At 61.4% G+C, this 57,671-nt stretch carries 31 protein-coding genes, 1 tRNA gene, 2 rRNA genes and 2 pseudogenes (1 of these 36 running past the window's edge); 27 read left to right on the forward strand and 9 right to left on the reverse strand.

Annotation, left to right across the window (positions count from 1 at the left end; translation table 11 throughout):
• Both VJR29_07690 and rrf read left to right on the forward strand, forming a co-directional pair.
• Window positions 1–191: ribosomal RNA gene (locus tag VJR29_07690) — 23S ribosomal RNA — on the forward strand; the annotation flags it as partial.
• A gap of 150 nt (window positions 192–341) precedes the next feature.
• A 5S ribosomal RNA gene (gene rrf / locus VJR29_07695) occupies window positions 342–458 on the forward strand.
• A gap of 62 nt (window positions 459–520) precedes the next feature.
• Here rrf and VJR29_07700 read toward each other — a convergent pair.
• Window positions 521–1,003, reverse strand: coding sequence for a hypothetical protein (locus VJR29_07700; GenBank protein HKY63287.1), 483 nt, complete (start codon window positions 1,001–1,003; stop codon window positions 521–523).
• Window positions 1,004–1,468: 465 nt separating this feature from the next.
• Here VJR29_07700 and VJR29_07705 point away from each other — a divergent pair, with 465 nt between their 5' ends.
• Together VJR29_07705 and VJR29_07710 are read left to right on the forward strand one after the other, a co-directional pair.
• Window positions 1,469–5,122, forward strand: coding sequence for a Calx-beta domain-containing protein (locus tag VJR29_07705; GenBank protein HKY63288.1), 3,654 nt, complete (start codon window positions 1,469–1,471; stop codon window positions 5,120–5,122).
• A gap of 38 nt (window positions 5,123–5,160) precedes the next feature.
• Window positions 5,161–5,820 carry a hypothetical protein gene (locus VJR29_07710; GenBank protein ID HKY63289.1) on the forward strand — a complete coding sequence of 220 codons (660 nt, stop codon included), beginning with the start codon at window positions 5,161–5,163 and terminating at the stop codon, window positions 5,818–5,820.
• Here VJR29_07710 and VJR29_07715 read toward each other — a convergent pair.
• From VJR29_07715 to VJR29_07730, 4 genes are all read right to left on the reverse strand, one after another.
• Window positions 5,817–7,196 (reverse strand): M20/M25/M40 family metallo-hydrolase, encoded by a 1,380-nt coding sequence (locus VJR29_07715; GenBank protein HKY63290.1) that lies wholly within the window; start codon window positions 7,194–7,196, stop codon window positions 5,817–5,819. The two genes, VJR29_07710 and VJR29_07715, sit on opposite strands and share 4 nt — an antisense overlap.
• A gap of 31 nt (window positions 7,197–7,227) precedes the next feature.
• On the reverse strand, window positions 7,228–7,476 hold the full coding sequence (locus VJR29_07720) for a hypothetical protein (GenBank protein ID HKY63291.1): 249 nt from the start codon (window positions 7,474–7,476) through the stop codon (window positions 7,228–7,230).
• Complete coding sequence (locus VJR29_07725; GenBank protein ID HKY63292.1) at window positions 7,469–8,068, reverse strand: glucosaminidase domain-containing protein; 600 nt, start codon at window positions 8,066–8,068, stop codon at window positions 7,469–7,471. The genes VJR29_07720 and VJR29_07725 overlap by 8 nt, the downstream gene beginning before the upstream one ends.
• Window positions 8,069–8,438: 370 nt before the next feature.
• A tRNA-Arg gene (locus tag VJR29_07730) sits at window positions 8,439–8,514 on the reverse strand.
• Window positions 8,515–8,781: 267 nt separating this feature from the next.
• Between VJR29_07730 and VJR29_07735 the strand changes: the two are divergent.
• From VJR29_07735 to topA, 3 genes and pseudogenes are all read left to right on the forward strand, one after another.
• Window positions 8,782–9,054 (forward strand): annotated as a pseudogene (locus tag VJR29_07735) (HU family DNA-binding protein).
• 192 nt (window positions 9,055–9,246) lie between these two features.
• Window positions 9,247–10,164, forward strand: coding sequence for a DNA-processing protein DprA (gene dprA, locus VJR29_07740; GenBank protein HKY63293.1), 918 nt, complete (start codon window positions 9,247–9,249; stop codon window positions 10,162–10,164).
• 20 nt (window positions 10,165–10,184) lie between these two features.
• On the forward strand, window positions 10,185–12,473 hold the full coding sequence (topA, locus tag VJR29_07745; GenBank protein HKY63294.1) for a type I DNA topoisomerase: 2,289 nt from the start codon (window positions 10,185–10,187) through the stop codon (window positions 12,471–12,473).
• A 96-nt stretch (window positions 12,474–12,569) separates the two neighbouring features.
• Here topA and VJR29_07750 read toward each other — a convergent pair whose 3' ends face one another.
• The 3 genes from VJR29_07750 to VJR29_07760 all read right to left on the reverse strand — a co-directional run bounded on the left by VJR29_07750 (window position 12,570) and on the right by VJR29_07760 (window position 17,435).
• Window positions 12,570–12,791 carry a hypothetical protein gene (locus VJR29_07750; GenBank protein ID HKY63295.1) on the reverse strand — a complete coding sequence of 74 codons (222 nt, stop codon included), beginning with the start codon at window positions 12,789–12,791 and terminating at the stop codon, window positions 12,570–12,572.
• 118 nt (window positions 12,792–12,909) lie between these two features.
• On the reverse strand, window positions 12,910–14,949 hold the full coding sequence (locus VJR29_07755; GenBank protein ID HKY63296.1) for an OmpA family protein: 2,040 nt from the start codon (window positions 14,947–14,949) through the stop codon (window positions 12,910–12,912).
• A gap of 272 nt (window positions 14,950–15,221) precedes the next feature.
• The gene (locus tag VJR29_07760; GenBank protein ID HKY63297.1) at window positions 15,222–17,435 is read right to left on the reverse strand and encodes an OmpA family protein; all 2,214 of its coding nucleotides are present in this window, start codon (window positions 17,433–17,435) and stop codon (window positions 15,222–15,224) included.
• A gap of 243 nt (window positions 17,436–17,678) precedes the next feature.
• Between VJR29_07760 and VJR29_07765 the strand changes: the two genes are divergently transcribed.
• The 15 genes and pseudogenes from VJR29_07765 to VJR29_07835 all read left to right on the forward strand — a co-directional run bounded on the left by VJR29_07765 (window position 17,679) and on the right by VJR29_07835 (window position 43,507).
• Complete coding sequence (locus VJR29_07765; GenBank protein ID HKY63298.1) at window positions 17,679–21,524, forward strand: fibronectin type III domain-containing protein; 3,846 nt, start codon at window positions 17,679–17,681, stop codon at window positions 21,522–21,524.
• A 451-nt stretch (window positions 21,525–21,975) separates the two neighbouring features.
• Window positions 21,976–23,277: pseudogene (gene trmFO / locus VJR29_07770) on the forward strand (methylenetetrahydrofolate--tRNA-(uracil(54)-C(5))-methyltransferase (FADH(2)-oxidizing) TrmFO).
• Between the two features lie 113 nt (window positions 23,278–23,390).
• Window positions 23,391–24,293 (forward strand): tyrosine recombinase XerC, encoded by a 903-nt coding sequence (xerC, locus tag VJR29_07775; GenBank protein HKY63299.1) that lies wholly within the window; start codon window positions 23,391–23,393, stop codon window positions 24,291–24,293.
• Window positions 24,294–24,362: 69 nt separating this feature from the next.
• On the forward strand, window positions 24,363–24,902 hold the full coding sequence (gene hslV, locus VJR29_07780) for an ATP-dependent protease subunit HslV (GenBank protein HKY63300.1): 540 nt from the start codon (window positions 24,363–24,365) through the stop codon (window positions 24,900–24,902).
• A 78-nt stretch (window positions 24,903–24,980) separates the two neighbouring features.
• Window positions 24,981–26,336 carry an ATP-dependent protease ATPase subunit HslU gene (gene hslU / locus VJR29_07785; protein ID HKY63301.1) on the forward strand — a complete coding sequence of 452 codons (1,356 nt, stop codon included), beginning with the start codon at window positions 24,981–24,983 and terminating at the stop codon, window positions 26,334–26,336.
• Window positions 26,337–26,518: 182 nt separating this feature from the next.
• Window positions 26,519–27,403 (forward strand): acetylglutamate kinase, encoded by an 885-nt coding sequence (gene argB, locus VJR29_07790; GenBank protein HKY63302.1) that lies wholly within the window; start codon window positions 26,519–26,521, stop codon window positions 27,401–27,403.
• 8 nt (window positions 27,404–27,411) lie between these two features.
• Window positions 27,412–28,617 carry an acetylornithine transaminase gene (locus VJR29_07795; GenBank protein HKY63303.1) on the forward strand — a complete coding sequence of 402 codons (1,206 nt, stop codon included), beginning with the start codon at window positions 27,412–27,414 and terminating at the stop codon, window positions 28,615–28,617.
• Window positions 28,614–29,522, forward strand: a complete 909-nt coding sequence (gene argF / locus VJR29_07800; GenBank protein HKY63304.1) for an ornithine carbamoyltransferase — start codon at window positions 28,614–28,616, stop codon at window positions 29,520–29,522. Before VJR29_07795 ends, argF begins: the two co-directional genes overlap by 4 nt.
• Window positions 29,523–29,544: 22 nt before the next feature.
• Entirely contained in the window at window positions 29,545–30,744 is a 1,200-nt protein-coding gene (locus VJR29_07805; protein ID HKY63305.1) for an argininosuccinate synthase, read from the forward strand.
• Between the two features lie 73 nt (window positions 30,745–30,817).
• Window positions 30,818–34,222 carry a helix-turn-helix transcriptional regulator gene (locus VJR29_07810; protein ID HKY63306.1) on the forward strand — a complete coding sequence of 1,135 codons (3,405 nt, stop codon included), beginning with the start codon at window positions 30,818–30,820 and terminating at the stop codon, window positions 34,220–34,222.
• A gap of 288 nt (window positions 34,223–34,510) precedes the next feature.
• On the forward strand, window positions 34,511–36,925 hold the full coding sequence (locus VJR29_07815) for a hypothetical protein (GenBank protein HKY63307.1): 2,415 nt from the start codon (window positions 34,511–34,513) through the stop codon (window positions 36,923–36,925).
• A gap of 53 nt (window positions 36,926–36,978) precedes the next feature.
• Window positions 36,979–39,396, forward strand: a complete 2,418-nt coding sequence (locus tag VJR29_07820) for a pyridoxal-phosphate dependent enzyme (GenBank protein ID HKY63308.1) — start codon at window positions 36,979–36,981, stop codon at window positions 39,394–39,396.
• 79 nt (window positions 39,397–39,475) lie between these two features.
• Window positions 39,476–40,615, forward strand: coding sequence for an alanine--glyoxylate aminotransferase family protein (locus tag VJR29_07825; protein ID HKY63309.1), 1,140 nt, complete (start codon window positions 39,476–39,478; stop codon window positions 40,613–40,615).
• Window positions 40,616–40,625: 10 nt separating this feature from the next.
• Complete coding sequence (serA, locus tag VJR29_07830) at window positions 40,626–42,215, forward strand: phosphoglycerate dehydrogenase (GenBank protein ID HKY63310.1); 1,590 nt, start codon at window positions 40,626–40,628, stop codon at window positions 42,213–42,215.
• On the forward strand, window positions 42,215–43,507 hold the full coding sequence (locus VJR29_07835; GenBank protein HKY63311.1) for an adenylosuccinate synthase: 1,293 nt from the start codon (window positions 42,215–42,217) through the stop codon (window positions 43,505–43,507). Before serA ends, VJR29_07835 begins: the two co-directional genes overlap by 1 nt.
• On the opposite strand, the gene VJR29_07840 is transcribed toward VJR29_07835, so the two are convergent.
• The gene (locus tag VJR29_07840) at window positions 43,500–44,606 is read right to left on the reverse strand and encodes a LuxR C-terminal-related transcriptional regulator (protein HKY63312.1); all 1,107 of its coding nucleotides are present in this window, start codon (window positions 44,604–44,606) and stop codon (window positions 43,500–43,502) included. The two genes, VJR29_07835 and VJR29_07840, sit on opposite strands and share 8 nt — an antisense overlap.
• A gap of 109 nt (window positions 44,607–44,715) precedes the next feature.
• Between VJR29_07840 and VJR29_07845 the strand changes: the two genes are divergently transcribed.
• From VJR29_07845 to VJR29_07865, 5 genes are all read left to right on the forward strand, one after another.
• Entirely contained in the window at window positions 44,716–46,431 is a 1,716-nt protein-coding gene (locus tag VJR29_07845; GenBank protein ID HKY63313.1) for a M3 family oligoendopeptidase, read from the forward strand.
• Entirely contained in the window at window positions 46,428–48,422 is a 1,995-nt protein-coding gene (acs, locus tag VJR29_07850; GenBank protein HKY63314.1) for an acetate--CoA ligase, read from the forward strand. The genes VJR29_07845 and acs overlap by 4 nt, the downstream gene beginning before the upstream one ends.
• 57 nt (window positions 48,423–48,479) lie before the next feature.
• Window positions 48,480–50,501 carry a thioredoxin domain-containing protein gene (locus tag VJR29_07855; protein ID HKY63315.1) on the forward strand — a complete coding sequence of 674 codons (2,022 nt, stop codon included), beginning with the start codon at window positions 48,480–48,482 and terminating at the stop codon, window positions 50,499–50,501.
• A gap of 176 nt (window positions 50,502–50,677) precedes the next feature.
• Entirely contained in the window at window positions 50,678–50,929 is a 252-nt protein-coding gene (locus VJR29_07860; GenBank protein ID HKY63316.1) for a hypothetical protein, read from the forward strand.
• 335 nt (window positions 50,930–51,264) lie between these two features.
• On the forward strand, window positions 51,265–57,671 hold the 5' end (the start) of the coding sequence (locus VJR29_07865) for an FHA domain-containing protein (GenBank protein ID HKY63317.1). It continues 8,134 nt past the right edge of the window; the window shows 6,407 of its 14,541 coding nt (coding positions 1–6,407); its start codon is at window positions 51,265–51,267; its stop codon lies beyond the right edge, outside the window.

Below are 57,671 nucleotides of genomic sequence, written 5' to 3' on the forward strand. Positions count from 1 at the left end.
CGCCGGGTAGCTAGGTCCGGATCGGATAAGCGCTGAAAGCATATAAGTGCGAAACCGACCTCAAGATAAGTTCTCCCAACTCCGTGAGGGGTAAGAAGACCACTCGTAGACTACGAGTTTGATAGGCTGGGTGTGTAAGAGTAGCAATATTCTTAGCTGACCAGTACTAATCGGTCGTTCGGCTTGACCATTTTTTTATCCTGCTAGGGAAAAGCCACAAGCTTTTATCAGAGCAAGATATTTGGTCAGATTCTGCGAACATTAAACGGATAGACTTCAAAAGATCGTATGCAATTATCAAATTCAACGACCCCCGCGCTGGGGGGCGTTGGATAAGGCTTTCCGGTGGCCTTAGCGAATGGGTACCACCCGATCCCATCCCGAACTCGGAAGTGAAAACATTCAGCGCCGATGGTACTGCTGGGGCAGCTCAGTGGGAGAGTAGGTCGCCGCCGGATTTAAATTAAAGACCCCCGTCTCGAAAGAGGCGGGGGTTTTGTTTTTGGACATTGCAGAAGAATTAATCGACAAATGCGCAGATCGCATAGGCGGTAAATTGCTCAGGAGAATCACCGGGGTTCGAAACCAAAACCTGCCAGCCTGACCTGAGGTCGCCGTTCTCATCTATTCTTTCCTGTGGAAATGACTGCTGAAGCTTAAGTTGGCCTATAATACCATGAAACCCCCCACCGAGAACTTTTTTCCCCAAAGGGCATTGTGCCCTAAGGACCACAGAGACCGACTCGGCAGGGGCAGTCCCCGATATAGACAACCGCTCGTAGCCGGGGATGCCGCCCTGATTCCAGGAAATCGCATTCTCGCTGCTAATGCAGTCTGTGATCGCCGGATCAATGATACGCAGTCGGCCGGTGGTGGTACTGTAGCAGCCGTGGATCTTGCCGTCGTCGTCGGGTATTTGGGCACTTGCGATTCCGGCCGCAAGAGCGATGCTCAATATCGTAGTCGCGGCGATCGACATAAGTCTTGTTTTCAAAAGTTTCATATTAGACTCCTCCAATGATTGATGATGGTTTTTGTCTTGAATCTTCCCACCAGGGCAAATTCATAGGGTGACCATGTTCATAGGGTGGCCATGATGGTGGCTGCAAATAGTTTGGTCGGAAAGAAGGAAGAAAGTAGAACAAGAAACAAAAAGGTAGGTCTGACCTTGCCCCGAAAAATAAACCCCATATCTGCCCCCCCCCCTATTTCTCCTTAAAATTCAGCTTATTCTTGGCGGTGAGAAAATTGTAGCGAGGCATCTTTGGTCCGACAACCTCATTTTTCAATCAGTGGGAGAGTAGGTCGCCACTGGATTTAAATTAGACCCCGGTCTCGAAAGAGATCGGGGTTTTTTCTGTTTTCTATTGAAAACACCTTTCTGACTCAAATCGTCAAAAGGGATTTGCAAAATGCCCCCATCTCATTAATCCTGTGCCGAAATTTTGGGTATCGGGGAGGAGTGAGCATGGGATTTCTTTCTCATCGTTTTCTTAGGGTCATCTCCATATTTTTTGGTTTTTTCCTGGCGATATCGACGGCTGCCGCGGTCGTGCCGGTCTTGGTCAGCGAAGGCACCGGCGGCAATAGCGGCACCGCACCGGGCGGCGGCACCCCCGATTCGAAGGATGCGGCGCTGAGCGACGACGGCAATTGGGTCGCCTTCACCAGCCGGGCGCAGGATTTGAGCTCCCTCTCGGAGGACAATGGCATCGCCGGCAATTTGGACGATGTCTACCTCTGGAACCGAGCCACCGGGATTATCCAGCTCGTGAGCGTCAACGACGCCGGCGATAACTCCGGCGCCGGCACCTCCCGCCAGCCGGCGATCGACTCCACCGGAAGCCTGGTCGCCTATCAAAGCGCGGCCACCGACATTCTCCCGACCGGAGACGTGACGACGATTGCCGCCCAAGTTTATTATTTCGACGTCGCCACCGGCGTTAACAAGTTAGCCACGCCTAATTTCGATCGCAGCGACGGCGGCAATGGGGAGTCGCGCAATCCATCGGTCAGCGCCGACGGCAATTATATCGTCTTCGAGTCCGACGCCCGGAATCTCCTGAACGACTCCAATTTGCCGGCCAACCAGAACGACGACGCCAACGGCGGCTCCGACATCTTCCTCTATGATGTCGCCAGCGACACGATCACGCTTGTCAGCATGAAAGCCGGCGGACCCACCGACAACACGGCGAACAGCACTTCGAGCAAGGCCAAAATCAGCGCCGATGGGAATTTCGTCGTTTTCGTCAGCTCGGCGAACAATCTGGTTTCGGGCATCGAGGATGCGACCGATTTCGACGAAGATATTTTTCTCTATGAACGTTCCTCCGGCGCCATCACCATGATTAGCCGCAATAGCTCCGGCGACGACGGCGGCAACGGCCAATCGGACAATCCGGTCATCAACGCCACCGGCACGGTGGTGGCTTACGAGAGCTTCGCGACCGACTTGGTCGCCGGGATCTCCGACGGCAACGGCAGCCGCGACGTCTTCGCTTGGACCGCCGGTACCAATACCTTGCTCAGCGTCGACACCACCGGAACCAGCGCCGGCAATGCGATCTCGATCAATCCGACGATCTCGGCCGACGGCACCAAGATCGCCTTTGATAGCCAAGCCAGCGATCTGACGATCACCGACAACAATTTTACCACCCAGGTCTACTTGAGGATTTTCCCCATCGGCGACCTCAGCCTGGTCAGCCTCCGGTCGGACGGCCTCGAGGGCGGTTCGGGCGGCTCCTTCTCGCCGGATCTGAGCTCCGACGGGAATTACATCGCCTTCACCACCAGCGCCGATGATCTGGTCGCCGGAACCACCTTCGCCGGCAGCACCGACGTCATTCTCCGCAACCTGGCGCTGAACCTGAACTACCTGATGAGCCCCAAGATCGACGGGACCGGCGAGGCCGACGGGGCTTCGGGACCGGCCCAGGTCGACGCGGCCGGGCGCTTCGTCGTCTACGAAAGCGAAGCCACCGACTTGCTGGCGCCGGGGGTTGACGCCAACGACGCCATCGATCTCTTCTTGGCCGAACAGCCCGGCCTCCTCCAGTTCAGCTCCGACACCTACGATGCCGAGGAGAGCGACGGAACCGTCACGATCACCGTCAACCGCGTCGGCGGCGCCGGCGGCGAAGTGAGCGTCGACTACACGACCCAGGACGATTCCGCCGCCCAACCCGGCGACTACGGCCTGGCGGCCGACACCCTGACTTGGGCCGACGGCGAAATGGGCAGCAAGACATTCGATATCTCCATCGTTGACGACGACGAGTTCGAATCCAACGAGACAGTGGATCTGTTGCTGCAGAACCCGGTCGGCGGTGCTGCCCTCGGCGATCCGGCGGCGGCCGAGCTGACCATCGACGACGATGATGAGAATTGCACCAACGACATCGACGACAACGCCAATAGCGACGTCGACTGCCAGGACTCCGACTGCAGCTCTTTGCCGAGCTGCCAGGAGATCTGCGACGACTCGACCGACAACGACGACGATAACGATGTCGATTGCGACGATGCCGACTGCGATGCCGACCCGGCCTGCATTCAGCCCGAGATCTGCAACAACCTCGATGACGACGACGGCGACTTGTTGGTCGATTGCGCCGACACCGACGATTGCAGCGCCGATCCTTCCTGCGTCGATCCGAGCGGTGATGGCGACAGCGATGGGGTGACCAATGGGACCGACAACTGCCCCGAAGTGTCCAACGCCGGCCAGGAAGACACCGACGGCGACGGCAATGGCAATGCCTGCGACATCCTGGAGAACGATTGCGACAACACCGTGACCGACGACACCGATGCCCTCGTCGATTGCGCCGATCCGGATTGCGCCCTGGCTTCGAACTGCGTCGACGGCGACAGTGACGGGACTCCCGACATCTCCGACAATTGCCCGGCGGTCTCCAACCCCGGCCAGCAGGACACCGACAATGACGGCGCGGGCAACGCCTGCGACACCGTGGAAGACGACTGCGACAACGGCACCAGCGACGACACCGATGCCGCCGCCGATTGCGCCGACAGCGACTGCTCGGCCGCGGCCAACTGCATCGACGACGACGGCGACGGCGTGCCCAATGTGGTGGACAACTGCGATGCCGTGGCCAATTCGGGCCAGGAGGAAACCGACGGCGACGGGGTCGGCAATGCTTGCGATACGACCGAAGGCGCTTGCAACAACGGCTTCAACGACGACACCGACGGCGACATCGATTGCCTGGACAGCGATTGCTCGGCCGACGCGGCTTGCACCAATCCTGCCGGCGACAATGACGGCGATGGCGTGGCCAACGGGACCGACAACTGCGCCTTGGTTTCCAATCCCGGCCAGCAAGAGACCGACGGCGACGGTATCGGCAATGCCTGCGATTCGGTGGAGGGCGATTGCGCCAATGGGGTGAGTGACGATACCGATGGCGACGTCGATTGCGCCGACTCCGACTGCTCGGCCAGCAACGATTGCCAGGACGGTGACGGCGACGGCGAGGTCAACGGGGTCGATAACTGCCCGGCGGTTTCCAATCCCGGCCAAGAAGACACCGATGGCGACGACATCGGCAATGCTTGCGACGCCGAGGAGAACGATTGCAGCAACGGTGTGAGCGATGACAGTGACGCGGACGTCGATTGCGCCGATGCTGATTGCAGCGCCGATCCGGCCTGCCAGCCGGTGCCGACGCCGACGCCCAGTCCGACGCCGCAGCCGGGCGATATCGATGGCGACGGAGTTCCCGACGGAGAGGATAATTGTCCCACGGTGATTAATCCCGAGCAGGTCGATTCTGACGGAAACGGAATCGGCGATGCTTGCGAGGCCATCATCGAACCGCCTTTCCATGATGATGACGGCGACGGGGTCGATGGGTCCATCGACAATTGTCCGAGCGCAGCCAACCCCGACCAAATTGACACCGACGACGATGGGCTCGGCGACGCCTGCGACGCTCTCCCGACGGTTCCGGGGGTTCCCCCGATTGCCGGCGGCGGTTGCCAGCTGCAGGCCGTGCAAAGCGGAAGCCCTTCGCCGGGCGGCTGGAGCCTGCTCGGCTTGGGGTTGGCGGGGGCGTTATTCTTTAGCAACCTCCGGCGGCGCCGGGCGATATAAGCGAAAATCCACCATTGGGGGCCTTATTAGGAGGCGATATGTCCGTCCTCGAGGCAGTGACCCGCGCGATGCGCAGCGGTCGCGTGATAAGCCCCAACGAGTTTCCCAACATTCAGCGCGAGGCCCTGGCGACCGTCGACCTGAGCCAGCTCCATCCGGGCGACTATCTCCTGCGCGGCGAGGCCGCCGAGGCACTGCGCGGCGCCCGGTTTCGCAACGCGGCCGAGCAGCGGACCTTCTACGTCTCTTTCTTGAGCCAGGCCCGCGATCGGATCTTGGGTCAATTGCAGAGCGCTTTCGCAGAGGTTCCGGTCGAAGAGCGGCCCCAAAGGCTCGGCTGCTTTGAGGTCACCGGCGAAGGCGCGGCGGCCCACTTCACCCCGGCTTCCTGCTTCATTTCAGGCGGCCTCGGCTACGGCTTGCGAGCCGGTCTTTCGCCGACTTCGGGCCATGCCGGCTTCGGCAACGGACTCCTGCATTATTTGGGAGAGACCTTGCCGCTTCCGGCCTTTCTCGGCCTGGCCGGCGACGATCGGGGCTTTTTCGAAATCCAGCTGCTCGACGGAGTCCAGTTCACGGCCGACAACTTCGCGGCGGCCGGACTGCCGGCCGAGACGCGGATCAATGCCTCGACCCTCCGTTTGATCTATCGGGCCAATGCCTGCACCGAAGCGTCCTCCTTGCCAGATTGCATCTAATGAAGCATTTCCTGCACCACGCGATGCAAAATTTTTTCTCCGCGCTCCAGCTCCGCGACCGGAATTCTTTCATCCTTCCCGTGCAGCCCCGCCAAATCGGAAGGTTTCAATAAGAGGGGAATCAAGCCATAAGCGACGATGCCTTTCTCCCGAAAGAAACGAGAGTCGGTTGCTCCGGGCGAGATGAAAGGAAGGACCAGGGCTTGATCGTCGGCTTCGCGGATCGCCTTCTCGAAAGCGCGGAAGAAAGGCGTGTCGAAGGGCGAGGCGTTGGGTGGATTTTGTTGCAAGAGCTCAGCTTCGACCGGCAGGCCCTCGAGCCGCTTTCGAATCTCGGCCAGGAAATCCTCGGGGCTGCGGCCGGGCAAGAGCCGGGCGTCGATCTCACCGACCGCCTCGCTGGGGATCACGTTGGTCTTGAACCCGGCTTGAAGCACCGTGGGAACCAAAGTGTCGCGCAGCATGGCGTTGAGCACCTTGTCGCTGGCGATTTTGTCGGCGAAGACGGTGTCGGCCAGCCAGCGGATCGGCGGTGAAAAGAGGTGCCGCATCAGGAAGGAGCGGGGAAAGCTCTGATGGCCGGCCACACGCCGGAGGAATTCAGCGCTGATCTCGGTCTTGCGGATCGGCGGAGCCTTGGCGGTCAAGCGCTCCATGGCGGTGAGCAGGAAGGCGACCGCATTGTCCTGGGCGGGCATCGAGCCGTGGCCGGAGCTGCCTTTGGCTTTGAGACGGGTCCAGGCCACGCCCTTCTCGGCCACTTGGATCGGATAGAGATGCATGCCGTCGCGGTCTTGTCCGACGCTGCCTTCGTTGAGCACGAAGTCGGCGCGGACCTTTTCCCAGTGACGATCGATCAGGAATTGGGCCCCGAATTTTCCTCCGGCCTCCTCGTCGGCGGTCAGGGCCAAGACCAAATCGCCCTTCAGCTTGCCCTCGCGGTGGGCCTGGATGAAGGCTTGAACCTCCAAGGCCACCAGCGATTTCATGTCGAGAGCGCCGCGGCCGTAAAGATAGCCCTCGCGGACCGCCGGCCGGAAAGGCGGGCTTTGCCAATCACCGGCTTCGGCCGGGACGACGTCGAGATGCCCGAGCAGCAAGAGGGCCGGCTTTTCGCCGCTGCCGCGGAGCCGGGCCACCAAGTTGCCTCGTCCCGGCGCCGATTCGAGGACCTCGGCGTCGATTCCGAAGCTTGCCAAGTAGTCGCGGAGGAAGTCGGCCGCCGCTTTTTCCTTGCCCGGCGGATTGCTGGTGTCGATCTCGATCAATTTTTTCACGAGCTCCAGAGTGGGTAGGGGCTCGGCCGCCGGGCTGGGGCTTGGCAGGAGAAGCAGCAACGCCAAACCATCAAGAAAAAGGTGTCTCAGCGCCTTCATGGATTTCCTGTAGCAAGGGCCTTCAGGCCCGTCACGGATATTCGGGGATCCTTTTCAGGACCCGTCCCTCCAAGGCGTCGATCCACAGCCATTGGTAGGTTTCCAGCCGGTCGCCCAAATCGAAGGCCAGCTGGATTTCGAAGACCGGGTCCTGCCGGCTGGGCCGGGAGCGGAAGATGATCAGCGGCGCGGGGTTGGAGCGGAAGAAGGCGAGCTCCGGCATTTCATCAATCCGGGCTTCGATCTCGCCTTCGGAAAGAAAAGGTGATGGATCAGGCATGAGGCTTTCCCATGTCGTAACGTTCCAAGCCGTAGCGCGAAATCAACCCCAGGATCTTATTTTCATAGTCGGGATCGGTGGCGTATTTGGCTTTTCCCGATTGGAGGGCTCGCACGAACTCCTTGGCCGAGCCGGTGTGCTGCATTGCGTGCTTCAGATAGCGGCCTTCGGAGATGACCAGGGCGTGATCGAGGAAGCTTTCCACCGGATCGTGGTAGCGGCGGAAGTCGGCAAGCGTTCGGCGCCACTGTCCGCCGCTGAATTCACGGGTCCAAAGCTTCTGGCTCCCCGCCGGTCCGCGGCCCTTGATGCCGAAGAAATTATTTCCCGGGGCATGTTTGCCCCAGCCCGATTCGAGAGCCGCTTGAGCCATCGTCACCGAGGCCGGGATCCCGGTCATGGCTTGCGTTTCCAGGGCGTAGGGCAGGATGCGTTCGAAGAAAGCGTGCTGCGCCGAGCTTGCCGGCGGTTTTGGGGGCGGGATCGGGACTGTGCTGGCCGCGAAGGGTCGAGGACCGGCGGCGAGCAGCTCCCAAAATTCAGGTTGGATTTGCGGTTCGAGCTCGGAGGAGGGGAGAAGGCGAAAATTCATGGAGCCTGGAGGAGCAAGTCCGACTCCAGGCTCTATTCGAAATAAATTGGCGGCGATGAAAGGCGAAGACCGATTTTAAAACTAGTGCTTCCGGCAGGATTCGAAATGCGGGCAACGGTTTGGCAAACCGTTGTCATCCGGGGGACTCGTCATCCTGAGCGAAGCGAAGGATCTGCGACTGCCCAAGGTTCTTGAAAGCTCTAAGCTCCTTCGTTTCTACGGAATCCCTCCGAAGACACGAAGGGGCCTTGTTTTATACAGTTCCTTGGTAGGTCGCAGATCCTTCCCCCCGGTCTCACTCGAACCTCGCGGCGTTCGACCGGGGCCCCGCTCAGGATGACAGTGCTCATGTGTTCAATCCATCGTGCACTGGCGCCTCCGGCATGATTCGAACATGCGACCAACGGTTTAGGAAACCGCTGCTCTATCCCCTGAGCTACGGAGGCGATTTTTCTCGGCTCTAAATCATGGCTCCGGCGCTGTCGATGGAAATTGCCGCGTGCTTTTCCGTTCGGCGCAAATGCCGGCCTGATATGACTTTGCGGGCCCCTCATTTTTGTAACCGATCAGTTACTATCTTGGCTAAGCCGGCGAATCCTTTAAAAATACCAAATGATTTAAGTGTTGACCGCTTCTGGAGTGGCCTGGTATTTTTAAAGTAATTCTCGGGGGTTAAGCGGTTTCATGGAATTTCTGGAAGGAAGGGGGATGCCATGAATAAATCCGAACTTATTGAAATTATTTCGGAAAAAGGCAATGTCCCGAAAAAACGGGCCGAGGAAGTCGTCAATTTGGTTTTCGATTCGATGACCGAGGCGTTGGTCCGCGGAGATCGTATTGAAATTCGCGGATTTGGCAGTTTCGTCAACCGGGATTACGGCTCCTATACCGGGCGCAATCCTCGCACCGGCGAGTCGATCGAGGTCCAGCCCAAGAAGCTCCCCTTTTTCAAAGTGGGGAAAGAGCTTAAGGAGCGGGTCGACGGTGGCGCGGTCAAGCCGAGCGGCGGCTCCGGCGGCTCCGGTTCCGAGGTCTCCCGCAGCGGTGAGACCATGCCCTCCCATCCTTCTCACTGATTTTAGGATTTAAGAAGAGGCGGGGCTAAAGCAACTGGCTACTTTCGTAGCGAGGGGCTTTAGCCCCGCTCTTTTTGGCCCGGTACTTGCTGATCTCCAGGCATGGATTTTTTTGCCGCCGGCGATCCGCGATTTCCCGCCAAGCTGAACCGTTTGGCCGATCCGCCGACGGGCCTCTATTTCCGTGGAGAGCTCGCCTTGCTCCAGCAGGCCGGGCCTTGGATCGCGGTGGTCGGGACCCGACACGCGACGGTCGAGGCTCTTCGCTACTGTGAGTCGCTGATCATCGGGCTTCGGCCTTGCTCCCCGGTCATCGTGAGCGGCCTGGCCATCGGCATCGACGGAATGGCCCACCGCTCGGCCTTGAACGCCGGCTTGGCGACGGTGGCGGTCCTTGGCTCGAGCCTGGATCAGATCTATCCGCCCCGGCATCGGCCGCTGGCTCGGGACATTCTGAGCCAGGGTTTGCTGGTGTCGGAGTTGGCGCCTCGAACGCCCTTGGCGCCCTGGCATTTCCCGCAGCGCAATCGACTGATCGCCGCCCTGGCCGATCTCTTGGTCGTGGTGGAGGCTCCCGAGAAAAGCGGGGCCCTGATCACGGCCGATTTTGCGCTCGACCTCGGCATCGACATCTATGTGGTGCCCGGCCGCGCCGCTTCGCCCAATAACCGCGGCGGTCATCGCCTGATCCAACAGGGAGCCAAGCTCTTGATGGACCCGGAGGAGATCTTGGTCGATTTGGGATTGCAGCCTCCTCCGTCCAGCCGGAAGACCTCCCCGGCGGCCGTCTCGAAGTCGGCGCCAAGCCTCGGCCGCCTCTCCCCCGAAGAGTATAACATATTGAAAATCATAGGCTTCCAGCCGGCACACATTGACAAAATCGCCGCCATGAGCCATTTAGCCACGGCTCAGGTCATTGGCCTGCTGCAAGGCCTGGTTTTAGAGGGGTGGCTGGAGGAGATGCCGGGCAAATGCTTCGGCCTTCATCCGGCCCATCGGGAGTTGTTGTCAAAAACCTAAAGATTACTTTAGATTAGTGTATGGCAAAATCTTTGGTCATCGTTGAGTCGCCGGCAAAAGCCAAGACGATCGAAAAATATCTCGGGAAGGACTACGTGGTTCGGGCCTCGGTCGGCCACGTCAAGGACCTCCCCACTTCCAAGTTGGGGGTCGAGGTCGAAAAGGACTTCAAGCCGACCTATGTCGTGATCAAGGGCAAGAAGAAGGTCCTCGACGAGATCACCAAGACCGCCGAAAAGTCCGAAAAGGTCTTTCTCGCCACCGACCCCGACCGCGAAGGCGAAGCCATCGCCTGGCATATCGCCGACGAAATCAAGGGCCTGGGCAAGAAGAAAGCCGGCGGGGTGACCGTCCACCGGGTGCTCTTCAATGAGATCACCAAGAAAGCGGTCCAGCAGGCCATCCAGCATCCAGTCGAGCTCGATTCCCATCTTTTCGATGCTCAGCAGGCCCGGCGCATCCTCGACCGCCTGGTCGGCTACAAGATCAGCCCCATCCTTTGGGAGAAGGTCAAGCGGGGACTTTCCGCCGGCCGGGTTCAATCGGTGGCGGTTCGCATCGTCTGCGAGCGCGAGAAGGAGATCGAAGCCTTCGTTCCCGTCGAGTACTGGTCGCTGACCGCCAACCTCGAAGGCTCCTTGCCGCCGGCTTTCTTGGCCAAGCTGGCCCAATGGAAGGGCGAGAAGGCCGAGCTCGGCAACCAAGGAATCGTCGACGACATCAAGGCCACAGTGGAAAAGGCTCCCTTCGTTTTAAAGGAAGTCGTCCGCCGTGAGCGCAAACGCAACCCGATCGCGCCCTTCGTCACCAGCAAGCTCCAGCAGGAAGCGGCTCGCAAGCTCGGCTTCAGCGCCAAGAAGACGATGACCTTGGCCCAGATACTTTATGAAGGCGTGGAGCTGGAGGACGGCGATCCGGTCGGCCTCATCACTTACATGCGCACCGACTCGACCCGCCTGTCGGAGGACGCGGTCGGCCAGGTCCGGGAATACATCGCCCAGAAGTACGGCCCCGCCTTCTTGCCGGCCTCGCCCTGGATCTACAAGACCAAGAAGGCCGCCCAAGACGCCCACGAAGCGATCCGGCCGACCTCGATCGAGTTCGAGCCCAGCCGGGTCAAGCCTTTCCTCGGCCGCGACGAGTTCCGGCTCTATGAATTGATCTGGAAACGTTTCGTCGCCTGCCAGATGAGCCAGGCAATCTACGACCAGACGACTTTCAACATCGAGGCCGGCCCGGCCCTGTTCCGGGCCACCGGGTCCATCCTCAAGTTCGCCGGTTTTACCCAAGTATATATGGAAGGCTACGACGAGCAGGAGAAGGTTGCCGAAGAGGACGAAGAGTCGGCGCAGCTGCCCGACCTCAAAGAGGGCGAAACTCTCAAGCTCCTGGGCCTCGACGGCAAGCAGCACTTCACCCAGCCGCCGCCGCGCTTCACCGAGGCCTCACTGGTCAAGGAGCTGGAAGAGAAGGGCATCGGCCGGCCCTCGACCTATGCTTCGATCCTCAGCGTCATCCAGGACAAGAAGTACGCCGAAAAGATCGAGGGCAAATTTCGTCCGACCCAGCTCGGCACGATCGTCAACGACCTGCTGACCGCCCATTTCCCCAAGATCCTGAATATCGAGTTCACCGCCAAGATGGAGGAGGAGCTCGACGAGGTCGAGGAGGGCAAGCGGAGCTGGACCGCCACCCTCGAGGACTTCTATCAGCCTTTCTCCGAGACGCTGGAGAAGGCCAAGGTCGACATGAAGGACCTGAAGCGCCAGGAGATCGCCACCGACCTGAGCTGCGAGAAGTGCGGCAAGCCGATGGTGGTGAAGTGGGGCCGACACGGCGAGTTCCTGGCCTGCAGCGGCTATCCCGAGTGCAAAAATACCAAGGAAGTCCAGCGCGAAGGCGGGGCCTACAAGGCCGCGGCCGAGAAGACCACCGACGAGGTTTGCGAAAAATGCGGCGCCCCGATGGCGGTGAAGCGCGGCCGCTTCGGCGAGTTTTTGGCCTGTACCCGCTACCCGGAGTGCAAGTCGACCAAGGCGATCCCGATCGGGGTCAATTGCCCGGATTGCGGCAAGCCCTTGAGCGAGCGCAAGACCAAGCGCGGCAAGTCTTTCTTCGGCTGCACCGGCTATCCCAACTGCAAGTTTGCCCTCTGGGACCGGCCCTTGCCCGAGGCCTGTCCGCAATGCGCTTCGCCCTACCTCCTGCAGAAATACACCAAGAAGGAAGGCAATCGGGTCGTCTGCCCCAACAAAGAGTGCGGCTATCAGAAATCATTGGAGTCCGCGGCTCAGGCCGCGGAAGGTTAAGGCAAGTTTAGCCGGCCTTTACTATCTTTCCCCCCTTTGAAAAAGGGGGGCAGGGGGGATTTCAAAGCCGTTGCCAAGCAATCGCCTTCGATTTTCTCAGCGAAGCTTCCGCTCGGCGATGCGGCGAACTTCCGGGTCGGGATCGCGAGTCGCGCGCTCCAAGGCCCGTCGATCCCATTCCTCGGAGTTTTTGAAGCGGGTGTAGTGAACGGCGTGGCCCATCTCATGGACTGGGCCAGGGAGGCGGCCCGGGAAGCGGTCCTCTTGGTTGAGGACCAGCGAGTGGGCTTCCTGGCAAAAAGCGCTGCGCCGGAGCATCCCGCCGCGAGAAGAGCCAAGCCGCCGAGACCTATCAAGAGGGAAGCATGATCCATCCCTAATAAAAAACCCCGCGTGGGTCGCGGGGTTTTTATTTGAATGATATTTCGGCCTGGGCTTACCAGTCGGCCTTGTCCTTGCCGGCCTTGGGAGCCGGGGTCGGAGCCGGAGCCTTGGGCGCCGGGGCCGGGGTCGGATTGCCCTTGGGAGCCGGAGCCTTCGGAGCCTTCTTGTCGCCTTCCTTCGGCTCGCCTTCCGGCGGCTCCTTGTTCGGATTGACGTTGGTGGTCGTCGTTTGCGAATGGAGCGGGGCCGAGGTGAGCTCGCCTTCGAAGCGGATGATAACCCGGCGATTCTTGGTCTGGGCGGTCTGGATTTGGGCATAGGAGCCCTTCTCCGGAACAGCCAGGCGGTCTTCGCCGTAGCCGATCGATTTCAGGCGGCCCTTGTCGACGCCGAAGCCGATGAGCAGGAGCTCGACCCACTTGGCGCGACGCTCGGAGAGCTTTTGGTTGTTCTCGGGGCTGCCTTGAGCGTCGGTGTGGCCTTCGATTCTCCAGGTGACCTTCTTCATCCACTCGTACTTGCTCTTGTCCTCGTTGGGATCGACCTTGTCGTGGCGGGTGGCCGACGGGCTCTTGAGGCCGTTCATCTTGTCGGCGACGTCCTTCATGTTCTCGAGCTCGAAGTCGGTGAGGGCGAAGACCGGCTTGGCGATCTTCATCAGCTCCGAATCCTTCGGGTCGAGGGTCTTGCCGCCGTTCTTGGCGACGTACTCTTCGAGACGCTTGACGTCGGCATCGGTCGGCTTGGCCAGGATGAAGTTGGGTTGGATGATGTCCAGGGTGAAGCCGTGGATCTTCTCCAAGACCTCGACGTTCTTGCCCAGGAGATCCTTGAGCGCGTCGACCAGGACCGCGGTGTCGAACTTCTGGATGAGAGCCTCGTTGCGGCGGTTGAGCTGGATCTCTTCCTTGCGCAGGCGTTCGATCCATTGGTCGAGCTCGTGGCATTCCAGGTCCTTGACGTTGGGCGGAAGCTCGGTCGGAACCGGGTCGCCCGGGATCTTGGCCCAGAAGTCGAAGCCTTCGGGATACTTTTCGTTGGCCGAAGCCTTGGCGGCATCGAGGGTCTCTTTCTTGAGATCCTTGACGGTGGCCAGGATGAGGGCATCGGCGTCGGCGTCGGACTTGCCTTCCTTCTTGGCGAAGAAAGCCTTCTTGATCGCCTCGCGAACTTGCTTCTCGTCGGAACCGCCCTTGACCAGGGCCAGCCGAACCTCGCGATAGAAGAGGGCATCGCGGATTTGCGGGGTGGTGAGCGGATCGGAGCCGGAACCGAGCTCGTTCTTGAGCTGGTCGAGGTCGGCCTTGATCTTGGTGTTGCTGGCGCGGAGCTCGGCGATGTTGGTCACGTAGGAGTCGATCGAGCGCTTGGCGCCGTCGCAAGTTTCCTTGGTCTCGACCAGCTTGCGGGTCGAGGGGCGGACGGCGAGGAAGCCGCCGATGTTCCAGCCGGCGTTGTTGAAGTCGTCGCCGTAAATCGAGGTGGTCTGGAAGCGGGGTCCCAGGTCGATCGCGACATTGCCGACGTTGAAGCGGAGCAGGTTGACGTCCGCGCCGACCGCGGTGGCCAGGCCGCTCTGCGAGTGGAGCTGGAAGCCGCCGTCGACGTTGGTGGTGCCCCAGCCGTAGCCGAGACCGGCGTAGAGGCCGACGACGCCCGGGCCTTCAACGACGTTCCAGAGGCCGCCCTTATAGACCCGGCTCCAGTCGACTTCGGTCCGGGGACCGATGGTCAGCTGATGGAGGTTGCTGCCGCCGGTGTTCTCGTTCCCGAAGGAGGAGTCCCAGTTCAGGAAACCGCCCGCGCGCCAGCGAACCGTGCTGCCGACGATGTCGTGCATCAGGGAGCCGCCCAGGTTGAAATGCTTGTAATCCCCCCATTGGGAGATGTTGTCGATTCCGAAGAGGCCGCCATTGCGTCCGCCTTGGATCTCCGGCCCGAAACCGAGCTCGAAGCGCCATTCAAATCGCTTGGGATCGGCTTGGGCAGCCGCGTCTTTCTTTTCGGGAGCAGCCGCCGGGGCGGCAGGGGGAGTAACATTTGCATCCGCGGAAACGCTGGCGGAGGCGGTAGGTTTGGTTGGCGCTGTCATAACCAAATCTCCTCTTCACGAGAAAATTGAAAAAAATTTTATCGACTGTGACTTACGTCGAAACGTTTATCGCGAGGGCGTTTTTTAAGTTGCGGAAAAAAAAGAAAAAGGGTGGCCGGGCCTTTTGGGGCTGCCAAAAAGAAGGGTGCGAAGGTGGATTGTGGTTGTGCCCCACGACTTCATTTAAAAAGGGCTAGGGACCTGGGCCGGTCGGACAGCGCCACACTACCTTTCCGACCCGGCCCCTAACCCGTGGAATTCAATGCCGAAATTTACTGATGCTCGGCTCCGCCGGTAAAGTCCATGTCCGGCCGGCCGGCGTCGGTTCCCCCCGCATCGGGCCGCTCAGTGGCCGGCCGCTCGGCGGGGCGCTCCCGCCGGGTGCTTCCGCTCCGGCGGCGGGAGGTTTCTTCCGGGATCACGACCGAGGTGACCACTCCACCGGCCGAACGGGTCTCGGCGCTGCCCTCGGTGCGAGGGGAGCTGGAGGCCCGAATCTCGGCGTCGAGCTGGGTGCAGGTCTCGTCCCGGGTATTCGGCATGCAAATGAACATCTCGATCCGGCGGTTGACGGCCTGGCGGCCCCGGATCTCGTCCTGGAGGGCGGTGCCACGGACGCCGTCGGTGTTCAGCATCCGGACCTCGGCTTGCTGGACCCGATGGACGTCGCCCCGTCCGCCGGCGGGCTGGTCATAGTAGTAGACCAGCTGGGATTCGCCGCGGCCGAGCGGGGTGATCATCTCCGGATCGACGCCATAGAAGATCAAGGCGTCGCGGATGGCCTGAGCCCGGCGCAGCGAGAGCCGTTGATTCATCGCGTCGTCGCCGCGGCTGTCGGTGTGGCCCACCACGTAGAAGTGGGCGCCGCGCATCTCGGGCGAGCGGAGGGTCTCGGAGATCTGGCGGATGACCTCGAGGGCCGGCGAGTATTCCTCGGCCCGGTTCGGCGTGGTGTCGGTCGGAGCCCGGCGGGTTCTCGGGAAGATCGCTCGGAAAGCCGCGTCGATCTCGGTCTGGGGCCGGACTTCGCCGCGGTGGTCGCGTCCCCAGGCATCGGCGGCCGCGTTGAGCGGAGCGATGTCCGAGGCCGAGACGCTGACCCGGTCGGGGGCGCCTTGGGGCCGGGCGGTGATGAAATGGATCTCCGAGAGCCGGGTGATCGCCCGGATGAGGTTGGGCGCCGAGCTGGTCGGCACGCCCAAACGGGTGAGTCCCATCCGGGTGAGGCCTTCGAGCAGGCCGCGCTGCTCGCGGAGGTCGGCCCGCTCGTCCTCGAGTCGGGTCCGAAGGTCCTCGAGGCCGTCGCAATCCTGCGGCAGGGGCTCGGGAACCGAGACTTCCTCCACCGTGCGGAAGGCATAGGGGTCGAAGTCGTCGGGAAAGATGGCTTGGGCCGCGGCCGTGCGGTTTTCCGCGGTCGACGGATCGAAGTCGTCCGGGAATTGCTCGCGGGCCAGGCGCTGGCGCTCGGCCGGGTCGGTGACCGGGTTTTCGCTGCGGTTGCGCAGGTAATTGCCGTAGAGCCGGCGGAGCTGGGCGATGATGTCGGCCCGCGGAAGCGGGTTTTCGCCGGATTGGAGGTTTTCGATGTGGGCGACGAGGCCGCTGCGGATGTTGCTGCGCAGGTCGTCGTCCGACACCCCTTGCTGGAGCAGCTGGGAGTGGATGCCTTCCAGGAAGGAGGCGGTCGTGGTGTTCTCCTCGCGGAGCTGGGCGCTTTCGCTCTGGAGGAGGTGGATGCGCCGGACCAGGTCGCCGCGGCGGTCGGCCGAGCAGGCCTCCTCGACCACGGTGCGGGTTTCGAAAGGCGTATAGAAGGTCATCTGGCCGCCGACCGAGAGGAAGGCGCTGTTATGTTCGTTGCCGAAAACGGCGGGGGAGGAGACGTAAGCTCCCAGGCCTACCGCCAAATTGCCCAGGCGGACGTCGAGGACGCCGAGGTCGATCCGGGGAATGACGGCAAAGCCGGACTGGTCGTGGATTTGAAAGCCGCCGTCGACGGTGCTGCTGCCGAAGCCGTAGCCCAGGCCGACTTCGAGGCCCAGGCGGGGGAGAAAGCTCACCGGGCCGACCTGAAGGAGCCGGCTGATGTCGAGCTCGGCTCGGGGATTCAAAGTCAAGGTATTGATGTGGCTGCCCGAGACGTTCTCGCCGCCGTTCATCCGGTTGTAACCGAGGCTGCCGCCGAGGCGGAAGCGGGCCGGACCGCTATTAAGGTCCCGGAGCAGGCCGACCGAGGCCTCCAGGTTGATCCAATCGCCGAATTGGCCGATCGATTGATAGGCGAAGGGAGCGCCGTTGCGTCCGCCGTGATCCGCGGCGCCGACCGAGGCGCGGCCAAAAACGATGGTTTGAGGGGGATCCTGAAGGACCGCCGCCGGACCGGCATCGGCCGAAGCTCCGGCGTCTTGGGCCGGGATGGAAGCGTCTTGTTGAGGAAGACCGGCATCAGCCGGAGCAGACGTGCGGGGGGTAACTGGGGTCATAGCCAAACTCCTTCGGCTGTGCCCCCGCAGAGATTAGATTAAAAATCGGAACAAATTTTTGTACTTCTTTTTAGCTTCCTGGATCCCCAGGAATTGCCCTATTTATCGAGGCCCAGGTCCATAGGTTGCGACAAAAAAACTTTTATTCTTTCCAAAGCAACTAATCACCGACCCCGTCGATACACAGGAACGCAGTGTAAAAGCACACAATGCAACCCCATTCGTCTATTGAAGAGGTTCATTATGACCCAGACCCCAAAACGCCTGTTTTTGCTCCTCAGTCTGTTTTTTGCCCCGCTGATCGCGGGTAAGGTCCAAGCGGCCACCTATAGTCCGCCCAACAATTATGACCTCTGCCAAAACTCGGGTTGCACCTATCAGGAGCAAACGCTCCGTAAGGCGATCGAAGTTTCCTGCTCCGCCGCCGGCGACGACACCATCGTCTTCGACAAATGGAGCACCAGCCACCCCGACAGCAAGGTGATCACGGTCGACGGTCCGCTGGTGATTCCTTCCAGCTGCCAAGGCAAGATCAAGATCGTGGGCCGTGACGGTACCGATGGGGTCGACGTCACGCTGAAAGCCAACGATTCTCGGATCAGCGCCGATGAATGTATCCTGGACATCCAATCCAACGGCAACGAGATCTACAACCTCAACATCATCTCTTCGAGCGGCAAGGGTATCTGCGTCAACGGTAACAACAACAAGCTCGGTCGCCTCCAGGTCGGCCGCAAGCTGGTTGCCGGCAGCAACGACGGCAATAACGTCGGTATCGAGATCAACGGCAACAACAACAGCCTTTTCGAAAGCACCGTCGTGGCCAGCGCTTCCGACGGCGTCGTCCTGACCGGCGACGGCAACAAGCTTTCCAAGAACTACATCGGCACCACCAAGTCCAACGAGGAGTCGGCCTCTCCGACCAGCTCCCACGGCAACGGCGGCGTCGGTATCCGCATCGACGGCGCCAACAACCAAGTCGGCGGCACCACCACCCTGAAGAACTACATCGCCAACAGCGGCGGCATCGGTATCGCCGTCGTGGGCGGCGCTGCCAACCGCTATAACAACTTGGGTTACAACAGCATTTACGGCAACGGCGGCCTCGGCATCGACATCTTGGCCGACGGCCCGACCGGCCCCGAGGCCGGCTCCTGCAACTCCGGCCCCAACGATTGCATCGATTTCCCGAGCATGGTTCGTTCCAATCCCTTCGGAACCAACCAATACCTCATCGAGGGCCGCGCTCCGGCCGGCTCCGAGGTCCAGATTTATTTCGTCAAGGCCAGCGATGGCGACTCGCACGGCGAGGGCAAGGTTTTCCTGAGCAAGGTCAGCCTCCCGGCCGGCGACATCAACACCACCAAGAGCTTCACCGCCCTCGTCTCCGGCACCGGCCTGGTCGACGGCGTCAAGATCTCGCTCCTGGCCTCCCGGGCCGAGGAAGTCGACGGCCAAGTCGTCGTCAACACCTCCGAATTCTCGGGCACCATCACGACTCACGGCGACCCTACGGGATCGCCGGATCCTCGCCCGACGCCTCCGCTCTGCGGCGACGGCAACCTCGATGACGGTGAAGAGTGCGACGACGGCAACACCGCCAACGGTGACAATTGCAGCAGCACTTGCACGCTGGAAGGCACGCCGCCTCCGACGGCGACGCCTACGGCCACTCCGACCGCGACTCCGACGGCCACCCCGACGGCGACGCCCACGGCCACTCCGACTTCGACTCCGACGGCTACCCCGACGGCGACGCCCACGGCCACGCCGGGCGGCACCGATTGCCCTCCGACCAGCTTGATCGCGACGGCCGTCTCGGCCCACCAGATCAACCTGAGCTGGGTGGACAACTGCCCGAACGAGATGGGCTATAAGATCGAGCGCGGCGATCCCGACCTCGATTGCGCCAACCCGGCGGTCGACGCGACCTTCGACGAGGTCGGCACGGTCGGCGTCAACGTGACCACTTACCAGGATCTGGGCGCGCCCACGCCTCCGCTGGCCTCGAACACGACCTATTGCTACCGGGTCCGGGCCTTCTTCGGCGGCTTCCTGTTCAGCGATTACTCGAACAAGGACGACGCCAAGACCTTCACGGCTCCGGTCGACGTCCCGAGCAGCCCGACTCACTTGATCGCGACGGCCATCTCCTCGAGCCAGATCGACGTGAACTGGATCGACAATTCGAACAACGAGACCGGCTTCGAGCTCTGGCGTTCGCAGGGAGACTGCTCCAGCTTCGTCTTCCTCACCGACTCGATCGCGGCCAACGTGACGACCTATGTCGACAACGGACTCAGCCCGAGCACCCTGTACTGCTATAAAGTCCGCGCGAAGAACCCCGTCGGCACCAGCAACTTCTCGAACGCCGACGATGCGACCACCTTCGGCGTCCCGGGCTCGGTGCCGAATCCCGCGACCAACTTGGTTGCGGTGGCGGTCAGCTCCTCGCAGATCGACATCACCTGGAACGACAACGCCACCAATGAAGAGGGCTACAAGCTCGAGCGGTCGCAACATCCGACCTGCGAGCTCGGCCTCGGCTTCGTCGAGCTGGCCGTTCCGCTGGGCCCGAACACGACCTCTTACAACGACACCGGCTTGACTCCGAGCACCCGGTACTGCTACCGCGTGCGGCCCTTCAACAGCCAAGGCAACGGCGCCTACTCGAACATCGACGACGCCACCACCTTGGCCGTCCCGGGCGTTCCGCCGATCGCTCCGATCACCCTCCAGGCTGACGGCGTGACCTCGAGCCGCATCGACGTCCAATTCGTCGACGCCTCGGATAACGAGACCGGCTTCGTCCTCGAACGGGCCCCCGGCGCCTGCGCCGATAGCAACCCCTTCGCCCCGATCGCCAACCTCCCGGCCAGCGCCGGCGTGGCGGGCGGCATCCAGTACCATGACCTGGGACTGCCGGCGAACAGCGTGTTCTGCTACCGCGTGAAGGCGACCAACCCGGCCGGCGACTCGCCCTACAGCAACATCGACGACGCCTCGACCTTGCCGATCCCCGGCACGATCCCGACGACGCCGATCGACCTGGATGCGACCGCCACCGGCCCGCACCAGATCAAGGTGACCTGGACCGATACCAGCAACAACGAAGACCACTTCGTCGTGCAGCGGGCCGACGGCCTCTGCAGCGCCGGTAACCCCTTCAGCGACATCGCGACCGTCCCGGCCGTCATCGGCAGCGGCAGCGTGGTGACCTTCTTCGACAACTCGGTCGATGACGCCTCCAGCTATTGCTACCGGGTCATCGCGACCAACATCGTGGGCGACTCGCTCCCGTCGAACACCGACGACGCGACCACGCCTCCGGATCCGATCTGCACCGCCGGCGACGTCGACAACGACAACATCTGCGACGACAACCTCGACGGCAACCCCGATCCGGATTCGGGCGAAGGCCCTCCAGGAACCGACACCGACGGCGATGGCACGCCCGACGCCGGTGACACCGACACCGATGACGACAACATCTATGACGACGACGAGGAAGGCGACGGCGACGTCAACACTCCCCCGATCGACACCGACGGTGACGGCACTCCGGACTTCCGCGACGAGGATTCGGACGACGACGGCATCGACGATGACGACGAGGCCGGCGACGACGATCCCAACACCGACCCGGTCGACACCGACGGTGACGGCACCCCGGACTTCCAGGATCCCGACTCGGATAACGACGGTATCCCGGACGGCTCGAACGGCACCCCGATCGACAACTGCCGGATCATCGTGAACCCGGATCAAAAAGACAGCGACGGCGACGGTCTGGGCGATGCCTGCGATCCGACTCCTGGGCCTCCTGTGGTCGGTGACCAAGACGGCGACGGTATCCCGGATGACCAGGATAATTGCCCGACGGTGCCGAACGCCGACCAAGCGGATGCCGACAACGATGGCATCGGCGATGTCTGCGACCCGACCCCCGGCCCCGGCTTCTTCCCCTCCCTCCAGGGTAGCGGTTGTAGCCTGAACCCGGCGGCCGCCAGCATTAACGGATTGCTCCCCTTGGGCGCGATCCTGGTGCCGGGACTCTTCTACGGCTTGCTCCGTCGGAAGAAAAAGTAATCCAAGGTCAGCGGCTTGCATGGGGCAAGCCGCTGATTTTTAAAGTGATTCCCTAACACCCCATACCCCCAGAAGGCCCTTCTTTCGGCCAAAAGCCGACGAAGGGCCTTCGTTTTTTCGGGATCTGCCTAAAATTCGATATTCGGCCTTTCCAAGCAGGGGAGGACCGGTTAAGCTATCTGTACAAAATGGGTGGAATTAAAAAGACTTGCCAGGATGTTTCGATGAGCGTACACCCTAAAGATCTTAATTAGACCCTATATCCCACACTCCTCTTAACCCCTAGGGCCCCCGACTCCCGTCGGGGGCTCTTTTTTTATTTACAGCGTGTCATCCCGAGCGAAGCGAGGGATCCCTGCGGGGTTTATTGACGCTAATAAACTCCGCAGGGATTCCTCGTCGCTTTGCTCCTCGGAATGACAATGCGCGCGCTTTCCGCTACATTGCCGCCATGTCTTCGCGTCCCGATGCGATCGTGGTTGGAGCCGGCTTGGCCGGCTCGGAGGCCGCTTGGCAGCTCGCTCAGCGTGGTCATCGAGTGCGCCTTTATGAGATGCGGCCGCAGCGCCGCAGCGAAGCCCATCAGACCGACCGTTGCGCCGAGCTGGTCTGCAGCAATTCGCTGCGCGGCGCCGATTTGAAGAATGCGGTCGGCCTGCTCAAGGAAGAGATGCGAGTCCTGGGCTCGCTGACGATGGAGGCGGCCGACCGCAACGCCGTTCCCGGCGGCGGAGCCTTGGTGGTGGATCGCGATGGCTTCTCGGCCTTCATCACCGAGCGTTTGGAATCGCATCCCGATATTGAAATCCGTCGCGAGGAGATCCCGACCTTGGAGGCGCTGCCGCCGGGCCCGCCGGCTCTGCTCGCCACCGGCCCCTTGACCAGCGCCGCCCTCGCCGAAGCCCTCCGCGGTATGACCGGAGCGGAGCAGCTTTATTTCTATGACAGCATCGCGCCGATCGTTGAAGCCGACAGCGTCGACCTCGATATCGTCTTCCGGGCCTCGCGCTACGACAAGGGCGAGGCCGATTATCTCAATTGCCCGATGAACCGCGAAGAGTACGAGGCCTTCGTCGCCGAGCTGGTGAAGGCGGAAAAGGTTCCGACCAAGGACTTCGAAAAAGCCAAATTCTTCGAGGGCTGCCTGCCGATCGAGGTGATGGCCGAGCGCGGCCGCGACACCCTGGCCTTCGGGCCGATGAAGCCGGTCGGGCTGACCGATCCGCGCAGCGGCCAGCGGCCTCACGCCGTGGTTCAGCTCCGGCAGGACGATCTTCACGGCAGCCTTTACAACATGGTCGGCTTTCAAACCCGGATGAAGTATCCCGAGCAAAAGCGGATCTTCCGCATGATCCCGGGCCTGGCCCGGGCCGAGTTCGTGCGCTTGGGTAGCATGCATCGCAACACCTTCCTCAACTCGCCGCTCCTGCTCAATGAGCGTTTGGAGATGAAGGCCCGGCCCGGTCTCTATCTCGCCGGCCAGATGATCGGCGTCGAGGGCTACGTCGAATCGGCCGCGATGGGGCTCTACGCCGGATTCAGCATCGATGCCGCGCTGGAAGGCCGGCCCTTGGCCGCGCCTTCGGCTGCGACCGCCTTGGGAGCCTTGATCCGGCACGTCACTCAGGCCTCGCCCGAGAATTTCCAGCCGATGAACGTCAATTTCGGCCTCTTCGAGGCGCCGCGAGCCTTGGCCCGGAAGGACAAACGCGAGGAGCTGGCGAAGCTTGCCTTGGAAGAGATACGGCATTGGGGAGGGGGAGCCACCGGTCATCCTGAGCGGAGCGAAGGATCTCATACCCACCAGGGTGGTCACAGATCCTTCGCTCCGCTCAGGATGACGGGAGGCGCTGGTGAGGGCGACACATGAGCCACGTCGAGGACTTCCTTACATATCTCAAAACCGAAAAGCGCTGCTCGGCCCACACCCTGCGGAACTACGCCGTCGATTTCCAGGAAATCACCGAGTACCTGAAGGCTCGCCATCCCGAATGCGTCGAGGCCGGCGAAGTCCGTTGGCTCGACCTGACGATCTTTCCGCTGCGCTCCTACCTGGCCCAGGCTTACGGCCGCTTGAAGCCCAGCTCGCTCGGCCGCCGGATCGCCAGCCTCCGCAGCTTCTATAAATATCTGGCCAAGCGGGGCCTGGTGCAGCGCAACGTTGCGCTGGAGCTCTCGGCACCCAAAGTGCCCAAGGCCTTGCCCAAATTCCTCGACGTCGACGAAGCCTTCCGGCTGATGGAGATCCCGGCGGGCGAGGATTTTTCGGCCCGGCGCGACCGGGCGATCCTGGAGCTGTTTTATTCGAGCGGGCTGCGGATCGGCGAGCTGACCGCCCTACGGCTGGCCGCCCTCGATTTGGCTCAGGCCCTGGTCCGGGTTCGAGGCAAGGGCAATAAGGAGCGAATCGTGCCCTTCGGCGCCAAGGCCGCGGCGGCGATCGAGCGCTACCTGGAGGTTCGGGTGAGCGTCGCCATCCAGGCCGGTTGCGAGGACGTCGTTTTTCTCGGGGTCCAGGGCAAGCCGGTGAATCCGAGCGTGGTCGCTCGAATGCTGCAAAAGCACGCCTCCAAGCTCGGTCTGCCCAAAAAGGTGACGCCCCATATGCTGCGCCACAGCTTCGCCACCCACTTGATGATGGGCGGCGCCGATCTGCGCGGCATCCAGGAGCTGCTGGGCCACTCCAGCCTATCGACCACCCAGAAGTACACCCACGTCAATTTCGACAAGCTTCAGGAAGTCTATGACAAGGCCCATCCCAAGGCCTGAGAAAAAATTCTTCAAGTCCCCCTTGACTTGGAGACGTTACAATTCCAGATAAAATAAACGGAGTATCCATTGTCGTCCACGATCCATGCCACCACCATTCTCGCCGTCCGCCGCGGCAATCAAGTCGCCATCGCCGGCGACGGCCAAGTTTCCTTCAACAACACGGTCATGAAATCCGGCGCCCGCAAAGTTCGGCGGATGCGGGAAGGGAAGGTCATCGCCGGTTTCGCCGGTTCGGCGGCCGACGCCTTCACGCTCTTCGAGAAGTTCGAGGCCAAGCTCGAGCAATACGGCAACAACCTCACTCGGGCGGCGGTCGAGCTGGCCAAGGATTGGCGGACCGACCGGGTCTTGCGCCGGCTCGAAGCCATGCTGATCGTGGCCGACAAGGAAAAGACCTTCACAGTTTCGGGCACCGGCGACGTCATCGAGCCCGACGACGGAATCACCGCGATCGGTTCCGGCGGGCCTTATGCCTTGGCCGCGGCCCGGGCCCTGCTGCGCCACACCGAGTTGAGCGCCAAGGAGATCGCGCTGGCCGGCATGAAGATCGCCGGCGAAATCTGCATTTACACTAATGACCAGGTCACGGTCGAAGAGATCTCGTAGGGGCGATCCTTGCGGTCGCCCGCGTCCACCGTGCATTGGGCGGGCGCAAGGTCCGCCCCTACAGGAAAATTTACGCTTATGAAAGCCGTCAACTTTACACCCCGGGAGATCGTTTCCGAGCTGGACCGCTACATCGTCGGCCAGCGGCCCGCCAAGCGGGCCGTGGCCATCGCGCTGCGCAACCGCTGGCGCCGCCAGAACGTCCCGGCCGAGCTGCGCGACGAGATCGCGCCCAAGAACATCATCATGATCGGGCCGACCGGCGTCGGCAAAACCGAGATCGCCCGCCGCCTGGCCAAGTTGGCCAACGCTCCCTTTCTCAAAGTCGAGGCCAGCAAGTTCACCGAGGTCGGCTACGTCGGCAAGGACGTCGAATCGATCATCCGGGAGCTCACCGAGACCGCGGTCAAGATGATCAAGGAAGAGGAAACTGCCCAAGTCCAGGCCAAGGCCGAGGAATTGGCCGAGGAGCGTTTGCTCGACTTGCTTCTTCCCGCCGCCTCCAAGGAGAGTCCCGATCCGGTCAACGGCGCGGCGCCGGCGAGCAACACTCGGGACAAGCTCCGGGTCATGCTCCAAGAGGGAAAATTCGACGACAAGCTGGTCGAGTTCGAGCCTTCGGCGAATCCCGGCGGCATGATGCCGATTTTCGAAGTCGTCTCGGGATCGAGCGTCGACGAGCTCGGCTCCAACCTCCGGGACATGATGTCGGGCCTCTTCTCGGGCAAGGGCCGGAAGCGGACCAAGCTCAAGGTGCCCGAAGCCCGCAAGCTCCTCACCCAGGAAGAGGCCGCCAAGCTCATCGACATGGAGCGGGTCACCAAGCTGGCGGTCGAGCGGGTCGAGCAGAGCGGCATCGTCTTCCTCGACGAGATCGACAAGATCGCCGGCCGCGAATCTCAGCACGGCCCCGATGTTTCGCGCGAGGGCGTGCAGCGCGATATCTTGCCCATCGTCGAGGGCAGCAACGTCAATACCAAGTACGGAATGGTCCGGACCGACCATATTCTTTTCATCGCCGCCGGCGCCTTCCACGTTTCCAAGCCCAGCGACCTGATCCCCGAGCTCCAGGGGCGCTTCCCGATCCGGGTCGAGCTCGACTCCCTGACTACCGAGGATTTCCTCCGCATCCTTCAAGAGCCGGCCAATTCCCTCACCAAGCAATACGAGGCTTTGCTGCAGACCGAAAAGGTGGTGCTGGACTTCACTCCCGACGGCTTGAAGGAGATCGCCGACTTTGCCGGGCTGGTCAACGAGCGCACCGAGAACATCGGGGCCCGCCGTCTTCACACCATCATGGAGAAGGTCTTGGACGAGATCTCTTTCGAAGCCCCCGACAAGCGGGGATTCCGCCTGACCGTCGACGCCGACTACGTTCGCGACAAACTTGCCAACTTGGTCGAAGATCAGGATCTAAGCCGTTATATCCTTTAGTGGCTTGCCACGGCTTTAAATCCCCCAGCCCCCCTTTTTCAAAGGGGGGTGCGGAATCTTCGCCATGCGGTTACCCCCCCCCTTTGAAAAAGGGGGGCTGGGGGGGATTTGTCCGCGATTGCCCTTGCTCCGGCCTCAATTTCCCGCTACAAAACCAATCCTTTGAGGATCTTATGAACGACATCGACCAACTGGTGCAACGAGCCTCGGTGCTGATGGAGGCCTTGCCCTACATTCGCCGCTTCTACGGCAAGGTCATCGTCATCAAGTACGGCGGCCACGCGATGGTGGACGAGAAGCTCAAGGAGAGCTTCGCCAAGGACATCATCATGATGCGCTACATCGGGCTCAATCCGATCGTGGTCCACGGCGGCGGCCCTCAGATTGGCAACGTGCTCAAGCAAATGGGGATCGAGTCCAAGTTCCACAACGGGATGCGGATCACCGACGAAGCCACGATGGACGTGGTCGAGATGGTCCTGGTCGGCAAGGTCAACAAGGAAATCGTGGGTCTGATCAATCGCCACGGAGGGCGGGCCATCGGCCTCTCCGGCAAGGATGGGGCTCTGATCAAGGCTCGGAAGCTGGCCGAGGAAAAGGTTTCCTTCGACCGTGAAGGGGTGAACGAGATCATCGACCTCGGCCGGGTCGGCAACGTCTCCGAGGTCAACGTCGGCATTCTCCAACTCTTGGGGAAGGACAACTTCATTCCGGTCATCGCCCCGGTCGGCTTCAGCGAGAACGGCGAGGCTCTCAACATCAACGCCGATTTGGTCGCCGGCGCCATCGCCAGCGCTCTTCAGGCCGAGAAGCTGGTGCTGCTGACCGACGTTGAAGGCGTGAAGGACGGACAAGGCAAGCTGATCAGCGAGCTGACGGTCACCAAGGCCGCCAAGCTCATCGGCGACAAGATCATCCAAGGCGGCATGATCCCCAAGGTCAGCTGCTGTATCAAGGCGCTGGCCAGCGGGGTCAAGACCGCCCACATCATCGATGGCCGGGTTCAACACGCCGTCCTGCTCGAGATCTTCACCGACAAGGGCGTCGGCACCATTTTGCATGAATGAACACGGCCATGAATAACTCCGAAACCATCGCCCTCAGCGAGAAATATGTCATGAAGACCTACGCTCGCCATCCGATCGCCTTCGTGAGAGGCAAAGGCTGTTATCTCTGGGACGCCGACGGGAAGAAATATCTCGACCTCTTGGCCGGCATCGCGGTCAACGGCTTGGGTCACAGCCATCCGGCCATCTCCGAGGCGATCGCCACCCAGGCCCAGCGGCTGATTCACACCTCCAATCTTTTCTACAACCAGTCCCAAGCCGAGCTGGCCGAGCTGCTGTGCAAGCACTCCTTCGCCGGCAAGGTTTTCTTCTGCAACAGCGGCGCCGAGGCCAATGAAGCCGCGGTCAAGCTGGCCCGGATTTATCAGAAGAAGAAAAAGGGCGAGCCGGCTTCCGAAATCATCACCATGGAGCGGAGCTTCCACGGCCGAACCCTCGGCATGATCGCGGCCACCGGCCAGGAGAAGGTCAAGAAAGGCTTCGATCCCATCCCCGAAGGCTTTCGTCATGTGCCTTACGACGATTTGAGTGCCTTGGCGGCGGCGATGACCGACAAAACCTGCGCAGTTCTGGTCGAACCGGTCCAAGGCGAGGGCGGGGTGCGCTTTCCGGCTGCCGGGTATTTGCAAGCGGTCCGCGAGCTTTGCCGCAAGCACGGCGCTCTCTTGATCTACGATGAGGTCCAGTCGGGCATGGGCCGGACCGGCAAGCTTTTCGCTTACGAGCATTCGGGTGTGGCGCCCGACATCATGAGCCTCGCCAAGTCGCTCGGCGCCGGCCTGCCCATTGGCGCCTGCTTGGCTTCGGAAGAGGTCGCCCAGGCTTTCGAGCCCGGCAGCCACGCCTCGACCTTCGGCGGGAATTTCCTGGTCTGCGAGGCGGCCAAGGCCTTCCTGCGCACCTTGCTCGAGGGCGGCGTCCTCAAAAACGCCCAGGAGGCCGGCATCTATTTCGTCGAGCGCTTGAAGGACCTTCAAAAAAAGCACGCTTTCATCCGCGAAGTCCGGGGCCAGGGCTTGATGATCGGTGTCGATCTCGAAATCCCGGGCCGTCCCTTGGTCGAGGCCGCCTTGACCGAAGGCCTGATCCTCAACTCGCCCCAGGAGAAGGTCCTGCGCTTCGTGCCGCCGCTCATTATTTCGAAGAAGGAGATCGACGAGGCCATCGACATCCTCGATGACGTCTTCGCCGGCGCCGGAGGGAGCACGGCTTGAAGAAGCTCCGTCACTTTCTGACCTTGCTCGATTACTCCAACCGCGAGCTCCGCGAGCTCCTGGCCCTGGGCTTGGAGCTGAAGGGCCGTTGGAAGAAGGGCAAGGAGGATCAATCCCTCAAAGGCAAGATCCTGGCCATGGTCTTCGAAAAATCCTCGACCCGAACCCGGGTCAGCTTCGAGGCCGCGATGCTTCAGCTCGGCGGCCACGCGATCAATATCACCTCCACCGACAGCCAGCTCGGCCGGGGTGAAACCTATGAGGACACCGCCCGGGTCCTTTCGCGCTATTGTCAGGCCATCATGCTTCGCACTTATTCGCAGGTCGGCCTCGAGAAAATGGCCGCCGCCTCGACGGTGCCGGTGATCAACGGCCTGACCGATCTCTTCCACCCGGTCCAAGTGATGGCCGACCTCATGACGATCTTGGAAGTGAAGCATAGCCTCGACGGCCTCAAGGTCACCTATGTCGGCGACGGCAACAATTTGGCGAACAGCTGGATCAACGCCGCCATCGTCCTGGGCTTCGATCTCAACGTCGCCACCCCCAAGGGCTACGAGCCCTCCGGCGGGATCCTCAACAAGATCGGCAATCACCCCAACGTCGGCTTGATGGAGGATCCGGTCGAGGCGGTCAAGAGCAGCGACGTCGTCTATACCGACACCTGGTTCTCGATGGGCCAGAAAGAGGACGAGGAGAAACGCCGGCTCTTCGCTCCCTTCCAGGTCAACCGGGAGCTTCTCTCCCACGCCGCCCGCGATGCCATGGTCCTGCACTGTCTGCCGGCCCACCGCGAGGAAGAGATCACCAGCGAAGTGCTCGACGGCCCCCAATCCTACGTTTGGGACGAGGCCGAAAACCGCCTCCACATCCAGAAGGCGATCCTGAAAACCTTAATGAGTTGAATCCCGAATTTGGAGAAATGAAATGAGCCCATCGATCAAGAAAGTCGTCCTTGCCTATTCCGGCGGCCTCGATACCTCGGTCATCATCAAGTGGCTGATCGAGCGCTACCAATGCGAAGTCGTGGCCTTCGCCGCCGACCTCGGTCAGGGCGAGGAGCTTTCGCCGCTGAAGGAAAAGGCCATCAAGACCGGCGCCAGCAAGATTTACATCGAGGACCTGAAGGAAGAGTTCGTTCGCGACTTCGTCTTTCCGATGCTGCGGGCCAACGCGGTTTACGAGGGATCTTATTTGCTCGGCACCTCGATTGCCCGGCCGCTGATCGCCAAAAAGCAGATCGAGATCGCCGAAAAGGAAAAGGCCGACGCCGTCAGCCACGGCGCCACCGGCAAGGGCAACGATCAGGTCCGCTTCGAGCTGACTTACTACGCGCTCAAGCCGGGGATCCAGGTCATCGCGCCCTGGCGCGACTGGAACTTCAAGTCGCGCAGCGACTTGATCGAGTATGCCGAGAAGAACGGCATTCCGGTGCCGGTGAGCAAGGCCAAGCCCTACAGCTCCGACCGCAACCTCCTGCACATCAGCTTCGAGGGCGGCATCCTCGAGGATCCCTGGAACGAACCGCCGGCCGACATGTTCCTGCTCTCCAAGAGCCCCGAGGCGGCACCTGACAAGCCGACCGTCATCGAGGTGGAATACGAGAAGGGCAATCCGGTTGCGGTCAATGGCCAGAAGCTCTCGCCGGCCAACCTCCTCGCCAAGCTCAATGAGCTTGGCGGCGAGAATGGGGTGGGGCGAGTCGACTTGGTGGAGAACCGTTTCGTCGGCATGAAAAGCCGCGGCGTCTACGAGACGCCGGGAGGGACCATTCTCCACACCGCCCACCGCGCGATTGAGTCCATCACCTTGGACCGCGAGGTTTTGAAGATCCGCGATTCGCTGATCCCGACCTACGCCGCTCAAATCTACAACGGCTTCTGGTACGCCCCGGAGCGGGAGATGTTGCAAAACCTCATTGACGATGTTCAGCAGCGGGTGAGCGGCGTGGCCCGGCTCAAGCTCTACAAGGGCAATGTCACCGTCCTGGGAAGGAAATCGCCAAATTCGCTGTTCAGCGAGGACTTCGCGACCTTCGAAAAGGACACCGTCTACAACCAGAAGGACGCCGAAGGTTTCATTAAAATCAATGCCTTACGGCTCAAAATCCGGTCTCTCATGAAGTAGCCAGGGCTTCAGCCCCGCTTTTCGCAACCTCTCCGCCAAAACGGCGATAAGCCGGCTTCATCAAAGCACGGCTATGACTTCATCGATTCAGATCCTATCGGGGCGGGAATCTGCGGAATGGGCCTCGCTCCAGCGGGAGCGGGATCCGGAGCTGCGCGCGGACGGCATGCTAAACCTGGCTGGCCGTCTCGAAGCCCGGGGCCGGGAGCCTCAAGCCGCGGCCATCTATCAAGTTTTGCTGGAAGAAGGATCGATAGCCGCCGAGCGGGCTGGTCAGCGGCTCCAGGTCTTGCAGGGCGGGGGGGCTTGGGGCGCCCAAGCCGAAAGACTCACTCGTCAATTTTTTTCCCACGCCACCGATCCGGCCTTGCTCGCGGGAATGGGGGTAGCCGGTTTAGTCGCCTCGGCGACAAGGTTCGGCATATTGGCTCGATTCGCCTCCGCCCGCGGTTCCTTGGCCACTCGCGGGCTTGGGGCCCGGCTATTGGCCGGAAGCGGAGCCTTGGCCCTGGAAGCTCCGGCTTTCACTTTCGCCGGTCGGGCGACCAACTCCCTGCTGAGCCGTCCACAGGATTCCTCGCTCCGGGCATGGGGCCATGAATTGGCTGGGGGCTACCTCATGCTGGGTTCCTTGAAAGTCAGCGGCGGTCTCGCCCGAGCCGGCGGCGGCGGACCGCTCCTTCACCAGGCAAGCATGTTCACCGGCTTGATGGCGGCCCATGGGCTCGAGATCCACGCCGGGCTCCGCGAGTCGCGCCCTTTCGCCGATCTGGCCTTGGAGTCGCTTTCGACCTTGTGGCAGCTGCAGGTGGCGGGAGGGCTCAGTCGTTCTTTGCTGGGAAGGCGTTACTCCGGTTTCGTTCGTGAGCTGGAGCTGCGGACGAGGAGGTTGGAGCCGCGATTCCCCCTGTATCGCCCCGCCTTCGCGGCGGGCGGGCCGACAAATCCGGCCCTGACCTCGGGAATATTCGCGATGTCGGCGGACATCGGCGACGGCCACGCGACGCCCCGGGAAATTTGGCGGCATTGGGTGGCGGAACGTCCACTGCCGGGACGGCGCTACTTCGAATTTCCGGTCTATGAATTCGAGGGCGCCGCCGAGTTCTACGATGCCTTGAATCGGGCGGCTGATGGGGCTCCCGAGGGAACGCGCTGCCTCTTTTTAGAAATGCATTCGCTGAACGGCTATGGCGAGCTGCCAGCCGCGGTCGAGAACATCCTCCGGCGTCATTCCTCGCTCACCGAAATACGAGTCCGCTTTCAGAACGGAAGAATCTTCTGGATGACCAAGGAAGGGGAGGCGATTTCCAGCGACACCGAAGAGTTCAATCCACGCGATCCCGTGCACTTGGGCCATGATATTCCAGTTGAGGAATTCTCGCGAGCCCGCCTTCGCACTCGATCGGCCCGTCTCAACAATGTGCCGCCTTTGCCGGCTTTGCTCCGAGAAGCCCGCACCGAGGCCGGCCTCAGCATGGAAGACGTTATGTCGCGCCTGAACAGCGAGCTGGGCATGGAGAGCGAGCTCCGCGAATACGTCTCGTCGCTGCCTTCCCGCAAGCGATTGGCGGCGGCGGAGGGCGTCTCGAAGGAGCCGCTTCGATTTCCGATTCTGCGGTTCTTGGCCGAGACCTACGGCCAAGACATCCAGCGTTTCATCGCGGCGTCCAACCTCACCTTCTATCCCGGTCTTCCGCCGCGGGCTTGGCAGGCCGAGCGCTATCCCATCTATCTCGAGAGCGCGGAGGACGCGCGTTGGGCCGCGGAGTTTCACGAGGGCAAGAACGGCAAAGCCCGCGGCACCCTGGGGTGGCTGCTCTTCAGCGGCCGCAAGAATCCGGAGCGGTATCTGACGATTCCCGCCCTCGCGAACCGAATCGGGCTTGCCCATCAGACCGTGGTGCGGCTGCAGAACAACAAGTCGGCCCCCACCGCGGCCACGATGGAGCGCATCGTGGATGCTCTCAACGTCCCTGAAAGCGAGGCCGTCGCCGCCCATACCCGGACCTTTCACTCCCAGCTCCCGCTGGCGCAACTCTTTCCAGGCCAGGATATTTTTCTTTCTCCCCACAGCCGTGACGCTGAAAAGGTCCGCACCTACGCCGCCAACCCTGGCGGTCTCGGACAATACCTCTTCGCGGCGAGGAAGCAGCGGCCCGGATTCGTCTCGGCGGAGGTGGTGGCCGGGGAGCTCGGCCGAAGCGTGGACTATTACCACAATCGAGAGGGCGGCGAGATCGGGCTGAATCGCGGGAACCTCCACGACTGGTACCATCTTTGGAATCGTTTGGGCCTTCCCGAGCCCCTGTTCCGGCGAATCGCCGCCGAGCGTTATGAAATTCCGGTCAACCATCCAGCCTACGACCTAGCCGAGGCGCTGGAAGGGCGGAGCTTCGAGGAAGTCGCCGCTAGCTCCACCATCAGTACCAAGATCCTGCAGGGTCTCGCCGAGGGCCGCTCCTATACGGCTCCGACGCTGCTGGAGATTCACAAGGCCTTGCCGAAGCTCAATTCGGCGCGGCTGTTTTTGCAGAGCCATCCAATGATGCCGGAATTCTTTCCTGAAACCGGCGTACCTTCTCCTCGGCTGGATTTGGCGCCCGAGGCGATCGTCGAAAATTTCCGTTCCTTTCATTTTGGAGAAGCCTTGTTTAATTTCCGCATGAGAGGCGAGCCTCCGCTCAGCGCGGTGAAGGTTGCCAAAGAGCTTGGTTGGGATGACGCGACGGTAGGCAATCACGAACGAGGCTTCGCGCGCATCGAGGATGACGCCACGCTCCTTCGCGTCGCCGACCTGCTGAGCTTGGACCGGCGGAAGTTGTTTCTCTATTTTCGTCCCGAGATACTTCGCTTCTTTCCTCTCCATCGCCCCGAAACGAGCGAGATTTGGGCGCTCGACGCGAAATTCTATGCCACCTTGACTGCGCCTTCGCGCGGGGCCTACGACCGAAACAACTTACGGCGGAAGCTGAGCACTTTGATCATGAATTTGCCGCTGCGCCGCCGATCTTCCGGCGAGATCGACGAAGCGGGGACCTTGGCCGACTACCTCGGGCTGCCGAAGGCCCAAGCGGCCGCCTTGCTCGATCCGGCCTCGCCGCTCAACGTCGAGCAGATCCGCCTGTTGACCGAGCGCTTTCCCAGCCTTTCCTATCGCGAGTGGTACGAGCACTTTCATCGGCCCAGCTTGAATTATTTTTTGGGGCGCGACTCGGCGGGAGGGATCGATTACCGGGTCCCGGGCGGGTTGGACCTGGCCGGCTTGCACACCTTGGATATCAGCCGTTACGTGCGGGAAGCGGGCCCGATTAATTCGGAGGCAGCCACCCGTTTGCTGCGCCGATTTTCGGCAGGGGGCCGGCTTTCCGATGCCTCGATCGAGGTGTTGGCCCGCGCCAGCAGCGCGGACCGAAGAGTTCTGTACTTATTTAACAGGCGTCAGGAGTTGATGCCCATTTTGGAGGGTCTGCCTAAATAATAGGCTTTAGCTATTTGAAGTATTGTATCGATTTTCTTTGTGATTTGGCCGTGGGTCGATAGAATACCCACAGTTTTTTTTACAACAGGGTTAAACAACGCTATGCCGGCAAACTTCAGTGCGGACAAAGTTTGTCCTAGCGATGGCGGGGGCGCCAACCACAATATCTGTCTTCACGACGGAACTGCCTCATCTGTCGCGCTACAATTCCTCCATCATTTCTCGGAAGAACGAGAGGGATTTCTCCATCGTTTCGGCACCGCTTCTCGAGCGGAGCTGGGCTCCCTATTGGCCGAATCCGACCCCGAGCTTTTCTACAAGGGCTTGCTTCGAGTCGCCGGCCGCGAGCAGCAGGCCGGGCATGAATCCAACGCCGCTTTGCTCTACCAAGGAGTCGCCCAGTTGGCCGCCGGCGAAACGGTGGAGCTGGCCAAGCGGCGTTTGGCCGTCTTGAATGATGGCGGTCAAATGGGCGACCGGGCCGAATACTTGCTTTCCCGATTCGTCAGCGAGGTCACCGACCCGGCACCTTTGTTGGCGATGGGTGCGGCCGGGCTGGCCTTTCGAGTGGCCCGCGGTGCGGCTTTGGCCCGCTTGCTGGAGTTGCCGAGCGGGGCTTTGACCCGGGGAGCGGCTGCCCGGGCTCTGGCTGGAGTCGGCGGGTTCGCGGCCGAGGTTCCAGTCTTCAGCGCCGCGACGCGGACGGCCCAGGCTGCGCTGGGCCATGATTTGGACTGGAGCGCCGCGGCCTTGAAGGGCGAGCTGAGCCATAGCTTTCTTTTCCTCGGCGCCATTAAGACGGTGGGCGCCGCCGGCCGAAGCCTGCAGCGTTCGATCGGCGCCGGACCTCGTGGCTCCGCCGCCTTGGCCCAGGCTAGCCTCTTCGGCGGCATCTACGCGGGCCAAGCCTTGGAAGAGGCCGCCGGCTTCCGGCCGCCGCGGGGCGGGGCCACGGCCCTGGTCGACTCCTTGGGACTCTTCCTGACCTTCAACGCGGCCGGCCGCTTGAGCCGTTCGCTGCTCGGCTCGCGCTTTGCGGCTTGGGAAAGGGAATTGGATCTTCGCTCCGAAATTTTAGGGCGCCAAGGTCCGAGCCTCATGGCTCCCGGCTTAAGCATGGCGGTCGCGACGACGGGGACCAACGGCGTTTCTTCGATGGGCGCGACCCGGGATTTTTTTCCCAGCGCTGTCCAAATGACCAACGGATCGCGGGGCGACCTGCCCCGGCTGCCCCCAATACCCCGGCCATCCTCGAGCTACCCTCCGCGCAGCTCCGATATTTTTCCCAACGGAAAGGCGCCGGGCATCATCAAGGTGGCCCCGCCGCCCGAACAAATTCAAGAAATTCTCAGCTTGCTGCTTCCCCATCAAAGCGTCGATCCCGAGGCCTTGGTCCGGGCCGGCCGCTTGCTCAATTGGCTGATGCCCGACGACCGTCACGTCTTGATACGGCATGCCTTGGAGGCGGCGACGCCCGACGTCATTGTCAACCGGCTCACCGCAATGGCGACTCAGTCGAAGGACCGTTCCACCGCGGTTCATGCCTTGCGCTTGCTCCTTATTTTGCAGACCGGCGACAAGAAAGTTGAGTATCGGGAAATGCTCCTGGCCATGGAGACCATCGGCAAGGCGCTCTCGCCGCGGCCGGCTAGCTCGAAGCAGTCGGACAGCTCGGAGAAGCCGGAAGTCTCGGCGGCCCTTCGTTGGAATGTCCGGGAATCGCGGTTTTGCCATGCCCTCGACGGAGTCATTACCGAGGCCGGGCAGCGACGGAGCACTTTGGCTTTCGAAATGGAATTGGGCCATTTGGTTCGCGGCGGATTCTCGAGTCCCTTGTTGGACAACCTCCTGCATTTCTCGCTGGAATTGCGCAGCCCCAAGGCCCGTTACACGCTGGCGAACAGCTTGGTTTGGATGGCTTGGAAGCAAGAGGCCAAGCGAGGCCCGATCCGCGAGTTCATGGTCGGTTATTACCTCGTCGACCGCTTGGTCGAAACCGGCAACCTGACTCAAGCGGCGGCGGCCTCCCGATTTTTTCTGACCCGCAGCCAAAATTGGGAAAAAACGGCCTTTCCGAAAGACTTTCGCCTTTTCCTCCGCGAACGGCTGGCCTTCCAAGAAGCGACGGTCGCCAAGTATGCCGATGTGCTTAAAAATGCCCATCCCCAGGGAATGCACGAATATTACGAGCTTCACGCTTTCGGCGACCGCCACCTGCCGGAGCCTTGGGGCTTGATCTCGGGCCTGCGCGACCATGCCGCCTTGCTCGAAGGTCACCGCGGTGGCCCCGCCAAGGAAGCGGTCAACCGGCGGCTTCAGGTGGCCGCGACATTGATGCGCGACATGGTGCTGGACCCCTTGATTTCCAAGGCGCTGCATGCCTCGCCTCAGCTGAGCTTCTCGCGGCAAGGGCTTTTGGATTTGGTGGAGGACCTTCCGGCGCGATCCCGGGTCGAGTCGCAGGAGCCGCTCCAGGCGATCTTCAATGCCCTGATATCGCGCGGGGAATGGAGCGAGGCCTACCGCCTGCTCGATGCCGTCTATCACATGCAGGTGGCCGATCCCATGCTGCTCCGGCAGGTCCACGCCTCGATGGTGATGGAGCTGGACATCGCCCAGCACCGGGCGGCCGAGAAGCCGGAATACGGTCTTCTCGAGGTCCACATGAAGCGCTTCAACGCTTTCGAGTCGCGGTTTTTTTAGGCATTTATTCCGCAACTCTCGGCGGGTCTTTCCGAATTTTTTTTATTCCGAATATGAGTGCCATCGATTTCGAGCCACGCTTTCAACGAGAAAGGGCGGCGCTAGCCGCCGAGGCCGATCCCGAGCTTCGCGCCGAGGGCCTGCTGAACCTGGCCTCGCGCGAGGAGAGGCGGGGCAGGGCCGACCTTGCCCTGAGCATCTACTCGAGCCTGGGCGATCCGGCGTCGCCGGATTACGTTGCCGGGGTGGCCGATCGCGCCCGGCGGAGAAGCGGGGCCTTGGGCGGCGAGGGCCGATTCGGCGACCGCTTCGAGGTTTTCACCCGCAATTTTTTCGCGCAAGCCAGCGATCCGGCTTTACTGCTGGGCATGGGCGTGGCCGGCGGCTTGGGCACGGCCCTGCGTTTCGGCGCCCTCAGCCGCTTGGCGGCTTCACCGGCCGCTTGGTGGAGCCGGGGGCTCGGCGCTCGAGCCCTGGCCTCGACCGGGGCCTGGCTCTTGGAGGCTCCGGCCTTCACCGTTGCGACGCGCCTCGGTCGAAGGGCCTTGGGATCGGATCATTCCACTTCCTTGCCTTGGAGGGATGAGCTTCTCTCCGGCTACCTGATGCTGGGCGCGCTCAAGCTGGCCGGGGCCGCGGTCGGGCCGTTGACCAGTCGGCTGCCATCCTTCACGGCCGGGACCTTGCGACTGGGCTCCCAACTCGGCGCCCTGATGCTGACTCATCGGGCCGAGATCGGTCTCGGCCTGCGGTCTTCCGCTTCGGCCGACCAGATCCTGGCCGAATCCTTGGGCACCTTGCTGCATTTCCACGTTTCGGGACGATTGAGCGGGGCCCTGTTCGGTCCAGGCTATGCCCAAGCCTTGCAGGGCTTGGAGCTGCGCTCTCGAGACTTGGCCGTTTCGAGCCTGCCGCCGCGACCCTTTCCCTGGCTCGGCTCGCCGGCATACGCCGCCGCCGGTCCGCGGATTGAAACGGCCGGGCCCCGGAGCGAAGCCGGGGCCAGACCGCCGGTTCTGCAGATGTCGGCTCTGCCCAAGGATGGCGAGGCCTCACCGGGGCCGGGCCGGCCGGCTTTGGGGAGCGGCGATTTCTCGGTGCAGGAGGTCCCGAACGTCCCTCGAATGGCGGTGGAGCAGATCGTCCGTCAAGTCGAGCCGGAATTCTTCGAGCCCGAGCTGATGGAGAGCCTGCTCTCCCGGAAGCGGCCTTGGAACGAAGCTTACCGCCGCGAAGTCGAAAGGGAGCTACGGCAATACCTGAACGAAGACGGCTTGCCGACCTACGCCTTGCAGCATGAAAAGGTGCAGCGCTATCTGGGCCAGGTCTGGCGGAATTCGCGGGAGCCGGGAACGCCTTTCTCGTCCGAGGCCCAGGCCGCGCTCGCCGAAATCGGAGCGGCCCGGGTTTTTCTCCGCGATTTCCGATTCTCCGACGGCACTCACTTCGCGCCTTCGCCTTTCCTCCGCTCGGCCGGACTTTCGGCCGATTTGGGAAGGGATTTCTTTTTCCTCAGCGACATCGGGCGGACCACCGGCTCCTTCAAGGAGCGCGGCGCCCTGGTCGAGGTGCGGAAGGCCGCCTTGGAGGGAGTGCTTCACGTCGTGACCGCCTCCCACGGCAATCACGGCTTGGCGGTGGCCTTGGCCGCGCGGAAACTGGGCCTCCGCAGCACCGTCGTGGTTCCCGACACCACGCCGCAGGTGAAGGTCGAGCGGCTTCGCTCGCTCGGCGCGACCGTCGTCAGCACCGGCGAGAAACCCTGGCGCGGTTACGAAGAGGCCCGCGATTGGGCCGTCCAATACGTTCTGGAGCGCAACCTCCACTTGCGGGAACGGCTCGAGCTCGATCCGGTCGCCCGCTACATCCATGGCTTCGAAGACGTGATCCCGGGGCAGGGCGTGGCGGCCTACGAGATTCTCGAAGCGTTGAACCGCCTGCCGGTGGCCCAGCGCGAAAGCCTTTCCCGCGCTACATTCTTGGTCCCGACCGGCGGCGGCGGCTTGGCGGCCGGGTTGGCGACGGTGCTCAAGGCCGAATTGCCCCAGGCCCGCGTCATCGGGGTCCTCTCCGAGGAAGCTCCCGCGATGCATCTTTCCTTGATCGATGGGCGGCGCAGCGAGGTCTTTCTCAACGCCAAGAGCCTTTGCGACAGCGGGATCGGCTTGACGATTCCCGGCGCCCGGGCCTTCCGGCTGCTTTCGGAGCTGCTCGACGGCTCCTTGCCAGTGAGCGACGCGTGGGTGGGTGAGGCGATGCGCCGAATCTACCGCCATGAGGGGCTGAAGGTGGAGGGCGGGGCGGCCACCGGGCTGGCCGCCGTCCTGAGCGGCCGCCTCTCCGAATGGGGCGTGGCGCCGGAGGCCCCGATCGTCACCGTTTTTACCGGGGGAAACATCGATTCTTCCCGCCATGCCGATGTCATGGCCGGCCGAGAAGCGGCCCTTCCGAGCCCGCCGCCCCAGCGCTAAATGTCCCAAAAAACTAAGGCCTTGACGACGCCGGACCGAGGATCTTATTAGCCTAGCTCGGCTTTTTTTAGGAGACCCTATGTATCGTTATCGCCTCATGGCCCCCGGTCCCACGCCCGTCCCCGAATCGGTTTTGACCAAGATGGCCCTGCCCATCATCCACCACCGCACCGAAGCTTTCGAAAAGGTCGTTGCCGAGGTCCGGGAAGGCCTGAAGTGGCTCTACCAGACCAAGAATGAGGTTTTGATCTTCGCCGCCAGCGGCACCGGCGCCATGGAAGGCGCCGTCGTCAACCTGCTTTCGAAGAGTGACAAGGCTCTCGTGGTCGACGGCGGAAAGTTCGGCGAGCGCTGGTGGAAAATCTGCAAGGCTTACGGCATCGCCCACGACGTCATCAAGGTGGAGTGGGGCCAAGCCGTCGATCCCAAGATCATCGAGCAGAAGCTGAAAGAGAACGACTACCGCGCCGTTTTCATGCAGGCTTCCGAGACCTCGACCGGCGTGGGTCATCCGGTGAAGGCCGTCGCCGACTTGGTGAAGAGCTATCCCAACACCGCCCTGGTCGTCGACGCGATCACCGCTCTCGGGGTCATCGACATCCCCACCGATCAGTGGGGCATCGACGTCCTCATCACCGGTTCGCAGAAAGCCCTCATGCTGCCGCCGGGCCTGGCCTTCGCTTCGGTCAGCCCCAAGGCCCTAGCCCTCTGCGAGAAGAGCGACTTGCCTAAGTTCTATTTCGACTTCAAGCGCGAGCTGAAATCGATCCAGGAGAACACCACCGCCTGGACGCCGGCCGTCTCGCTGATCATCGGCCTCCAAGAGGTGCTGCGGATGATGAAGGCCGAAGGCCTCGAGCATCTTTTCAAGCGCCATGCGATCCAAGCCAAGGCGACTCGCGAGGGGCTCAAGGCGATGGGTCTCAAGCTTTTCGCGCCTGATGCGCCTTCCGATGCGGTCACCGCCGCTTACTCGCCGGAGGGGATGGACGCCGGCAAGATCGTCAAGGCGCTCAAGAACCAATTCAACATGACCATCGCCGGCGGCCAGGACCAGGCCAAGGGCAAGATCTTCCGCATCGGCCACCTCGGCTATTACGACCCGATGGACATCCTCAACGTCCTGGCCGCGGTCGAATCGGCGCTCATCAAGAACGGCCATAGCATCGTCCCGGGAGTGGGGCTAGGTGCGGCGATGAAAGTATTAATGGAGGGGTGAAACGTTTCATATGCCTAAAGTTCTAGTCAGTGACAAACTCAGCGAAGAAGGCCTGCGCATCCTGCGGGCCGGCGCCGGCCTCGAGGTCGACGTCAAGACCGAGCTCAAGCCCGAGGAGCTGGAAAAGATCATCGGCGATTACGAAGCCTTGATCATTCGCTCCAACACCAAGGTGACGGCCTCCCTTCTCGAGAAGGCCAAGAAGCTCAAGATCGTCGGCCGCGCCGGCATCGGCGTCGACAACGTCGATTGTCCGGCCGCCAGCAAGTACGGCATCATCGTCGAGAACACGCCGAGCGGCAATGCGACCACGACCGCCGAGCAGGCCATCGCCATGCTTTTCTCGGTTTCGCGGATGATCCCTCAAGCGACCATGTCGATGAAAGAGGGGAAATGGGACAAGAAGAGCTTCGTCGGCCGCGAGCTGACCAATAAGGTCTTGGGCGTCGTTGGGGTCGGCAACATCGGCAAGATCGTCGCCGACCGGGCTCTGGGTCTCAAAATGAAGGTGATCGGTTTCGATCCTTTCCTCACGCCCGAGGCCGCGACCCAGATGGGCATCGAGCTGGTCGGGCTCGAAGACCTCTTCCGCCGGGCCGATTACATCACGGTCCACGTGCCGCTGACCGACAAGACCCGCAACCTCATCAATAAAGATTCCTTCGCGATCATGAAGAAGGGCGTCTTCCTGATCAATTGCGCCCGCGGCGGCATCGTCAACGAGGCCGATCTGCTGCAGGCGCTGGAAGAGGGGAAAGTGGCCGGCGCCGGTCTCGACGTCTTCGAGAAGGAGCCGCCGGCAGCGGACTCGGCCCTGGTGAAGCATCCGCGGGTTGTTTGCACGCCGCACCTCGGCGCCTCGACCGACGAAGCCCAGCTCAACGTCGCCATCGAGGTGGCCGAGCAGGTCGTCAATTACTTCGCCACCGGCGAGGTCAAAAATGCCGTCAATTTTCCCAGTATTTCCGGTGAATTAGCCAAGATTCTGAAGCCGTATCTTTCGCTCACGGAAAAGATGGGCTTGCTCCAAGGCCAGCTGGCCGAAGGCACGCCTCAGCAGATCACCATCGAGTACACCGGCGAGATCGCCAAGTACCCGGTGGCGCCAATGACGGTCTGCGTGCTCAAGGGCTTGCTCGAGCCGATGCTCGACAACGTGAGCGTCAACTACGTCAACTCGCCGGTCATCGCGAAGGAGCGGGGCATCAAGGTGGTCGAGTCGAAGGTCCAAGACACCCAGGACTTCGCCAGCCTGATCACGGTGACGCTGGAAACCAGCAGCGGCATCCGCCGGGTTTCGGGCACCATCTTCGGCAAGACCAACCCGCGCCTGGTCCGGATCGACAATTTCTATCTCGAGGCCGTGCCCGAGGGCACCATCTTGGTGGTTCGCAACCAGGATCGTCCCGGCGTCATCGGCAACATCGGGACCTTGCTCGGCAAGAATAGCGTCAACATCTCGCGGATGCAGCTCGGTCTCAATCGCGACAGCGGCGAGGCTCTGGCCCTCTATAATATCGACGGCCACGCGCCGGAGCAGGTCCTGAACGAGCTAAAGGCTTTGCCCAATATCCTCTCGGTCAAGGAAGTGCGACTCTAATGGCCAACGTCGTCATCGTCGGGACCCAGTGGGGCGACGAGGGAAAAGGCAAGATCGTCGATTTCTTCACCGCTCACGCCGATGCGGTCGTCCGTTTTCAAGGCGGAAACAATGCCGGCCACACCCTAGTGGTCGATGGACAGAAGACCATCCTCCATCTGATCCCTTCCGGCGTGCTCCATCCAAAGAAAATTTGCGTCATCGGCAACGGCGTCGTCGTCGATCCCAAGGTCCTGCTCCACGAGATCGCGACCTTGAAGAAGGCCGGCTACCTCAAGAAGAACGAAAATTTGCGGATCAGCCACTTGGCCCATCTGATCATGCCCTACCATCAGGCCGTCGATTTGCTGCGGGAGAAGGCCAAGGGCGATGCCAAGATCGGGACCACCGGCCGGGGCATCGGGCCCTGCTACGAGGACAAGGTGGCCCGGCGGGGCATCCGAATGGCCGAGTTCGTCGAGCCCGACCTCTTCGAGGCCCGGCTGAAGGGGCTGCTGCCCGAGCGCAATGCCTATATCCAGGCGGTTTTGGGCGGCGAGCCGGTCTCGCTCGAGGCCTTGCTCCGGGAATATCTGCCGCTGGCCAAAGCCGTGAAGCCTTACATCGCCGACGTCGGGGAGCTGCTCCAGGCTTGGATCGCCAAGGACAAGAAGCTGCTCTTCGAGGGAGCCCAAGGCACCAGCCTCGACGTCGATCATGGGACTTATCCCTACGTCACCTCCAGCAACACCGTGGCCGGCTACGCTTCCTGCGGCAGCGGGCTGGGTCCGACTCAGATCGACCAAGTGGTGGGGATCGCCAAGGCCTATACCACCCGGGTCGGCAGCGGGCCTTTCCCCACCGAATTGAACGATGCCACCGGCGAATATCTCCGGCAGCAGGGCGGCGAGTTCGGCTCGACCACCGGCCGCCCGCGGCGTTGCGGCTGGCTCGACCTGGTGGTGATCCGCCACGCGATGCGGGCCAACGGCCTGACCTCGCTGGTGATGACCAAGCTCGACGTCTTGAGCGGCCTGAAAAAAATCAAAGTGTGCACCGGTTACCGATTGGGCGGCAAATTGCTGAAAACGATTCCGGCCACGGTCGAGGCCTTGGATCGGGTGAAGCCGGTTTACCAGGAGTTTCCCGGTTGGCCGGAGGACCTCACTCAGGTCACCCGCTGGAAGCAAATGCCCAAGGCCGCCAAGAGCTACGTCGAGAAGGTCGAAAAAATGCTCGACCTCCCCATCGTCTCGGTTTCGGTCGGACCTTCGCGCCAGCAGCACATCGTCCTCAAAAATCCCTTCAAATAATATCCGCGCCGGGATCGGGTTTCAGTCCATTGGCGATCAAAACCGCTTGGGAACGCGAATGAATCCCCAATTTCTTAAGGATATGGGCTACATGGGAGCATACCGTCGGCATCGACACGAAAAGTCGCTGGCTGATCTCCTTGTTGCTCAACCCCAAAGCAATCAAGTTGAGCACTTGGGTCTCGGCCGATGTGAGTCGATGGCGCGTCGCGGCTTCGGCGAGCGGCGGAGAGATCTCGGGGTCCTCCAATTCGGCGACCACAAAGTAGTCTCCTCTTCGGGAGCGGGTCAAGCGCAGCTCCGCCCGAATGAGGGACCGGTCTTTCCGCGGGATGGCCACCGAGGAGAACGGGAATAAAGAGACCGGCCTTTCGCCCACGAGGGCCCCCAGGCGCCGCGCGCCTTCGGCCAGGAGGCCAGGCACCGGATCCGGCGCGTTGGGATTTAAATGGACCAAGGCCGCCGCTCGTTCCGAAGCCCACAAAAGAGCGCCCCTCAGGTCGAGAGCGATCTTCGGCCGAGGATTGGACTCCAGCATCGAGTCGAGAAAGGATTGCAAGCGAAGCTGCTTGTCGAGACGTTCGCTTCGCCGCACCAAGGCCCCCAGCGCGGGGAGGAAAGTCGCCATGGTCTTTAATTCGCGGTTCTTAAAATCGGGTTGCCGGTGGTTCCGGGCCAGCACTATTCCGATCATCCCCGGTTCAGGGCTTGTATTTTCGCTGGCCGAAAGATGGACGAAGTAGTCCATCTCGTAGCGGGTGGTGCATTCCCGGTGGGCGGGATGGCGGAAGTAATACTCTTTCCATTCCGGGACGTCGGACATCCTTAGGACTCGGGGAGGCTTGCGGTGCAAAGCTCGCTGCAAAGGATCGTCGGAATAGAAATGCGCGACATAGATCCGGTTGGCCTCGCATAATTTGCCGGAAATCGGAGTGAGTTTGCCGGTCTCGTCATATCGAAAGACCAGGGACGTGCTCGTATCGAAGAGGCGGTCGAGCAAGGGCAAGACGTCCTTGCCCAAATCCTCCACCGACACGGCTTCGAAAGAGGCACGCAGGATGTTGTCGATTAGCCGCTTTTCTTCCCCGCTTGTCCGCATGCGGTTCCTTACGGGGCCTATTTTAGAAGCCGGGTGCCTCTCGATCAAGGAATTACTAGCCCCCATCTCCCTTCAATGCTTAAATCCGGCCATGGAAGGAGAAAGAGGAGTGAATCCGATCACCGATGTCACCCGGCCGCTCCAGCGCCGGGCCAACCGATATTTCCATGATTACCAAGAGAAGCTGAGCGGCGACGCGACCGAGCGCTTTCTTGCCGGGGTCCTCGAGGAGGTTCAGCGGGCCGCGAGCTTGGCCGATTGGGAAAAGGCCCTCGGCCGCTGGAACGAGGTCAAGGCCCACATCGAGACCCACTTCGAGCTGGTCCAGCTGGCCTTTCAGCGCTTCACCGAGGATCCGGCCGTCGAGGCCGAAGAGAAGCGTTTGCGGGAGGAGGTCGAGCCGGTTTATTCGGTGTGGAACGCCAAGGTCCGCGAAAAATTCCTGGCCTCGCCGGAGCGCCCGAGCCTCGAGGCCAAGCACGGCAAGCAATATTTCGCCCAGCTCCAGCTGGCTCAAGACTCCTTCGATCCGCGGAACGTCGCGATCGAGACCAAGATCAACGAAGTGCTGGCCGAGTACACCAAGCTCAGCGGCGGAGCCTACTTCGAGGTCGAGGGAAAGAAGTACCCGCTGGCCCACATCAAGAAATTCTCCTCCTCGCCCAAGGCCGAGCTGCGTCGCGACAGTTACAAGAGCTACACCGGCTGGTTCCTCAAGAATAAGCCCGAGCTGGAGGGGATCTACGACCGGCTGATCGGCTTCCGCGACGAGATGGGCAAGACCAAGGGCCACCGCGATTTCATCCCGCTGGCCTATCAAAAGATGCGCCGTCTCGACTACGGGCCTTCCGAGGTGGCTTCGCTCCGCGAGCAGATCCGGGAGGTCCTGGTGCCGCTGGCCGCCAAGATCCGGGCCACCCAGGCCAAGGATTTAGGCTTGGCCAAGGTGATGGCCTGGGACATGGATTATTTTCCGGCCTGGAAGCTCGGCGACATGAAAGTGCCGATCGAGGCTCAGCCCGCGACGGCCCTCAAGATCTATGAGCGGCTTTCGCCCAAGCTGGCCGAGCATTTCCGGCGGATGATGGATTGGCAGCTCATCGACGTTCCGGCGCGGCCGGGCAAGGCCCCCGGCGCCTTTTGCACCGGCTTCTACGACTATCGGGTGCCTTATATTTTTCTGAACAGCGTCGGCGAGTCCTCGGACTTGACGACTTTGCTCCACGAGAGCGGCCACGCCTTCCAAGCTTGGGAGAGCCGGGACATCGAGCTCTTGGAGCTGAGCCATCCGACCTTGGAGGCTTGCGAGGTTCACTCGATGGGCATGGAGTTCCTGGCCCATCCCTACTATGAGGAGTTCTATTCGCCGCAGGACGCCAACTTGCTTAAGCAGCGGCATCTGGCCGAAAGCATCCTGATCCTGCCCTACATCGCCATGGTCGACGAGTTCCAGCACCTGGTTTACTCCGGCCAAGCCAAGGGCGAGAAGGGGCGGGAAGAGGCCTGGCAGGACCTCGAGGACAAATACGCGCCCGGCGTCGATTTCGGCGACTTGGCCGAGTGGAAGCGCAACCGCTGGCTGCGGCAGCTCCACATTTTCCAAGTTCCCTTCTATTATATCGACTACGCCATCGCCCAGATCGGCGCCTGGCAGCTTTGGGCCCAGAGCCTGGAGGACAAGGGGGCGGCGATGGAAAATTACCTCGAGCTTTGCCGGCTCGGCGGGACTCTGCCGCTCAAGGCCTTCTTCAAGGCCGGGCGCCTGGCCTTGCCCTTCGAGCCGGGAATGCTTCGCGAGCTGGTGGGAAGGTTGCCCGAGCCATGAGCGAATCCTCTTCGATCGAGAATGTCTTCCACGAGGAGCGGAGCTTCGAGCCCTCGCCGCCGCCGGGCATGGAGCTTCGATTCAAGGATCTGGCCGACTATCGGCGAGCTTACGAAGCTTCGATCCGAGATCCCGAGGCCTTTTGGGAAAAGATTGCGGAAGGCTTCTCCTGGTCCAAGAAGTGGGGGCGAGTCCTGCGTTACGATTGGAAGAAAGAGTTCCAGGTCGCTTGGTTCGAGGGCGGCCAAACCAATCTCAGCGTCAATGCCCTCGACCGCCATTTGAAGGAAAAGGCCGACAAGGTCGCCTTGATTTGGGAGGGCAACCAGCCGGGTGAATCCCGCCAGCTCACTTTCGCCGAGCTCCATCGCGAGGTCGGTCGTTTGGCCAACGCCCTCAAGGCACTGGGCGTCCGCAAGGGCGATCGGGTTGCGGTCTACATGGGGATGGTTCCGGAGCTGGCGATGACCCTGCTGGCCTGCGCCCGGATCGGCGCGATTCACAATGTCATCTTCGGCGGCTTCTCGGTCGACTCGCTGAAGAACCGGATCCTGGATTGCCAGGCGGGCTTTTTGGTCACGGCCGACGGCCTGTTCCGCGGCGAAAAGACGGTTCCGCTGAAGCCCGTCGCCGACAAGGCCTGGGAGGCTTGCGAGGCCGAAGGCCACAAACCCATCGCTTGCCTGGTCCTCCAGCGCACCGGCGAAGCCGTCGAGATGGAGGATGGCCGGGACTATTGGTGGCACGAATGGGTGCCGCGGCAGGACGAGCATTGCGAGCCCGAGGCGATGGATGCCGAGGATCCGCTGTTCATTCTCTATACCAGCGGCTCGACCGGCAAACCCAAAGGCGTTGTCCACACGACCGGCGGCTACATGGTTCAAGTGGCGACGACCTTCAAATACGTCTTCGATTATCGCGAGGAAGATGTCTTTTGGTGCACCGCCGACATCGGCTGGGTCACCGGTCACAGCTATTTGGTCTACGGTCCCTGGCTCAATGGAGCCACCGTCCTGATGTTCGAGGGAATTCCGACCTATCCGGGACCGGATCGTTTTTGGGAAGTCATCGATCGCCACCGGGTTTCGATTTTTTACACCTCGCCGACCGCGATCCGTTCGCTGATGCGATCCGGCGAGGCTCCGGTGCGGAAACACTCGCTCCAGTCGCTGCGAATTTTAGGCAGCGTCGGCGAGCCGATCAACCCCGAAGCCTGGGTTTGGTATTACAAAGTCATCGGCCAGGAGCGTTGTCCCATCGTCGATACCTGGTGGCAGACCGAGACCGGGGCCATCATGGTCAGCCCGATCCCCTTTGCGATGGCGCTCAAGCCGGGCTCGGCCGGTCTGCCTTTCTTGGGAGTCCAGACCGAGGTCTTGAACGAGCAGGGTCAGCCGGTGAAGGCGGGCGAGGGCGGCCTGCTCGCGATCACGGCGCCTTGGCCCTCGATGATCCGCGGCGTTTGGGGTCAGCCCGGGCGGGTGATGGAAACTTATTTCAGCAAGTTCGCCGGAAAGTACTTTGCCGGCGACGGCGTGCGCTTCGACGGCGAAGGTTATGCCTGGTTTCTCGGGCGGATGGACGACGTCCTCAAGATTTCAGGCCACCGGCTCGGCACGGCCGAGCTGGAAAGCGCTTTCGTGAAGAACCCGGCGGTCGCCGAGGCCGCGGTGGTGGGCTATCCCCATCCGGTCAAGGGCGAGGGCATCTACGCCTTTTTGACCCTGAAGGAAGGCAGCGAGCCTGGGCGCAATCTGCGCCGCGAGCTGATCCAGCAAATCGCCTCCGAGGTCGGCGCGATCGCCAAGCCCGATCACATCCAGTTCACGCCGGCTTTGCCCAAGACCCGCAGCGGCAAGATCATGCGACGCATCCTTCGCAAGATCGCCGCCGGCGACACCGAGCAGCTGGGGGACACCACCACCTTGGCCGATCCCGGCGTCGTTGACGAGTTGCTCAAGGGCGCGATGGCCGAACGCGAAGAAAAATAATTACCCCCCCTTTGAAAAAGGGGGGCTGGGGGGATTTCCCAGCCTTTGCAAACCACCATGGAATCTTACAATCGCCTAAAACACGAAAAATCGCCTTACCTGCTTCAACACAAGGACAACCCGGTCCACTGGCATGCCTGGGGCGAAGAGGCTTTCGCCGCCGCCCGCGCCGGCGGCAAGCCGATCTTCCTCAGCATCGGATATTCGACCTGCCATTGGTGCCACGTCATGGAGCACGAGTCCTTCGAGGACCCGGAAGTTGCCGACCTGCTGAACCGCGAATTCATCGCCATCAAGGTCGACCGCGAGGAGCGGCCCGATGTCGACGACATCTACATGAGCGCCGTCCACGCCATGCGCCAGCGTGGCGGCTGGCCGCTCAGCATGTTCTTGACCCCCGACCTCAAGCCCTTTTACGGCGGGACATATTGGCCCAAGGCTCTGTTCATGAACATCCTCTCCCAAGTCTCCAAGGTTTGGCGAGAGCAGCCCGGCCAGGTCCGGGAGACCGGCGAGTCCATCGTCGAATACCTAAAAATGCAGAAGATCGACGATGCTCCCGAGAAGCCGCTCGACGCCGAAGTCTTCGACCGCTTTTTACGCCAATGCCTGCTCAGCTTCGACCAGGAGTGGGGCGGCTTTGGCCAGGCGCCGAAATTCCCCCACGCCATGCAGCTCGCGATGCTCCTCCGGATTCATCGCCGCAACGGGGATGCTCGGGCCTTGGAGATGGTCAAGCTGACCTTGGACAAAATGGCCCGAGGCGGGATCTACGACCACCTCGGCGGCGGTTTCGCCCGCTATTCGACCGACGAAAAGTGGCTCATTCCCCATTTCGAAAAGATGCTCTACGACAACGCCCAGTTGGCGGCGGCCTACCTCGAGGCTCATCAAGCCACCGGCGATCCGATGTTCCGCGAAGTCGCTCGCGAAACCTTGGACTACGTGCTTCGCGCGATGAGCCATCCCGAAGGCGGGTTCTATTCGGCTGAAGACGCCGATAGCGAAGGGGAGGAGGGCAAGTTCTATGTCTGGACCTTCGAGGAGCTGCGCTCGTTGCTCGATTCCGACGCCTTCGATCGCCTGAGCCAAGTCTACCAAGTGAAGCCCGGCGGCAACTTCGAGTACGGTCACAGCGTGCTTTGGCTGGCTCCGGAATACAGCTGGGCCGAGAAGCAAGAACCGATTCTGGCCGGAGCCATGGCCAAGCTCTTTCAAATTAGGGAAGCAAGGATTCATCCTCATCTCGACGACAAGATCCTCACCGCTTGGAACGGACTGATGATCCGGGCGATGGCGCTGGGCTATCAGGTGTTGGGCGAAGCCAAATACCTCGAGGCCGCCCATCGAGCCGCTGCCTTCCTCCGCGGGAAGCTCTGGGAGAAAGGCAAGCTCCTGGCCCGCTATCGCGACGGCGAAGGGCGCTTCGCGGCGCGGCTTGACGACTATGCCTATCTCATTCAGGGACTGATCGATCTCTATGAATCCGATTTCCGGCCCGAGACCTTGGTTTGGGCTTTGGAGCTGCAGGACCGGCAATTCGAGCTATTCTGGGACGAGAAGGGCGGCGGTTTCTTTTTCACCGACGGCTTGGATTCCAGCCTGCTGGTCCGAGGCAAGGAGGGGATGGACGGCGCCCTGCCCAACGCCAATGCCGTCAGCGCTTGGAATCTCCTTCGCCTTCACGGCCTGACCTACGAAGATCGCTTTCATGACCGAGCCGACCGGATCTTCCGGACTTTCTCCGCTCTGCTCAGCGACTATCCGACGGCATTCTCGACGCTGCTCATCGCCTACGACTATCGAAGCGCTTCGCCTTGGGAGCTGGCGATCGTCAACCAAGCTTCCGACGGGAAGGCTTCGGCTTTTCTCCAAAAGCTCCGCACGGCCTTTCACCCTCACGTGAGTCTGGCCTGCGCGGAAGCCGGCCAATATTTTCCGACCCTGCTCCGGGGGAAGGAGCTCCTCGAAGGCAGCACGGCCTTTTACCTTTGCCGCGACCGCAGCTGCGACCGGCCCCGCAAGGACCCCGAAGAAGCCTGGAAGGCCCTCGGTCTGGTCGCCCCTTCTGGGGAATAGGATCCCACCGCCTCCGCCCGATGCGGGTATTCACCCCCCAATTTCATCATTCAGCCTCCGGTGCCCTTCCCGGGTTATGGCATAACTTATTGTAATTAATAGTTATTTTTAATAACGCCCTGCGGCTCCTTTGGCACACGGCTTGCTTTGTTTACGGCTAGAAAGGGGACACGCAAGTGCAAAGCACCGCTACCGCCAGCAAAATCGAAGAATTCGTCGCTTACGACGAGCGCGGCCGTGCGGTGGTCCTTCGCAGCAACCGTCAGCCCAACCAAGAAGAAGCCGCTACCCCTGTCGAGAAGCCGGCCTTCACCAAGAACGACCCCAAGTCTCTCTTTGCCAAGGCGGCCCCGAGCAAGGGCGGTTCGATGAGCTTCTTCGTTGGCTTCTCGGAAGTGAAAGCGCGTTTCCAAGGCCAAGGCCGCTAATCATTCAAATTTATTAATAATATTAATTACTTGCGAAGAGTTCCGGCGCTTCAGCGGGGCCAGTCTTTCTTAAATGCCTAATTTGTGGAATCCTGCACCCAGCAATAGGAAACTTGAAGGTTCGAAGCGCCGAAAACATGGATGACTCCAGATACTCGAGGGCTCGAGGTTGAGGAGAACGGGGACAAGGAAATTCGGGGACGATCTTTTGCATTTATCCATTAAAAATCCTGAATTTACGCCATTTTCCGGTTCATCCCAAGCTGCAGCAGTTGTAGAATCATGAGTGGATTTCCCTGTCTGGGGACCTCGCGATTCCATTGAGGTGAGAGAAGATGGGCGATTATGACGTCACCGCCGGGGGCTCGGGTAAGGTCGTTTACGGCCCTCCGCCTCCGCCACCCAAAGAAGAAGACAAGAAGGTCGGAACCGAGCCTAAGCCGACCGCTCCGGCTTCTCCGCCGCCCAATGGCGAAGTTCTCAAGAAAATAACCACCGAAGTCAAAAGCTTAGGTCTTAAGATCCCCAAGGATTTTCTCGACGAGAAAGGGAATATCCGCGAGGACAAGGCCGCCGAGGCCAAGAAGTTCATCGCCGAAGAGGCGGCCAAGCGCAAAGGCAAGGACCTCGGAGCCGCCGCCCGACTCTATCAAAAGGCCCTTTCGCTCGACCCCCAAGACAAGACCCTCCGTCTCGAAACCGCCAAGACTTGGAAGGCCTGGGCCGACACTCAGACCAAGCCCGACGTCAAGCTGACCACCCTCAAGACCGCCCTGGATACCTTGAAGCCTGGCGGCGATGCCGATCAAACCGCGCTTTTCCTCGACTATTCGAAAGAGTTCGCCACTCTGGCCTTGACGGCCAAGAAGGGGCCGGAAGCGCGCCATGCGATCGCCCAGGCCGCCAAGTTCGCCAATGAGCAACAGCTCGACGGTTTGCATGAATTTTTGGCCAAGCCCGAACACTCCGCCTTGCTTCAGGAAAACGAGCATCCTTGGATGTTCTTGGGAGACGCGTTGGCGGCCGAGGGAAAATTCGGCGAGGCCTGCTTCGCCTACAATCGTGGGGTCAATGCCGCCCACAAAGACAAAAACTTCCCGCTGCGCGACGATTTCAACCAGAAGTGGAAACTAGCCCATGAGGGGAAATATCCCCCTCAGCTCGACTTCGTCGACCCCCTCAGCGGCCAAGTCGCCAATCCGGTGGCTGCCGGTCTCTACAAGGCGCTCAAGGCCCAGGGCTTCGCGGCCGCCGACATGGACAAGCCGGTCGACGGCAAGGACGCTGACAACAAGATCAGCGCCCAAGAGGTCTATAAGTTTATCTCGGACAACATCAACGATCCCAAAATTCAGGAGATCCTGACCCAGTCGGGCATCAGCCTGACGGATCAGGAAAAGAAGGACGCGAAGACTCTCGGTTTAGGCCTTTTCCTCGCCGACAAGTACACCAAGGAAGCCGAGCGCCTGAAGAAAGAGGATGCCACCGGGAGCGTCGACACCCGGGCCAAGCTCCTGACTTTCGCCACCAGCCTCGATCCCGACAACCCCAAGCGAGCGGAAGCCTTGGGCGATTTCTTCGCCGAACAGAAGGCTTATCCGCTGGCGATGCAGGCCTACGCCGAGTCGCTGAACGCGGCCAAGGCCATGCCCCGGCCCGACAAGAACCCTCGGGCCGCCGAGGGTCACGATCAATGGCTGAAGGATACTGAGACCCGCCTCAAGGGCAAGATCGACGAGAATTTCGACGCCGGAATCAAGGCAGCCCAGAAGTCGGCTTCGGAAATTTTCCAGAAAGCTCAAAAGGAAGGCGCCAATCCCCAGATCGCCAAGGATCAGCTTCAGGTGCTCTTGGGCGCCCAAAGCATGTATGATCTCTACGCCCAGACCTTTCCTGACGAGATGAAATCGCCGAAGCGCCTTCAGGAACAGGGTGCGCTGTACGACGTCATCGGGCAGGCCTTGCAGGCCGCCGGCAAGAAGGGCGAGGCCAAGACTTTCTATGCCAAGGCCATCGAGCAGTACCAAGCCGGGATCAATGCCAATAAGAACGATGCGGCTTACTGCATCGGAGCCTACAAGCGCATGGGCGCCGCCCACGATGCTCTGGGCAATTATAAAGAGGCCTTGATCTCCTATTCCAAGGCCGCGATGTGCGAAAAGCTGCGCATCAACTACAATCCCAAGCTTGGCGGCCAGGTTCCCAAGCTCAGCGACGTCAAGCACGACCACGCGCCCAACGTGCCTTACGGCGTTTGGGATATTCGCCAAGGCAATTACATCCACAGCGATGTTCACGACATCAATCGGATCGACGGGATCGACACCCTGCCGGAATGGGCCTCGGGCCCGCGCGACAATTACATCGCCACCCTCAAGGCCCGAATCGACGGCGGGGCCGCCCATCGGGCCGAATTGCGGGGCAAGACGCCGCCGGACAACGAAGCCATCTATGAGAGCCTCAACGAGGAAGCCAAGCTCCTCTCTTTCTTCGACCGCGGCGAGGAAGCCACCAAAATCGGGGCCGAGGCTAAGGAGCTGAAGGCGACGATCGACAACCAGAATCTCGGCAAAGAAGTCGAGGTCCTGAATCAAACCGGATTGCTCGACGCGAAGAGCCTCGATGCGGTCAGCGAGAAGGAAAACAAAGGCCAAGCCAATCCGCTGAAATTCGGAGACTACGTCAAGTTCGAAAAGGGACCCGACGGCAAGAGCAAGGTGAGCTTCACGCCGGCTTACGAGTCCTTGGATACCGAAAGCAAGAACCGGGTGATGAAGGCCCTGGTCAATGCCGGCCAGCGGGCCCAGATTTCGCAAAACGTGGACAAGGCCCAAGGCCCGGCCAAGCTCTTCTACGAGGGGCAGCTCGCCATCTTCGACGACAACCGCGAGCTAGCCAAGACCAAGCTCGAAGCCTTCGCCAAGGAAGCCAAGGACACCAAGGATCCCAAGCTGGCGATGATGCTCAAGCAGGCCGACGGCGCCATTGCGATCCTGGGCCAAGATGGAAAGCAGAAGCCGGAAGACGTCCTGAAGGATCTGCGAACCATGCTGGCTCCCTTGGCGATGACCTTGAAGCCGGGCCAGGACGGCGGCATCGACCTAGGCGCGATTTCCAAGGATGAGGTCAAGACCTTCGAGGATTTCAAGAAATACCTGGCCGACCAGGTCTCGGTCGACGGCGTCAGCTTCAACGCCGTGCTCTTCGCCTCCTACGAGAAGGTGATGACCGACCCGAAGCACGAGGCCCTGCTCAAGCAGCTTTACAAGCAATTCAACAGCTCGGCCGATGCTCCTCAAATGAGCGTGGCCGAGATGCAGAGCGCGCTGCGCTCCTTCCAGAAGGACATCATCGACGTCAGCGCCGGCCGCTTCGTCGGCAATCATCTCGGCAACGCCAAGGGCCGCGATCAATTGCGGACGTTGTTGCAGGACCCGACCCTCGACAAGAGCATCAAGGCCAAGCTCTGCGAAGAAGTCATCGAGATGGGCGAGGGGAAGGGTTACACCCCGCCCCATATCTCCGCCCTGTTCCAGAGCAAGGTCAATGGCCACGGATTCTATTTCCAAGACGACAAGCTCTCGCTCGGCGTGAGCTACGCGATGAAGGTCTTGAACCTCGGCGACCAAGCCGACGTGGCCTCCAGCAAGCAGATCGAAAAATACTCGCTCTATCCCCACGAAATCCAGCGCCTCAGCGCCAACGAGCTGAACCACACCGTGACGCCGGAGCTGATCAAGGAAACCGCCAAGCTGGTCAAGGACCTTTCCGGCAAGAGCGACGGGGCTTCATTGATGCGGGCGAAGCTCGCGACGATGTATCTGGCCGTCGTCGACAACGAGAACTGGACCTTTGACAAGGCCACCGACCGGTTCAAGGACCGGGTCACCGACAAGCAGCGGGCCGAGATGGCCAACGCCCTCAAGGCCTTGCTCGAGCAATCGAGCAATATCAAGACCAACGAGGATTTTTCCAAGTGGAACAACCAGGTCCGGCGCTTCATCCGTGGCCAGGGCGCCGGCAAGGAAGACGATATTGCCGGCACCGCTCGGGAATACCTCGGCAAGGGCGCCGGAGACTTGACCGGCGACGTGGCCGAGAAGTTCAACTGGGTTGTCTCCAAGACGCCCGAGGACGCCTTCAACGGGATGATCCCGGCGGTGTCCGGCAGCTACAACGACCTGCTGCGCTTCGTGGACGAGGTTCACGTCTCGGAGCTGCACGGCGTTCCGGTCGAGGTCTTTCCGAGCTCGGTCGCGGTGACCGATCCGGCGCAAAGGGAGAAGGCCGAGAATTTGATCTTCGAGCTGCAGGGGATGAAGCGCGGCTTCTGGTACAACTACCAGCAACGGAACATGCTCTCGCGCAATCTTTCGGAGACCGCATCGATTGCCGGAATGGGCGATATTGCCAGCATCAATAACGCCAACAAGGAGATCGACGCCATCATCGAGGACGTCAAGAAGGCCAAGACCAACGAGGACTTCGAGGCGATCAAGGCCCGGATCACCCGGGCCACCAAGGCTGGCGGCGCCATCCACGAGGGTTTCAAAGAATCGGAGATGGACGGCACCGAGCAGATGATCAACTTGGTGCAGACCATCGCCGAGATCGTGGTCATCACCTACGTCACCCAGGGTATCGGCACCGAAGCCGCTTTGGGCCGAGCCACGGTCGCTCTTGGCCAAACCGCGGCCCGGACTCGAAATCTGCGAATGGCTTACCAGGCTTTCCAAGAGGTGCGCACGGTAGCCAATGCCGCCCGGGCCGCCGAATTGATGGAAGTGGCCAGCGTCGCCCGTTATGGCAGCATGGCCGGCGAGCTCCGGACCGTCGCGGCCGGAACCGCCGAAATTGCCGAGGCCCAGAAGATGTTCAGCGGTGGGGTCCGCCTGGCCCAGGCCTTGGGCGGCGAGGCCGGCTGGGGCGCCAAGGCCGTGACCGGATTCAAAATGGGCGCCCAAATCTCGCTCACCGAGAACGTCGTCGCTTCGCTTTCCGGCCAGCTCAAAACCGAGCCGACCACGATCCTGGATTGGCTGAAGGATGCCACCGCCACCGGTTTCTCGATGGTGGTGAGCGCCGGCCTCAATCCGACCTTCGGGAAGAGCGTGGAAGAAAGCGTCGTGAAAAGCCTCTTCCAGCGTTACGTCGCCAACGGGGCCAAGGGCGCCCTGCATTTCCTCGGCGACACCGGCCTCGAGGTCATCGAGGAAGTGGTCGACAATTACGTCCGCAAGAAACTCGACGGCGATTACAGCAAGCTGTCTTGGGACGAGCTGCGCGACATCACGATGGTGTGCTTCGCCGGCGGCGCGAAGCAGGGCATCACTTCGCATTTGGCCAGCTTCACCAAGGGCAAGATCGTCGATATCCAGGCCAAGCGCTATCAAGAGGGCTTCGAGGCGCGCGGCGAACGGGTGGTCCAAGACCCCAAGCTGGGCTATGTCTTGGTGGACAGCGATGGCGGCTTCATTCGCAAGACCGATGAGCTGGGCCTGCAGTCCTTCTTGGCCTTCGAAGCCGACAACAACTCCCACGCGCCCCGGGGCATCGAGCTGATTAGCTTCGACTCCACCGAGAAGGGAGCCAAGGGCTACGCCCACGTTTCCGATTCGGAGATCTTCCCGGTGGTCGAGAGCGACAAAGTCAAAAGCGCCGACGAGATCAAGGCCGATGCCGCCAAGGCCCAGGCCGACGCCAAGCAGAAATCGGCCGAGAAGGTCAAGGTCGACAAGGAGAGGAAGCTTTACGCCGAATTCCTGAACAAGGGTAGCCAAGTTCAGGAGGTCAAACGGAATGACGGCGTCGTCATCGGCCTCGCCGTCGTCGATTCCAATGGCGTGAAACTTCGCGACGCGACCAAGGACGAGATCGAAACTTTCCAGAATTACCAGAAGCTGACCGAAGGTTTCTCGACCCGCGGAGAAAAAGTCGTCGGCAGCCCCTCGAAGGGCTACCAGCTGGTCGATGCCAATGGCCAGACCCTCCGCCAAGCCACCGCGCCCGAGCTCACCCTGTATTTGAACCACAAGAAGAAGACCACGGCCGAAGCCAAGGTCAAGGCCGATGCGATTTCCAAGGCCCAGGTCGACGGCGACAAGAAGGCCGAGGCCGAGCTGAACGCCCAGGGCAAGTCCAAGACGGCCCAAGCCGAGAAGTTGAACCAAGCGATCGAGAAGGGCGCCACGATCCACAAGATCACCCGCGGCGAGGGCAACAAAGAAGTCGTCATGGGCTTCATGGTGAAGGGGGTCGAAGGCGATTTCGAGGGGCTCTTCCTCAAGGACCAGGCCGGCTCGCTCTGGGCCACCGAGGCTCAATTCAAGGCTTTCGAGAAGCACCAGAGCGAAGCGAAGCAGAAGGCCGATGAGGCCGCCAAGGCCGAGGCCAAGACGAAGTCGATCGCCGATGCCAAGGCCCTCAAGGAGTCGAAAGAGAAGCAAAAGACCGAATGGCGCGGTGCCTTCGAGAAGGGCGTCAAGGTCGAGCCGGTTTACCGCAAGGGCCACATCCTGCTCGGCTATGAGGTGAAGGGCGTCACCGCCGAAACCGCCGGTCTCTTCCACAAGGACGCCGACGGCGTCTACTGGGCGACCAAGGATCAGTTCGCCGCTTATCAGAAGTACCGCGTCGACATGAACGCCAAGGAGACCACCAAGGCCAAGGTGATCGAGCTCGGCGCCAGGATCGATGCGAAAAAGACCGCGGCCGGCGGCAAGGAGAACCCCGAGATTCGGAT

This window comes from bacterium (genome assembly GCA_035281585.1).
In the GTDB taxonomy this organism is placed as follows: domain Bacteria; phylum UBA10199; class UBA10199; order DSSB01; family DSSB01; genus DATEDP01.

Excerpts from the sequence above, each read along its gene's own strand:
- VJR29_07700 (HKY63287.1), bottom strand. The coding sequence starts at position 1,003 with ATGAAACTTTTGAAAACAAGACTTATGTCGATCGCCGCGACTACGATA.
- VJR29_07705 (HKY63288.1), top strand. The coding sequence starts at position 1,469 with ATGGGATTTCTTTCTCATCGTTTTCTTAGGGTCATCTCCATATTTTTT.
- VJR29_07710 (HKY63289.1), top strand. The coding sequence starts at position 5,161 with ATGTCCGTCCTCGAGGCAGTGACCCGCGCGATGCGCAGCGGTCGCGTG.
- VJR29_07715 (HKY63290.1), bottom strand. The coding sequence starts at position 7,196 with ATGAAGGCGCTGAGACACCTTTTTCTTGATGGTTTGGCGTTGCTGCTT.
- VJR29_07720 (HKY63291.1), bottom strand. The coding sequence starts at position 7,476 with ATGCCTGATCCATCACCTTTTCTTTCCGAAGGCGAGATCGAAGCCCGG.
- VJR29_07725 (HKY63292.1), bottom strand. The coding sequence starts at position 8,068 with ATGAATTTTCGCCTTCTCCCCTCCTCCGAGCTCGAACCGCAAATCCAA.
- dprA (HKY63293.1), top strand. The coding sequence starts at position 9,247 with ATGGATTTTTTTGCCGCCGGCGATCCGCGATTTCCCGCCAAGCTGAAC.
- topA (HKY63294.1), top strand. The coding sequence starts at position 10,185 with ATGGCAAAATCTTTGGTCATCGTTGAGTCGCCGGCAAAAGCCAAGACG.
- VJR29_07750 (HKY63295.1), bottom strand. The coding sequence starts at position 12,791 with ATGCTCCGGCGCAGCGCTTTTTGCCAGGAAGCCCACTCGCTGGTCCTC.
- VJR29_07755 (HKY63296.1), bottom strand. The coding sequence starts at position 14,949 with ATGACAGCGCCAACCAAACCTACCGCCTCCGCCAGCGTTTCCGCGGAT.
- VJR29_07760 (HKY63297.1), bottom strand. The coding sequence starts at position 17,435 with ATGACCCCAGTTACCCCCCGCACGTCTGCTCCGGCTGATGCCGGTCTT.
- VJR29_07765 (HKY63298.1), top strand. The coding sequence starts at position 17,679 with ATGACCCAGACCCCAAAACGCCTGTTTTTGCTCCTCAGTCTGTTTTTT.
- xerC (HKY63299.1), top strand. The coding sequence starts at position 23,391 with ATGAGCCACGTCGAGGACTTCCTTACATATCTCAAAACCGAAAAGCGC.
- hslU (HKY63301.1), top strand. The coding sequence starts at position 24,981 with ATGAAAGCCGTCAACTTTACACCCCGGGAGATCGTTTCCGAGCTGGAC.
- VJR29_07795 (HKY63303.1), top strand. The coding sequence starts at position 27,412 with ATGAATAACTCCGAAACCATCGCCCTCAGCGAGAAATATGTCATGAAG.
- VJR29_07805 (HKY63305.1), top strand. The coding sequence starts at position 29,545 with ATGAGCCCATCGATCAAGAAAGTCGTCCTTGCCTATTCCGGCGGCCTC.
- VJR29_07810 (HKY63306.1), top strand. The coding sequence starts at position 30,818 with ATGACTTCATCGATTCAGATCCTATCGGGGCGGGAATCTGCGGAATGG.
- VJR29_07820 (HKY63308.1), top strand. The coding sequence starts at position 36,979 with ATGAGTGCCATCGATTTCGAGCCACGCTTTCAACGAGAAAGGGCGGCG.
- VJR29_07825 (HKY63309.1), top strand. The coding sequence starts at position 39,476 with ATGTATCGTTATCGCCTCATGGCCCCCGGTCCCACGCCCGTCCCCGAA.
- serA (HKY63310.1), top strand. The coding sequence starts at position 40,626 with ATGCCTAAAGTTCTAGTCAGTGACAAACTCAGCGAAGAAGGCCTGCGC.
- VJR29_07835 (HKY63311.1), top strand. The coding sequence starts at position 42,215 with ATGGCCAACGTCGTCATCGTCGGGACCCAGTGGGGCGACGAGGGAAAA.
- VJR29_07840 (HKY63312.1), bottom strand. The coding sequence starts at position 44,606 with ATGCGGACAAGCGGGGAAGAAAAGCGGCTAATCGACAACATCCTGCGT.
- acs (HKY63314.1), top strand. The coding sequence starts at position 46,428 with ATGAGCGAATCCTCTTCGATCGAGAATGTCTTCCACGAGGAGCGGAGC.
- VJR29_07855 (HKY63315.1), top strand. The coding sequence starts at position 48,480 with ATGGAATCTTACAATCGCCTAAAACACGAAAAATCGCCTTACCTGCTT.